The following is a 57,545-nucleotide window of genomic DNA, read 5'->3' as shown; positions in this document are numbered from 1 at the left end:
TCGTCACCGCGACCGACAGCAACAGCGGCACCGGCCCGTCGGTCGTCCAGCAAAGCTATTCGATCAACATCGTCAACACCCCGCCGGTGGTGGGCCCGGTCACCGCCAGCGTTGCCTATGGCGCGGGGCTGACCCCGATCCCGCTCAGCATCACCGGGACGGCGAACTCGGTCGCGGTGGTTACGCCGCCGACGCACGGCCGGGCGATCGTCGACCGGATGACGATCAGCTATATCCCCGACACCGGCTACGCCGGGGCCGACAGCTTCACCTATCTCGCCAGCAACAATGGCGCCAATTCGGCCCCGGCGACGGTGACGATCAGCGTCGCCAATCCGGCGATCACGATCACCGCGGGCGGCCCGCTGACCGCGACGGTCGGTGCCGCTTTTGGCGAGACCTTCACCTTCAACGGCGGGACGCAGCCGTTCACCAATTATCAGGTGACCGGCCTTCCCGCGGGGATGCAGGCGGGCAGCAGCGGCGCGAACACGATCGAGATCATCGGAACACCGACCAGCGCGGGCAGCTTTGCGCTGACGGTTTCGGCGACCGACGCCTCGACCGGCACCGGGCCGTTCGGCGCCAGCCAGACCTTCACGCTGACGGTCGCCGCCCCAACGCTGTCGATGACGCCCGGGGCAGGCACCTTGACCGCCGGCTATAATGCGCCCTTCGCGCAGGCCTTTACCGCCAGCGGCGGCGTCGGGCCGTTCAGCTATGGCCTCAGCGGGGCATTGCCCACGGGGCTGAGCTTTGCAGGCAACCAGATCAGCGGCACGGCGACGGCGCCGGGCAGCTATCCGGTCACAGTCACCGCGACCGACACCGGCGCGACCGGGGCGGGGGCGCCGTTCACGATCGCCCAAAATTACACGCTCAACGTCCCGGCACCGATCATTTCGATTTCGCCGGAAAGCCTGCCGAACGGCACCGTCGGCGCGTCCTACAGCCAGACGGCTACCGCTGCCGGCGGCGTCGCGCCCTATAGCTATGGCGTCTCCGCGGGCGCGCTCCCGCCCGGCCTTGCCTTGTCGGGCAGCGGAACGATCGCGGGCACGCCGACCGCGGGCGGCGCCTATAATTTCACCCTGACCGCGACCGACGCCAACGGCCAGACGGGCAGCCGCGCCTATGCGCTGACGATCGGGGCGGCGGTGGTGACCTTGCCGCCGACCGCGCTGGCGAGCGGGCAAGTCGGCTTTGTCTATAATGCGCCGCTGAACCCCGCAAGCGGCGGCACCGCGCCGTACAGCTATGCGGTGACGGGCGGCGCATTGCCCGGCGGGCTGACGCTGTCGACGGGCGGGACGCTGGCGGGCACGCCGACCGTCTTTGGCAGCTTCAGTTTCGCGGTGACCGCGACCGACAGCAGCACGGGCAGCGGGCCTTATGCGGCGACGCAAAATTATGCGGTGCAGATCGAACAGCCCGCGCCGGTCGCCAACCCGGTATCGGCGACGGTCGCCTATGGCAGCACGGCGAACCCGGTCGCGCTCAACATCACCGGCGGCGCGGCGGCGAGCGTGGCGATCGCCACACCGCCCGCCAACGGCACGGCGGTCGCCAGCGGCACCGGCGTCACCTACACGCCCAACACCGGTTTCGCGGGCAGCGACAGCTTCACCTATACCGCGACCAACGCGGGCGGAACGTCGGCGCCGGCGACGGTGACCATCACGGTCGCCAACCCCGCGATCACGATTGCCGCGGGCGGCCCGCTGACCGCGACGGCGGGGGCGGCGTACAGCCAGACCTTCACCTTCAGCGGCGGCGCGCAGCCCTTTGCGGGCTATCAGGTGACGAACCTGCCCGCCGGGCTGGCGATCAGCGGCAGCAACGCGACCAGCGTGACCGTGTCGGGCACCCCGACCAGCGCGGGCAGCTTTGCTGTCGTCGTGTCGGGCACCGACGCGTCGACCGGGGCCGGGCCGTTCACCACCAGCCAGGGCTTTACCCTGGTCGTGAACGCGCCGGCGCTGGTGCTGACCCCGGCGACGGGCAGTTTCACCGCCAATTATGCGGCGGCGTACAGCCAGGCGATCACCGCAACCGGCGGGGTCGGCCCGTACAGCTACAGCCTGACCGGCAATCTGCCGGCGGGCGTCACCCTCAATCCGTCGACCGGACTGCTTTCCGGGTCGCCGACGGCGTCGGGGAATTTCAGCTTTGCGGTGACGGCCACCGACACCGGATCGACCGGCGCCGGGGCGCCGTTCACGGTGCAGGGCAATTACAGCCTCACCGTCGCGGCGCCGCTGGTTTCGGTAACCCCGACCAGCCTGCCCGCGGCGACCGCCGGGGCCGCCTATACCTCGACGCTGACCGCTGCAGGCGGGGTCGGGCCGTATCGCTTCGTACTGAACGGCGGCGCGCTGCCCGCGGGGCTCTCGCTGTCGGCGGGCGGCGCCGTGGCGGGGACACCGACCGCGGCGGGCGCCTTTGCCTTTACAGTCGCCGTCACCGACGCCAACGGCCAGGCGGGCGCCGCCAGCCTGACGCTGACCGTCGCCAATTCGGCGATCACCGTAACTCCGGCGACGCTGCCGGGGGGAACGCAGGGCGTTGCCTATAGCCAGCGGCTCACCGCGGCGGGGGGCATTGCGCCCTACAGCTTCGCGGTCGGTTCGGGCGCGCTGCCGCCCGGCCTTGCGATCAACGCGACCACCGGGGTGATTGCGGGGACGCCGACCGGATCGGGCGACGCGACCTTTGCGATCACCGTCACCGACAGCACCGGCGGTACCCCGTCGACCGCGACGATCAGCTATACGCTGCGGATCGTCGCGCGGCCCAACCCCGCAAACGATCCCGAGGTTCGCGGGCTGGTCCAGGCGCAGGTCAATTCGGCCCGCCGTTTCGTCGAAACGCAGGTCGGCAATTTCAATCGCCGGCTGGAGGGGCTGCGCCGTGGCGGAGGCAGCGGCGGGTTCAGCAATTCGCTGCGGATCAGCGCGTCGGATCATTGCATCGACACGGTCACCGCCTGGACCAACCCCGTCTGCGCCAACACGGGCGGGGCGAACCGCCAGCCGGGCGGCTTTGGCACCAACGCGCACGGCGGCCCGCTGTCCGGCGGTGCGATGGGCGGCGGCCTGCTCGGCGGCGGTGCGATCGGATCGACCGAAACCGGCGACGGCAAAAATGCGGCTGCTAACGCCGACGGATCGGGCGGCACCGCCGCCTCGCCGCTCACCATCTGGGCCGGCGGCACGATCCGCTGGGGCGACCGCGATGCCCAGACCGGGCGGCCGTCCGAACGCTTTGAATCGGAAGGCGTGACCTTTGGCGCCGACTATCGTTTCAGCCCGTCGTTCGCGGCGGGGGTTGGGGTCGGCCTCGGCCGCGAAACCACCGATGTCGGCCGCAACGGGTCGCAGAGCGAAGGCGAGGCCAAGACGCTGGCGATCTATGGCAGCCATCTGCTCGGCGGCGGTCTCTACATCGACTGGCTGGCGGGGTATCAGTGGCTCGATTTCGATCTGCGCCGCTACGTCACCCTGTCGGGCGCGCTGGTCAATTCGTCGCGCAGCGGCCGCCAATGGTTCGGCTCGGTATCGGCGGGCGCCGACATCGAAAGCGGCGACTGGCGCTTCACCCCCTATGCGCGGATCGACGCGCAGCGCGGCAAGCTGAACGGCTATACCGAAAACAGCGGTTCGGTGTTCGACCTGACCTACCTCGACCAGGATGTGGCGTTTACGTCGATCGGGGCGGGGGCCAAGCTCGATTATCGGATTGCGGTCGAAAACGGCTTTTTCCTGCCGCGGCTGCGGCTGGAATATCAGCGCGACATCGAACGCGACAGCGAGGCACTGGTCGCCTATTTCGACCAGATCTCGGGGCCGTTCAACGGCGTGCCGCTGACCGGTTATGCGCGTAGCCGGTTGCTGATGGGGATCGGGGTCGAGATGGTGATCGGCGACCGAACCGCGGTCGACATCGAATATTCGCGCCGCGACAACAGCGGGGCCGGGACCGATCAGGGCGTGTTGATCAACGTCAAACAGGCGTTCTGATCTGATCGGCGCGCGCGTCGGTCGCGCCAGGAGGAAAAAGGAGAAGCGGCGTCGCAGGGGCTATCGCGACGCCGCTTCCCCGGTTCGCGACGGGGCCGGATTGGGGGCAGGCGTGCCCCGTCGACAAGGCGCATTAGCCGCCGCGGCGCGCCGAAGGCAGCGCAGCGGCGACCTAGTCCACCGCTGCGGTAAAATGTCATGGTGCATCGGAAAGCTTGCACCCCCACCATGCCGGCGACCAGATTTGCGCGCTGGGACCGGGCGCCGCCCAGCGGATCGGTCCAGAGACGGGTGGTGTTATGCGATACGGGCAATTCGCCGCCGATATGGGTGACGGGGCAGCGCGCCTGTTCCAACGGGTGGCCAGCACCCCGGCCGAAGACGGTCTGGAACATAAGCAAGCGTGGATTCGCCTCGCCCTGCTGGTGTTGATTTCGACCTATGCCACCGTCGCCAGCATCATCGTGGCACCCGGGCATCGCATCGAGCCATGGGCGATCGCCGTCCTCAGCTATTTCGCCTGTTACACGCCGCTCGCGCTCGGCCTGCTCTATAGCATCCGGCGCTACCCGGGCCATTATCCGCTTCGGCGGCTGTTTTCGATGGTCAATGACTATGCCGGTCTGGGGTTCGCGATCATCGTCGGCTGCAAGGTGATGCTGCCCGTCTATGCGCTGATCATGTGGGTGACGGTCGGCAACGGCCTTCGTTTCGGGTCGCGCTATATGATTGTGGCGGCGATCATGGCGCAGATCACGCTGGCCACGATCACGCTGCTGACACCCTATTGGCAGGCGAATCCTCCCCTTGTCGTCACGCTTTCGCTCACCGCGCTGATCGTGCCGCTCTACATCCGGACCCTGCAGCGCAGCACCGAGCAGGCGCGCCGCGATGCCGAGGAGGCGAACACCGCCAAGTCGCGCTTTCTGGCGCAGGCCAGCCACGACCTGCGGCAACCGGTGCATGCGATCGGGCTTTTTCTCAACAGCCTGACCCAGACCGGGCTGGCGCCCGAACAGCGCGGCATCGTCGATCGCATCGATCGGTCGCTGCAGGGCGTCGCCGAACTGTTCCGCTCACTGCTCGACATTTCGACGCTCGACAGCGGCGCGGTGACCCCGACGCTCGAACCCGTTTCCATCCGCCAGCTGTTCCGCCTGCTCGAACAGCAGAATCAGGTAAGCGCCGAGTGGGCCGGGATCGATCTGCGCTTCGTCGCGTCCGACCGGATCGTCCTTGCCGACAAGGCGCTGTTGCTGACGATGCTGCAAAATCTGGTGTCGAACGCGATCAAATATGCGCCGCGCGGCCCCGTCCTGATCGGGTGCCGCCCGCGCGGCGACCGCATTTCGATCTGGGTCATCGATCGCGGCCCGGGCATCGCGGCGGAGCATCTGCCGCGGCTGTTCGACGAATTTTATCAGATCCGCCGACTGGGCGCCGCCGATACGCAGGGGGTCGGGCTAGGGCTGTCGATCGTCCAGCGGCTTGGCGCGCTGATGGGGCTCGCCGCGGATATTCGCTCGCGGCCGGGGCATGGCACCGCGGCGGCGATCCACGGGCTGGTCGCGGCGGCGACGGTCCCGCCGGTGATTGACCGCGACACCAGCTATGCCGTGCCGCTGCACGATTTGCGCGTCCTGCTGGTCGAGGATGATCTCGACGTCCTCGACGCCACCGCGCACTTGCTCCGTTCATGGGGCGCCGCGGTCGCGGCCTGGTCGACGGTGCCGCCGCGCGCGCAGCCGTGCGACCTGATCGTCACCGATTTCGACATTGGCGGCGGGCTGACCGGCGCCGATTGCATCGCGCTGCATCGGCATCAAGATCCGCCGCCGATGGCGATCGTGATGACCGGGCACGACGAAATGGCGATCGAGGAGATCATCGCCGACACCGGCGTCCTGATCCTGAAAAAACCGGTGCGCCCTGCTGAGCTGCGATCGGCGATCGCCGCGCTGCGCAGCCGGCAGGGGCGATTGGAGGTCGTTTAGAGCCTATCGAAGCCCCATTGCATTGGCCTTTGCCGCGGCTTCGGTTCGCGTATTGGCGTTCAGGATCCGCAGCAACGCCGACACATGGATGCGCACGGTGAACGGCGATATGTCGAGCTGGCGCCCGATTTCCTTGTTCGTCTTGCCCATCGCGAGTTGCGACAGCACGTCGCGCTGGCGCGGCGTGAATTCCTGGCCGCGCGGCCGCGCGGGCGGCGGCGGCGCGATCGCTGCCGTTTCGGGCACCAGCACCATGGTGTCGCCGCTGCGCACCGCCTTGATCGCCGCCAGCATCGCGTCGGACGGCATCGCCTTGCCGATGAAGCCGTCGGCGCCCTGCCGCATGACACAGGCGATCGTTTCGGCATCGTCGGTCATCGAAATAATGATCAGCGACGACGTCGGAAACCGGCCGCGCAGGGCCGCGATCGTGGCCCGCGGGTCCATGCCGGGGAACATCAGGTCAAGGATGAACAGCGCGGGCGCGGCGCCATCCTCGACGAGCGCCATGACCTCGTCGATGCTGCCCGCCTCGACAATGTCCGCGCGCGGAAAGGCGCCGCCGACCAGACGGCACATCCCATCGCGGAAAATGGGGTGGTCGTCGGCAACCAAGATTCGCTCGGCGGGTGGCATCTGCATGGCGCGCTGAAACTCCGCTGCCGCCGACAATGGTCGGCGGAAGTGGAGGCTTGGTCGCGCAACGCGGCGCGCGATTCCAGTTTCTTTACGTACCGGTTCGCCTTTTTTGGGGGCGAAATAGGAAGGGGCTCGCATCGCTGCGAGCCCCTTCGCCACCAAGCGACCCTTTGGCGGACCAGAAGCTCAGGACGTTGCCGCTTCGGCGCATTTGCCCCGTGCAAATCGCCGGACGTGCGGCACCCGGAATCGACACCGAAAGCTGGCCCAGTCGGCAGCCACGCGCAACTGCCGGAAATGTGCTAGCCCTTCGCCGCCGCGCCGATAGGGTCGCGGTGGCGCCCGACATTATGGGGTCTAGAGAATAAAGCCAGCGCGGCGCTGGTGCCGGTCGCGATCGTCGGCCATGATCAGCAGCAGCAGGACGATCAGCGCGGCGCTATATTCGATGCCGCCGGTGCCATGTTCGCCGACGAACCAGCCGAAGTGGCGGTGGATCAGCACGATGCCGCCGACCGCGATCGCCATCAACGCGGCGGCAGCGGGACGGACGAAACGGCCGATGATCAGCAGCGCGCCGGCGATCAATTCGGTGATCGTGATCAACCACACCAGCGCTTCGCCGGCGGGAAAGCCCTGCGCTTCCATGAACTGGCCGAACTGCGGGATGGTGCCGTTGGCGATCCGCACCACGGCATGCGCCATGAACAGCCCCGCGGTGGCGACGCGGGCGAACAGCAGCGCCGGGCGGATCAGGCCGCGCGACGCATGGGATCGGGCAATCGTCGTTCGCATGCGCCTGCTCACCACGCCGCGGGCGCCGTCGCAACGCGGGCGAGGCACCGGTGCATCGTCAGCGGCCGCGTCTCGTCACCACGCGGCCCAGCAGACGGCAAGGATCGACACCCAGCCGTAAGCGATCGCTAGGCTCGACCCCAGCCCGAGCGCCGCCGCCAATCTTTGCGTCGCGCCGCCCTCGAACGCAAAGGCGTTCACGCCAAAGGCGCGAAAGACATAGGCCAGGGGATTGAGCCAGCCGCCGAACACCATCGCCCACACCGCCAGCGGTTCGGGGGCGATCGCGAAGACCGTCACCAGCCCCCCGGCCAGCCCCTGCATCAGCCCGAGCATCAGCCAGTCAAGATGCGCGGCGCCGAACTGTTTGAAATTCATGCCCCTGAGCAGTTGGCGGCCCCATGGCTGCATCGGCACCAGCATCAGGAAGCCGAGGAAGGTCGAAAAGAGCATCGAGGCGGCGCCCGAAAAGAACAGCAGCTTGGCCGCGTCGGTCATTTCCATGAATCCGGTCGATCCTTCATTGCACCGCGGTCGGCGGCTGGCTTTCCAGCCACCGGGTGCGTTCGGACAGCAGGCGCAGGTGGCAGCTGTCTTCGATCAACAGGCCGCCGGTGCCGCCTGCCATCCCGGATCGTTCGACCTCGGCGCGGCAAATCGCCTCGCGATCCTTCAGCCAGGCGCGCTGCGCATCGCGCAGCCGCGCCCGCGCGGTATCGCCGGGCGACCGGCGCAGCGCGCCGCGATAGGCGGCATTCAGCGCCTTATCGAGCCGGCGATACTCGCCCGCCATGCACGCCCGCATCGCTGCGGTCACCCCGCCGCTGTCGCGGACGCACTGACGAAACGCTGGCGAGCGATCTTCGGGGGCGGGCGCCGCGGCCGCCGCGCTGCCTGCACCCGCCGCGACCAGGCCCAGGACAGCGAGCAGCCGGTGCCCAATATGACGCTTTGCCATCCGATCGCTCTCCCGTTTCGACATCGTTGCCGCCCGGCCATCGGCCGCGGCGAACCGCGCGATCGGCGATGCGTGGGATAGGGCGCGCCGCGGTGGCGCGGCAGGGCAGGCGGCGTACCGGTGCATTTCGTGCCTTTGTTTTTGCGGGCGCGCGGCGGATGTCGGCCCGATGGCGGTATCGAACAAGCGACGCGCAACGGTGGCGGTCCAGCTGCTCTGGGTCTGGCTGTGTATCGTCGCCGTCGGCGCCAGCGCGCTGGTTCGCGCCGCCGAAGCCGCCCCGAGCATTTCGCAACAGATCGCCGCGGGCGCCCGCCCGGGCGAGGTTCGCAGGCTGCTCGATGCCGGGGCCGACCCGCTGCTGCCCGACCGCGATGGCAACACCGCGATCCACGCCGCCGCAACGACGCGCGATCCGGCGGTTCTCAAGCTGTTGCTGGCGCGCGGGCTGGACCCCGATACGCCCAACCATGTCAACGGACGCACCCCGCTGGTCGCCGCGATGCTCGCCGAACGCGACCGCCAGTTCGCGATGCTGCTCGCCGCGGGGGCCAGCGTGGCGCTGGCCGACCGGATGGGCAACACGCCGCTGCATGTCGCGGCGCAGATCAACGAACCGCGGCGCGTGCTGGCGCTGCTCGACGCCGGGGCGCCCGCCCTGGCGCGCAACGCGCAGCGGCAGACATTTCAGCGTTATTTGTTCATGATCCCCGACGAACTGCTCGAGGCCGACACCCTGCAGGCACGGCGGGACGTCGCATCGTGGCTGCGCCGCCACGGCATAGCATTGGAGACGAAAACACCATGACCGGACAGAAATTCCTGCCCCTGCTTGCCGCTCTCGCGCTGCTGCCCGGCGGCGCGGCGCGGGCGACCCTGCCGCCGCCGCCGCCACCCGAATATGGCGCTTATGGTCCGCTGTCGATCTGCGAGGGCGAGCTGTCGATCGCGGTGCGACCGGACGAGGCGGTGCATGTCGTCGGCAGCATCTTTCGGGTGATCGGCGACCATGGGGTGATCGCGGCGACGCCGGTGGTCCTGCCGCATCTGGCGCTGTCGACGGGCGGCGGGGTCGCCCGGCACGGCGTCTTTGCGTTGAAGGACATGACGCTGGCCTTTCGCTATTCGGGCGAGCTGCCCGACGGCGCGGCGCGCGATGCGGTCCATGCGCGCGAAGGCTTTGGCGAGGGCGGCGTGCGTTATGCAGTCCAGACGCGCGGGAACGCCGCGTCGCCGGACGGCATGATGGCGATGCTGATCGTCGGGTCGCCCGCGTTCGACGGCAGCGCCGCCGACAAGGCGATCCTCGAACGCTTCCGCACGAACGCCGCGGGCGCATCCGGCTGTGTCCGTCCCGCCGACCTAGCGCGCGGGACGCTGGATCCCGGTGCCGCCGGGTTCGTGCAGTCGTTCGACAACCCCTATTACGCCGGCCTCTATCCCGCGGCGCCCGATGAAGGGCCGGGTTTTCATTGCGCGGGCGGCGTCGGCTTTGCGTTCCACGCGGGCGAAAGGCTGCGCCGGCCGTGGAAATCGCTGACCGCCGGGGCGTCCTATCTGATGCGGGGCGAGGCGATGGTGACGCTGTCGGGGCCGCAGGCGCCAATGCAGCGCAGCGATCCCGGCGACGCGCGCGAGCATCCCGCGGGGCTGCTGCACGAAACCGGCCTGACCTTCTATCCCAGCCGCGGCGTCGGGCCGCCCTATGCGCCGCCGGGGGTGCGCGAAGACGGGAGCTGGCTGGTCGAACTGGGCCGCGAGAAACGCAGTCGGCTGGAGATCCGTTTTGCGGCCGGCGACAAGGCGCCGCTCGGCTTTGCGGTGATCGAGCGGCTGGAATTTGTCGCGCCCGGTGATCCGCGCTGCGGCGCGCCTCGGCATTAGGTCGCGGCGGCGCGGGCCGCGCGTGTACTGGTTCACGCGCCCGATTGGGTTGGCCGCCAAGCTCGGCTAGGGTCGGGGCGTCGATAGTTTCCACAGGATTGCATCGATGCAGGGGCTGTTATTCTTTTGTCTTGCGCCGGGACGGGCGCCGACTGCGGTCGGGCATGGCCGACGCGGCGAGGTGCGTCGCGCTCGGGGTGCGATCCGCCGCGACGCGGTGCCCGGAGCCGTGCACCGCGCGCTATGCGACCAGCGAAATGGGGTAGGTCGGCGCGGAGCGATCGACGCCCAGCGAGCGCCGCATTTCGCGGCGGCAAGGAAAATTCAGGATCCGCAGGATATTCGACACATGGTTGCGGACGGTGAAATGGGACAGGCCAAGCTTGCGCCCGATTTCCTTGTTCGACAAGCCGCCGAGCAGATAGTCGAGGATTTCCTGTTGCCGCAGCGTCAGCAGCGCGACCGGCGATTTGGTGCCATGGTCATGGTCACCCAGGTTCCGGTCGATATACAGCTGCGACAGGTTGATGATGTCAGAGCCGGGGAGGGCCGATTTGATACGCGCGATGGCATCTTCGCCGCGATAGCGCGATACGGTCACGAGCACGATGGTGCGATCATCGGGGTCGAAGGCGCCCAGGGCCGCGTGCGGCGCGGGGTAAAATGACGGGTCGATATGTTTCATGGCGCGGCGATGCTATCGCAATGGCACCGAAGGATGAGGGGGAAACCGGCGATTGGCTTGTCGGGCACAATGAACGGGTGGGGTTTTCTACCAATGGCTTGTCGGCGATGACCAGCGTTCGGGATCGCGCGGCGAAAAGCGACGCGCCGCCGCCGGATGGCGCGCGTTCGCCCGCCGTATCGCCGCCCGCGCCGGTGCACGAACGCCGCGCGATCACCGCGACGACGGTCAAGCTTGCGGCGCTGTTCTGGCTGTGCGTGCTGGTTTCGGACAGCCTGCTCTGGGGCATCGTTGGCACCGATCCGATCGCATCGGCGTTCGGCAAGGTGGTGCTGAACAGCTTCGGCGCGGCGCTGACGCTGGTGGTCACCGCGCTGCTCTTTCGGCTGCGCGCGGCGTCGATTTTCATCAAGGTGGTGATCGCCTTCACCTTCTCGATCCTGGCGGCGGCGATCTACAGCGTCGTCGACATTTTCATCTATCTCGCGATGGCGCGCCCGGCGATGTGGGCGTTCGACAATGTCCAGTTCGGACATACGATGATTTCCAGCACCGCGATGTTTTTCGGCTGGTCGTGCCTCTATGTCGCGATGATCTACAGCTTCGACGTCCGCGACCGCGAACGCAGCCTGGCGCTCGCCCGCGAAGAGGCGCTGTCGGCGCAGATGCGCGCGCTGCGCTATCAGATCAATCCGCACTTCCTGTTCAACACGCTCAATTCGGCGATGGGGCTGGTCGAGGAGGGGGCGACCGCGCGCGCGCAGCGGATGATGGTGTCGCTGTCGGCCTTTCTGCGCCAGACGCTCGAACTCGACCCGATGAAGGACGTGACGCTGGCCGCCGAGCTGGAACTGCAAGAGGATTATCTCGAGATCGAGCGCGAGCGTTTTCCCGACCGGATGCGGTTCACGATCGACGTCGACGAAGCCGCGCTGCACGCGCTGGTCCCGAACCTGTTGCTCCAGCCACTGGTCGAAAATGCGGTTAAACATGGCGTCGAGCCCTGCACCGGCGAAGTCGGGATCCGCATCACCGCGTGGCGCGATGGCGACCAGCTGGGCATCCGGGTCGAAAATGATCTTTGCTCGATCGACGAAGGCGCCGCGCGACCGGGCAGCCGGATCGGGCTGCGCAATGTCGCCGAACGGCTGTCGGCGCGTTTCGGCGCCGCCAGCTCGTTCGAAACCAGGCTGACGCCCGCGCTGTTCCGCGCTGAAATCCGGCTGCCATGGGCGGTCTGATGGCGGGGCTGGCGATATTGGTCGTCGACGACGAGCCGCTGGCGCGGCGCCGTGCGGTGCGGCTGGCGCAGCAGCTGCCGTGGGTCGGCGAGGTGGGGCAGGCGGGCAATGTCGCGCAAGCGGTCGAATGGCTGGCCACCGCGGCGTGCCACATCATCCTGCTCGACATCCGGATGCCCGGCGGCAGCGGTTTCGACCTGCTGCGGCATTTGCCCGATCCCGCCCCGGCGGTTGTTGTTGTAACCGCGTTCAGCGACCAGGCGCTGCGCGCGTTCGACGCGCGGGCGGTCGATTATGTCACCAAGCCGATCGAGGCTGGACGGTTCCAGACCGCAATGGAGCGCGCCCGCATGGCGGTCGAGCAAGAGCAAAGCGCAGACCGCATCCGTGAACTGGAAGAGGTCGTCGCCACCTTGCGCGCGACGGAGCCTGAAACCCGCAATCAGTTGGGCGAATTGTGGGTTCGCGCGGGCGGCGAATATGTCCGCATCAAGCCCGAACGCATCTCGCACATCAGTGCCGAACGCGACTATGTCCGCGTCCATGCCGACGGGAATAGCTATTTGTATAATGAAAATCTGGCAACGCTCGAGCGGCTGTTGCCGACGTTTCAATTTCAGCGAATTCACCGCAGCACAATGGTGCGTCTCGACGCGGTCGAACGCGTCAAGGGGGGCCAGTTCCACTCGCTGATTGCGGTACTCGGCGACGGCACCGAGCTGCGCGTTGGCCGCACCTATACCGCGGCGATCCGCGCCCGGCTGGCCCGCCGCGACTGACCGGCCGCGCCGCGCACGCCGCCAAGTTTTTCTTTCCCCGCCATCAGGCCGCCGCTGCTTGTCTCACGCCGCACGCCATGCAAGGGACGCACGCACGGGCAGCGGGAGAGGACGCGATGCACTTCGACGTGGTGATAGTGGGCGCCGGACATGGCGGGGCGCAGGTGGCGATCATGCTGCGCACGCAGAAGTTCGCGGGCAGCATCGCGATCATCGGCGACGAGCCCGAGCTGCCCTATGAACGGCCGCCGCTGTCGAAGGAATATTTCGCGGGCGAGAAGGAATTTGAACGCATCCAGCTGCGCCCCGCCAAATATTGGGACGAGCGCGAGGTGACGATGCTGCTCGGCCAGCGCGTCGTGTCGGTCGATCCCGCGGGCCATAAGGTGACGACCGAGGGCGGCGAGACGATTGGCTATGGCAAGCTGGTCTGGGCGACCGGCGGCAGCCCCCGCATGCTCCCGATCCCCGGCGGCGACCTGCCCGGCGTGCAGGGGGTGCGCACCCGCGCCGACGCCGATGCGATGAAGGCGGCGTCCAAAACCGCGGGCCAGATCGTCGTGATCGGCGGCGGCTATATCGGGCTTGAGGCGGCGGCGGTGCTCCGCAAGGCGGGCAAGAAAGTGATCCTGCTCGAGGCGCTCGACCGGGTGCTGGCGCGCGTCGCGGGGACCGAGCTGTCGCGCTTCTACGAACGCGAGCACCGCGAGCATGGCGTCGACCTCCGGCTTGGCGTCGCGGTCGAAGCGATCAAGGGTGACACCCATGTCACCGGCGTCCGGCTCGCCGACGGCGAGGTTATCGCCGCCGATCTGGTCATCGTCGGGATCGGTATCGTTCCCGCGACCCAGCCGCTGATCGCGGCGGGCGCCGCGGGCGGCAACGGCGTGCTGGTCGATCGGTTGTGCAAGACCAGCCTGCCCGACATCTACGCGATCGGCGACTGCGCTGCGCACGAGAATGACTTTGCCGAGGGCGCGTGCATCCGGCTGGAATCGGTGCAGAACGCCAACGACCAGGCGAACGTCGTCGCCAAGGGCATCGTCGGCGACGAGGCGCCTTACCATGCCATCCCATGGTTCTGGTCGAACCAATATGACCTCAAGCTCCAGACCGCGGGCCTGTCGACCGGCCATGATCGCGCGGTGCTGCGCGGCGATCCTGCGACGCGAAGCTTCTCGGTCGTGTATCTGAAGGCGGGCAAGGTGATCGCCATCGACTGCGTCAATGCCACCAAAGATTATGTCCAGGGCCGGATGATCGTCACCGCCGGGCTGATGGCCAGCGCCGAGCAGCTCGCCGACACCGAAACGCCGCTCAAGGAACTGTTGGCCGGTTGATTGAAATCCTCGTCATTGCGAGGAGCGAAGCGACGCGGCAATCCAGCGTGTGCGTAAACCGCTCTGGATTGCTTCGCTTCGCTCGCAATGACAATTTCTAAAGCTAAGCCAATGGCAATTCGCCCGGCGGCTCGTCGCCCAGCGCGCGCTTCAGCGTCGCCTTGATATTGCGGAGCAGGCGGCGCAGCGCGATGATCACCACGACCGCGGCGATCGCCATGACGATGGCGATGACGATCGCGAGCGGCGGATAGGCGATCGCCAGCGCCAGCAGGCCGCCGGTCGCGACATCCTCGCCGGTCGACACCACCGCATTGCTGAACGGTTCGGGGCTGGCATTGACGACCGCGCGCGTCGTCGCCTTGGCGCCGTGGCTCAGCAACGCGCCGCCGCCGCCGAGCAGGAAGGCGATCACCTGCCAGGTCGGATCGGACGCGTCGACGAGCGCGAGCGCGAGCAGCGCGCCGCCCAGCGGGCGGATAACGCTGTGCACCATGTCCCAGATCGAATCGACCCAGGCGATCTTGTCGGCCAGGAATTCGGCGAGCGTGCCGACCGCCGCGACCCCCAATACCCAGGGGTTCGCCAGCACCTGCAACGCGGCGAGATGTTCGGGCATCGGCAGCCAGCCAAAGTGCATCGCGGTGCCGGTCGCCAATATGGTGAGGTAGAGCCGCCAGCCGGCGAGGAGGCTCAGGCTGCCGGCGACGCCCAAAATCTCGACGATTCCCAATATCCTGCTCCCCGTCCAGTTCATGCCCTTCTTGCACCCGCGCTCGCGGCCCCGCAATGGCGAGATGACAAGGATGACAAGCGCGCGGCGCAGGGTTATCGCCTGGGGATGACCAATGTCGCGCCGCCGTCCGCCCCCCCTGAAATCTTGCCTGAAGGCGCCATTCCCGCCGCGACGCTGGTCATCATGCGCCCGTCGGAAAGCGGCGGCGCCGACGAGATCCTGATGGTCAAGCGATCGACGACAATGGCCTTTGCGGCGGGCGCGGTCGTCTTTCCCGGCGGCCGGGTCGATCCCGACGATTATCTCGTCGCCCGCCAGCACGCGCCTGCGCTGGACGAAGCCGACGGCGCGGCGCGGGTCGCGGCGCTGCGCGAGACGCTGGAGGAAACCGGGCTGGCGGTCGGCTGGCCGGCGTTGGCGGAGCGCGATGTTGCGGCGGTACGCGAGGCGTTGCTCGCCGGGACATTATTGTCCGACATCCTTGCGGCGCGCGGCGACGGAATTGCGCTGGAATCGCTGGTGCCCTTCGCGCGCTGGTGCCCCAATTTCAAAGAGGCGCGGACGTTTGACACGCGATTCTATGCGGTTACGGCGCCGCCGCACAGCCACGAACTGACCGTCGAAGAGGCCGAGCACAGCCATATTTTCTGGGCGAGCGCGCACCAGACGCTGGCGATGGCCGACCGCGGCGAGGTGTCGGTCATTTTTCCGACCCGCCGCAACCTTGAGCGCCTGGCGCAGGTCACGGATTTTACGGGCTTTTCCCAGCATTCGGATCAGTTTCCGGTCGAACTGATCACGCCGTGGATCGAAGATCGCGACGGGCAGGCCTTTTTATGTATTCCGGGGCATCTGGGCTACCCCGTGACCAGCGAATCCTTTGAGCGTGTTCGCCGCGGCTAGTGGCCTTTTTGCAACAACTTTCCCTCTATTTAGCAATTTGGTAAGAATTGGCGGGCTAGGGCAAATCGTCGTTGCATTTGCTGAACGCTGTGCCTAAGACGGCGCTGCAGAAGCAGACCGGGGTTCCTCCGGTGTGATTCGACAAGACTAATCCAGTGGACGGAGAATATGATGAACCTGCTTAAGAAGGCTGCGATCTCCCTCGCAGCGACCTCGATGATTGCAGCCCCGGTTGCCGCGTCGGCCGCTCCCGCAGCCCGTGCCGCTTCGGCCGTTGACGGCCAGAGCGAGCTGGAAGGCAGCACCAGCTGGATCATCGCAGTTCTCGCCCTCGTTGCGATCGTTGGTGGCATCATCATCGCGTCGGACAACAACGACGACTCGCCGACCAGCCCGTAATTACGGCTGATCGATACTGATACCAAAAGGCTCCGAGCTCTGCTCGGGGCCTTTTGCGCGTCTATGCACTTCGTTCGCGCGGTGATCTGCGCGGGGGTGGCTTCAATTGGAATCGTCATTGCGACTCCGGCTGTCGCCGGGGTCGCAATGACGCGTCTAGTAGCCTAAACGCATCAAACTAAAGCGCGATGTTCCGCATCGTCCGCGAACGCGCCAACGGGATCGCCGCGCGCGCGCGCTGGGCCGCCGCGGGGTCGATCGGCGCCAGCATCACCCGATAACCCGCCTCGTCGCGGGCCGCGCCGGCATCGACCAGCACCGCGCCCCACGGATCGACCGCCAGGCTGTGGCCATAGGTCGACCGGCCGTCCGGATGCGCGCCGCTTTGCGCCGCGGCCAGGACATGGCAGCCGGTTTCGATCGCGCGCGCGCGCATCAGCACATGCCAATGCGCCTCGCCGGTCGACACGGTGAAGGCGGCGGGGATCGCGATCAGCGCCGCGCCGCGATCGGCGAGCGCGCGATACAGTTCGGGAAAGCGCAGGTCGTAACAGATGCTGAGCCCGAGCGCGCCGAGCGGGGTGTCGACGACGACGAGCGCATCGCCCCCCGCATAGGCCGCCGATTCGGTCCAATTCTCGCCCGACGGCAGCGTGACGTCGAACATGTGGATCTTGTCATAGCGCGCGCGGATGTTGCCGTCGGCGGCGATCACATGGCTGCGGTTGACGCGCCGCTCGCCGTCGTCGGCGAGCAGCGGCATCGATCCCGAATGGAGCCACAGGCCATGTTTTTGCGCCATGTCCTGTAACGCGGTCGGCCACGGGCTGTCGGCTTCGCGGACGATATGCGCCGCCGACCGCGCCCGATCGCGATCGAGCAGCAGCGACATTTCGGGCAGAAAGGCCATTGCGGCCCCGCCCGCGGCGGCATCGGCCATCGCGCGGTCGATCGTCGCCAGATTGGCCGCGGGGTCGATGCCGCTGGTCATCTGGATGAGCGCGGCGATCGGCGGCGAGGGCAGGGTGGTTGTCATCGCATCTGGCTAAACCGACGCTGCGGGCAGGACAAGCGCCGCGACAGTTCAGTGGCCAGCAAGGTTCGAAGCGGTTAAGATGGCGCAATGTCCTATTTTCCCGCGCGCCTGCCGCTTCGTTTTTCCCGTTCCTGTCTGTTCGCCGGTGCCGCCGCGCTGCTGCTGGCCCCGCTCGCGGCGAGTGCGCAGGTCGAGACAGCACCCGCCGCAACGACCAGCCAGGCGGCAAGCGGCGACTGGCTCTATGCCGGCAGCGACATTCCGCGCGACACCGCATGGCAGTTCGGCGTCCTGCCCAACGGTGTCCGCTATGCCGTGCGCAACAATGGCGTCCCACCGGGGCAGGTGTCGATCCGCGTCCGCATGGACGTCGGGTCGATGTTCGAAACCGAGCAGGAGCGCGGCTACGCCCATCTGCTCGAACATCTGACCTTTCGCGGCTCCGAACATATCCCCGACGGCGAGGCCAAGCGTATCTGGCAGCGGTTCGGGGTCACCTTTGGCAGCGATTCGAACGCGCAGACCACTCCGACCCAGACCGTGTATCAGCTCGACCTGCCGAGCGTGACCCCGGCCAACCTCGACGAAAGCATGAAATTGCTGGCGGGCATGGTCCGTGAGCCGCGTATTTCGGAACTGGCGGTCGCCGCCGAGCGCGGCGTCGTGATGGCCGAACTGCGCGAATCGGACGGCCCGCAGAAACGGATCGGCGACGCGACCAACGCGCATCTGTTCGCCGGCCAGCTGCTTGGCGACCGCTCGCCGATCGGCACCACCGCCTCGCTGGGCCAGGCGAGCGCGACTTCGGTCACCGCGTTCCACGACCGCTGGTACCGCCCCGAACGCGCGGTGGTGGTGATCGTCGGCGACGCCGAACCCGCCGAACTGGCGCGGCTGGTCGCCAAATATTATGGCGACTGGCGCGGCAACGGGCCGAATCCGGCCGACCCCGATTTCGGCAAACCCGATGCCAAGGCGTCGGCGGCGCTCGAGATCGTCGAGGCCAACCAGCCGCTCGCGCTGACGCTGGCGATGGTGCGCCCATGGCAGAAACGGATCGACACGGTCGAAAACACGCGGCGGCTCTATCTGGAATTCATTGCCCAGGCGCTGGTCAACCGGCGGCTGGAAAACCGCGCGCGCAGCGGCGGCAGCTATCTGGTGGCCACCGTCGAACAGCAATATGTCAGCCGCAGCGCCGATGTGACCATGGCGTCGATCGTTCCCTTGAGCGACTGGAAGGCGGCACTCGCCGACGTCCGCGGGGTGATCGCCGATGCGGTCAGCACGCCGCCGTCGCAGGCCGACATCGACCGCGAAGCGAACGAGATCGAAGCGTTCCTGCGCAAGGAATGGGAAAATGCGCGCAACGAACCCGGCGCGCGGCTGGCCGACGACATGGTGCGCGCGGTCGACATCGGCGAAACGGTGACCAGCCCGCAGGGCCAGGTCGATATGTTCAAGGCGATCCGTGCGTCGGCGACGCCCAAGGTGATGCTGGAGATCAGCAAGGCGATTTTCGCCGCGCCGGTCACCCGCGCCGTGCTGACCACCCCGACCGCGGCGGGCGGCAATGGCGCGGTGCTCGCGGCGCTGAAGGCGCCGGTCACCGCGCGCGACGACCGGCTGGCGACGGTGCAGGCCGATTTCAAGCAGCTTCCCGCGTTCGGAACGCCCGGCACGATCACCGCGACCAACAGCCTGCTCGGCCTGCGCGCCGAACGGATCGAGTTCGCCAATGGCGTCACCGCGCTGGTGTCGAACAACAAGGTCGAACCGGGCAAGGTGCGCGTCAACGTCCGTTTCGGCACCGGCAACCGCAGCGTCGCCGCCGACGCGCCCAACCTGCTCTGGACCGGCGATTATGCGCTGGTCGCCAGCGGCATCGGGCCGTGGGGGCAGAATGAGATCGACCAGCTGACCAACGGCCGCCAGATCCAGCTTAATTTTGCGATCGACGACGATGCGTTCGAATTGTCGGCGGAAAGCAAGCCCGCCGACCTCGCCGACCAGATGCGGCTGATCGCGGGCAAGCTGGCGCAGCCGCGCTGGGACGCGGCGCCGATCGAGCGCCTGCGCATCGGGTATCTCACCGGTTACGACCTCAACGACGCCACCCCCAATGCGGTGCTCGACCGCAATCTGCGCGGCTGGCTGACCAACAATGACGCGCGCTGGGCGGCACCCGACAAGGCGCAGATCGAAGCGCTGACCCCCGCCGCCTTCCGCGCCTTTTGGGAACCGCGGCTCGCCAGCGGGCCGATCGAGGTGCAGATTTTCGGCGACCTCGAAGCGGTCGACTATCGCCAGATCCTCGCAAACACGCTCGGCGCGCTGCCGCCCCGCCAGATATTGGCGCCGGAAAGCGGCCAGCGCGTCGGCTTTGCCAGGCATGTCACGGTTCCCGACATCGCCTATCATCGCGGCGAACAGGGACAGGCGGCGGCGATGACCGCGTGGCCGACCGGCGGCGGCCTCGCCAATCCGCGCGATGCCCGCGGGCTGGAGGTGCTGGCCGCGGTGTTCAACGACCGGCTGTTCGACCGGCTCCGCGCCGAACAGGGCGCCAGCTATGGCCCGGTCGTCGACAGCCATTGGCCGACCGGCTTCGACAGCGGCGGCTACCTGCTCGTCGGCAGCCTGCTCGCGCCCAAGGATCTCGACCGTTTCTATGGCATCGCGCGCGACATCGCCGCCGATCTGGTCGCCAGGCCGGTCAGCGCCGACGAACTGACGCGCAACGCGGTGCCGATCCGCGAACAGGTCGCGCGCGCGTCGACCGGCAACGTCTATTGGATGTTCCTGCTGGAGGGCGCGACGCGCGATCCGCGCGTCACCGCCGCGGCGCTGTCGATGCAGGACGATATTGCCGCGGTCACCGCCGCCGATGTCCAGCGGCTGGCACGGCAATATCTGACGCCGCAGCGCCAATGGTCGCTGGCGATCCTGCCCAAGGGGATGACGCTGACCGACGCCTCGGCGCTCGGCGCGGCGACGACGCCCGCGGCTGGCGGGCGTTAGGCGGTTTCGCTGCCCGTCGCCGGCGCGCGCACCTTGCGGATGCGCGGTTCGCGGTCCAGATCGCCCTTGGTCATGATGTCGCGCCGCATCTTGGCGCGCACGTCGTGGATCGACGCGATCACCGGCCCCATCGCGACCCCCAGGTCGATCAGCACCGCTTCGGCGAGTTGCAGCGAACTTTCGAGCGTTTCGGGCACCGCATCGCTCGCCCCCGCCTGATATAACGCGGCAGCGTGGTCGGCATCGCGGGCGCGGCTGATGATCGGCAGGTCGGGATATTTCAGCCGCATCTGCTTGGTCATCCGCAGCTGCTGGACCGGATCGTCCATCGTCAGCACGATCGCGTCGGCGCTTTCGATCTCCAGCTTGTCGAGGCTGCCCGGGCGCGCGACGTCGGCGAACCGCACCGAAAAACCGTCGCGCCGCGCCGCCGCGACGGTATCGATGTCGGCATCGACCGCGATATAGGCGCGGCCATGTTCGCGCAGCAGTTCGGCGACGGTGCGCCCGACGCGGCCGAAACCGACGATCACGGTGCGTGCGGTCGCGGGTTCTTCGGCGGGGGTGTCGCCGCTGCGCATTTCGATCCGCCGCGAAATGTCGTGCCCGATGCGCGCGAGCAGCGGGGTGATGGTCAGCCCGACCGCGGTGACCAGCTGCCAGAAACTGGCGGTTTCGGGGTCGATCAGCCCTGCGGTCAGCGCCGCGGTGAGGACAATCAACGTCGTTTCCGACGGGCTCGCCATCAACAGGCCGACCTCCGCCGCGGTGCCGCGGCGCGCGCCCGAAAAGCGCAGCAGCAGCGCGGTGACCACCGCCTTGACCGTGACCACCCCGACCACCGCCGCGACCAGCATCGGCCATTGTTGCGCGATCGTCTTGAGGTTCAGCCCCATGCCGACGCTGATCAGGAACACCCCGAGCGCGAGCCCCTTGAACGGCGCGGTGATCGCCTCGACCTCTCCATGATATTCGGTCTCGGCGATCATCAGCCCGGCGAGCAGCGCGCCGACGATCGGCGACAGGCCGACGGTGGCGGTCGCGAGCGCGGCGACGATGACCACCAGCAGGCTGGCGGCGAGGAACAGCTCGGGATCCTTGGCGCGCGCCGCCTGCGCAAAGATGCGCGGCAACAGGAACCAGCCCGCGACGGCCAGCACCGCGACCACCAGCACCCCCTGCCACAGGGTGGTGAGCAGCAATTCGGTGCTGTCGCCCGCGGCATTGGGGGCAAAGGCGCCGAGGATGAAGATGATCGGGACGATCATCAGATCCTCGAACAGCAGCATCGAGAAAGAGGCGCGGCCGACCGCGGACTTGGTGCCGACCATCGGCAGCACCAGCGCGGTCGACGACAGCGCCAGCGCGATGCCCAGGCCAAAGGCGGCGGGGGTCGACAGGCTGCCGAGCAGCCACAGCCCGCCGCCGAGGATCGCGCCGCTGAGCAGCAGTTCGGCGGCGCCGACCCCGAACACCAGTTTGCGCAAGGACCACAGGCGGCGGAACGACAGTTCGAGCCCGATCGAGAACAAGAGCAGGATGATGCCGAATTCGGCGAACAGCGCGATGTCCTCGGTCGATCCGATCGTGACATGCTTCAGCCACGGGTAATCGCCGGCGAGCGCGCCGAGCCCCGAGGGTCCGACGAGCAGGCCGACAAGGATGAAACCGATGACCGGGGGCAGGCGAAAGCGCGCAAACGCCGGGATGACGATGCCCGCGGCGCCCAGCACCACCAGCGCGTTGCCGATGGCCGATGTTTCTGTTTCCGATACCATAGGGGCCGACCTTATGCAGGCCGGCCCCGATTGGCTAGACGTCTATCTCAAGTAAAACGCTTGCTTACGCGCCCATCTTGGCTTCGAGATTCTCCACGATCGCCTCGAAAAAGCCTTCGGTGGTCAGCCAATTCTGGTCGGGGCCGATCAGCAGCGCCAGATCCTTGGTCATCTTGCCGCTTTCGACCGTCGCGACGCAGACTTTTTCCAGGTCGTCGGCGAATTTGATCAGCGCGTCATTGCCATCGAGCTTGCCACGATGCTTCAGGCCGCCGGTCCAGGCAAAGATCGACGCGATCGGGTTGGTCGACGTCGCCTTGCCCTGCTGGTGCATGCGGTAATGGCGGGTGACGGTGCCGTGCGCGGCCTCCGATTCCACGGTCTGGCCGTCGGGGGTCATCAGCACGCTGGTCATCAGGCCGAGCGAGCCGAAACCCTGTGCCACGGTGTCCGACTGGACGTCGCCGTCGTAATTCTTGCAGGCCCAGACGAACTTGCCGCTCCACTTCAGCGCCGATGCGACCATGTCGTCGATCAGGCGATGTTCGTACACGATGCCCGCGGCGTCGAACTGTTCCTTGAATTCGGCGTTGAACACTTCCTCGAACAGATCCTTGAAGCGGCCGTCATAGGCCTTCAGGATCGTGTTCTTGGTCGACAGATACACCGGCCAGCCGCGCGCAAGGCCATAGTTCAGGCTGGCGCGGGCAAAGTCGCGGATCGAATCGTCGAGGTTGTACATCGCCATCGCGACGCCCGACGAGGGGAATTGGAACACCTCTTCGTCGATGATCTGGCCGTCCTCGCCCTCGAACACCAAGCGCAGCTTGCCGGGGCCGGGGACGCGGAAATCGGTGGCGCGATACTGGTCGCCGAACGCGTGGCGCCCGACGACGATCGGGTCGGTCCAGCCGGGGACGAGCCGCGGGACGTTGCGCATCACGATCGGCTCGCGGAACACCACGCCGCCCAGGATGTTGCGGATCGTGCCGTTCGGCGACTTCCACATTTTCTTCAGGCCGAATTCCTCGACGCGCTGTTCGTCGGGGGTGATCGTCGCGCACTTCACGCCGACGCCATATTTGGCGATCGCGTTGGCGGCATCGACCGTGATCTTGTCATCGGTCTGGTCGCGCATTTCGATGCTGAGGTCGTAATAATGCAGGTCGATGTCGAGATAGGGAAGGATCAGCCGTTCGCGGATCCACTGCCAGATGATCCGGGTCATTTCGTCGCCGTCGAGTTCGACGACCGGGTTGGCTACCTTGATCTTGCCCATGCTGTACGCCTTTATCCTTGGGGAGTCGGAGTTGCAGCGGGCCTTAGGCAAAGCCGCGCCATTGATCAATGGGCGTGGTGGAACCCCGGCAGTTGATCAATTGGCGGGATGGAACCCGCCGCTGCCTTATCCATTGTCAGTGTCAGGCGCGCACCCTAGAAGAACGGCCATGTCCAACATCATCTCTTCCAACCGCCCCGGTGGCGGCATCAAATGGCAATGGCCGTCGATCCATCCCGAAGGCCGCAAATTCCTGCTCATCGCTGGCATCGTCACTCTGTGCTTCTGGCTGCTCGGCTGGGAAATCGTCGGCTGGCTGATGTTCGGGGTGACCCTATGGGTCGGTGCCTTTTTCCGCGATCCGGTGCGCGTGACCCCGACGGCCGGCGATATGGTCATCGCGCCCGCCGACGGGCTGGTGACCCAGATCGCCGAAGTGCCGCCGCCGCCCGAGATTGCCGGCCCCGACGGGCTGGGCAATGCGCCGATGCTGCGCGTGTCGATTTTCATGAGCGTGTTCGACGTCCATATCAACCGCACTCCCGTCGCAGGAACGTTGCGCAAGCTCGTCTATATCCCCGGCAAATTCCTCAACGCCGACCTCGACAAGGCGAGCGAGGAGAATGAACGCCAGCATTTCGTCGTCGAGCGCGCCGACGGGGTGCGCATCGGCTTCACCCAGATCGCGGGGCTGGTGGCGCGGCGGATCATGCCGTTCGTCACCATGGGTAACGAGCTGGCCACTGGCCAGCGCGTCGGGCTGATCCGTTTCGGCAGCCGCGTCGATGTCTATCTGCCCGCGGGAACGACGCCGCAAGTGCTGCTCGGACAGCGGACGCTGGCGGGTGAAACCGTCGTCGCGCGGATCGGCCGCGCCGACATGATCGACGGCATCGGGCAATAGGGTGAGCGACGACCAGCAGATCATCCCCGACGCCGCGGGGCGCCGGATCGGCGGGATCAGCCTGCGCGCCTTTGCCCCCAATGCGATCACCGTGCTGGCGCTATGCTTTGGCCTGACCGGGGTACGCTTTGCGATTGGCGGCCAGTTTGAACTCGCCATCGCCGCGGTGATCTTTGCCGGGGTGCTCGACGGCATGGACGGGCGCATCGCCCGCCTGCTGCGCGCGCAGAGCAAATTCGGCGCCGAACTCGATTCGTTGTCCGACGTCATCGCCTTTGGCGTCGCGCCCGCGATGATCCTGTTCCTGTGGTCGCTTCAGGACGCGCCGAAATTCGGCTGGACCGCGGCGCTCGCGCTCGCGGTCTGCTGCGCGCTGCGCCTCGCGCGCTTCAACTCGCGCATGGATGCGGATTTTCAGCCGCACAAGTCGGCGGGCTTCAACACCGGCATTCCCGCCCCGGCGGGCGCCGGTCTGTCGTTCGTCCCTGTCTATCTGTGGCTGACGACGGGCAATGACCTGTTCCGCGAATGGTATGTCGTGATGCCCTGGGCGCTGAGCGTTGCGATGCTGATGATCTCGGCGATCCCGACCTACAGCTGGGCCTCGATCCGCCTGCGCCGGTCGTGGCGCCTGTTCGCCCTGGCGGGGGTGGGGTTGCTCGGCGCCGCGCTGGTGACCGCGCCGTGGCTGACGCTGCTGGCGGTCTGCGCCATCTATGCCGCGACGCTGCCGTTCGGGCTCGCCAGCTATGCGAAGGTCAGGCGGCGCGGCTGAACTGCGGCTGGCCGCGCTGGGGTCGGGTGACGGTGGTGCGCGCGATGTGGCGGCGGGGTGCCGACGGGCGGAGCTTGATGATCGTCGCGGGGCCAGGCTGCGGTGCGGTATCGGCCGCGAAGGCGCCTTCGCCGAGCAGCGCCGAGAGAATCGCCGTCTCATTCGCTTTCAGCATGGCCAGGATCACCGTGATGCCGAGTCCGGCGGCGAGGGCGAAGAGGAGTGCGGCTGCGACCTGAACCATGATCTGTCCTTCCGGGTTTTCGTTGACGAAACCTTGTCCATAGCAAAGGACGGTTTCGCTTGGCTTTTAGTTGCATGTTCTTGTTTTGTTCTCAAATGTTTTGCGACGAACGGAGTCAGATTGGCGCCGGATCGAATGGCGGGGTGCGCGCACGCTTCGTCCCAAAGCGGCGCTCGGCGCTTGCTTTTGGCGGCCAACGCCGCTAACGGCCCGCGCATTCCACATGGAAGGCGCACATAAACCGGTGCCGGGATCGTCGCTTGCGACACCTGGTTCTTGCTTTCCAGAGGACCAACCGGAAGGAGAAAGACCATGGCGGCACCTGTCGTCACGATGCAGAATCTTATCGAGGCTGGCGCCCACTTCGGCCACCAGACCCACCGCTGGAACCCGCGCATGAAGCCGTATATTTTCGGTGCGCGCAACGGCATCCACATTCTCGACCTGTCGCAGACCGTGCCGCTTTTTGCGCGCGCGCTCGAATTCGTCGCCTCGTCGGCCGCCGGTGGCAAGGTCCTGTTCGTCGGCACCAAGCGCCAGGCGCAGGGTCCGATCGCCGACGCCGCGCGCGCTTCGGGTCAGCACTTCGTCAACCATCGCTGGCTGGGCGGCATGCTCACCAACTGGAAGACGATCTCGAACTCGATCAAGCGGCTGAAGACCCTTGAGGAACAGCTTTCGGGCGACACCTCGGGCCTGACCAAGAAGGAAGTGCTCAACCGCACCCGCGAACGCGACAAGCTCGAAATGTCGCTCGGCGGCATCCGCGACATGGGCGGCATTCCCGACGTGATGTTCGTGATCGACGCGAACAAGGAAGAGCTGGCGATCAAGGAAGCCAATGTCCTTGGCATCCCCGTCGTCGCGATCCTCGATTCGAACGTGTCGCCCGACGGCATCGCTTTCCCGGTTCCGGCGAACGATGACGCCGCGCGTGCCATCCGCCTGTATTGCGATGCGATCGCGCAGGCCGCGACGCGTGGCGGTCAGCAGGCCCGCGCGAACCGCGGCGAAGATCTGGGCGCTGCAGTCGAACCGACCGCCGAACCCGTCCTCGTCGAAGAAGCAGCCGCTCCGGTTGCCGAAGTAGCCCCGGCTGTCGAAGCTGCTCCGGTGACCGAGGACGAGCAAGTCCCCGCCGAAGCCGCGGCCGAAACCGAACGTCAGAGCGACGCCTAAGCGCGCCTGAATGGCCGGGCGGCGTGCTGCGCGATTGCGGCCGCCGCCCTCGGTCATTGTTTTGACTTATCGCGCCGCCACGCGTGCGGCGCAGCGGTCCCGTTCTTCGGATCGCTCCACATTGGAAAGGATCACCCATGGCTGAAATTACGGCCGCTCTCGTCAAGGAACTGCGCGACCGCACGGGCGCAGGCATGATGGACTGCAAAAAGGCGCTCGCCGAAAATGGCGGCGACATCGAAGCGTCGATCGACTGGCTGCGCACCAAGGGCCTCGCCGCCGCCGCCAAAAAGGCCGGCCGCGTTGCTGCTGAAGGCCTGGTCGGCGTCGCCACCGACGGCGCCCGCGGCGCGATGGTTGAAGTCAACAGCGAAACCGACTTCGTTGCCAAGAACGAGCAGTTCCAGGGCTTTGTCCGCGATGTCACCAATGTGGCGCTCGCCGGCAACCTGACCGACATCGACGCGCTGGGCGCCGCGGCCTATCCCACCGGCGGCACCGTCGCCGAAGCGCTGACCCAGAACATCGCAACGATCGGTGAAAACCAGTCGCTGCGCCGCAGCGCGATCATGTCGGTGAACTCGGGCGTCGTGACCGCTTATGTCCACAACGCCGCCGCTCCTGGCATGGGCAAGATCGGCGTGCTCGTCGCGCTCGAATCGACCGCCGGTGCCGACGTTCTCGAACCGCTGGGCAAGCAGCTGGCGATGCACGTCGCCGCCGCCAACCCGCTGGCGCTGAACGGCGACGATCTCGACGCCGACATGGTCGCGCGCGAACGCGCGATCGCCGAGGAAAAGGCGGCCCAGTCGGGCAAGCCCGCCGAAATCGTCGGCAAGATGGTCGACGGCGCGATCGCCAAGTTCCGCAAGGAAAATGCGCTCCTGTCGCAGCTGTTCGTGATGGACGGCAAGACCCCGGTCGCCGAAGTCGTCGCCGCCGCCGGCAAGGATGTCGGCGCGACGATCACGCTCAAGGGTTTCACCCGCTTCCAGCTCGGCGAAGGCATCGAGAAGGAAGAAAGCGATTTCGCGGCGGAAGTCGCGGCGGTCGCCGGCGTCTGATTAATTAGGGACTGTCCCTCATTTCATCGTCACCCTGAACTTGTTTCAGGGTCCATGGCCGGACCTTCCGGTCTCCGCAGGCTCAGAAGGCGAAAGCCGGGCCATGGATGCTGAAACAAGTTCAGCATGACGAAGTGAAAAGGGGCGCGGCAGTCCGCTTGGCAATGGCGCGTGCCCGCTCTAGGGTGCGCGCCATTCGCATATGTTGAGTTTGCAAGAGGTTCCCCCACCATGGCTCTGCCCGGCATGAAACGCATCTTGCTGAAACTGTCGGGCGAGGCGCTGATGGGGTCGACCCCCTTCGGCATCGACCCCGAAACCGTCGCCAGCATGGCCGCCGAGGTCAAGGCGGCCAAGGAACGCGGGCTCGAAATCTGCCTCGTCATCGGCGGCGGCAACATCTTCCGCGGCATGGCGGGCGCCGCCAAGGGCATGGACCGCGCGCAGGCCGATTATATGGGCATGCTCGCCACCGTGATGAACGCGCTGGCGATGCAGAATGCGCTCGAACAGCTCGGCGTCGAAACGCGCGTCCAGTCGGCGATCGAGATGGACAAGGTGTGCGAACCGGTGATCCGCCGCCGCGCCGAACGCCATCTGGAAAAGGGCCGCGTGGTGATTTTCGCCGCGGGCGTCGGCGCGCCCTATTTCACCACCGACAGCGGCGCCGCGCTGCGCGCCGCCGAAATGAAGTGCGACGCGCTGCTCAAGGGTACCAGTGTCGATGGCGTGTATAACGCCGATCCCAAAAAGGATACGTCGGCGGTTCGTTATGATACGCTCAGCTACGACCGCGTCCTCGCCGACAATCTGAAGGTGATGGACGCCAGCGCCGTGGCGCTGTGCCGCGACAATCATATCCCGATCGTCGTGTTCAACATTCGCGAAGCCGGCAATCTGGCGCGCGTGCTGGGCGGCGAGGGTGTTTCGACGATCGTCGGCGACGCCTGACAAGCATTGAGAGAGGACAGAGACGATGGCGAAATATGACAAGGCCGACCTGGAACGCCGCATGCACGGCGCGGTCGAATCGCTCAAAAGCGACCTCGCGGGCCTGCGTACCGGCCGCGCACACACCGCGCTGCTCGATCCGGTGACGGTCGAGGTCTATGGCAGCCACATGCCGCTCAACCAGGTCGCGTCGGTCAGCGCGCCCGAACCGCGCATGCTGTCGGTGCAGGTGTGGGACAAATCGAACGTCGGCCCGGTCGACAAGGCAATCCGTTCGGCAGGGCTGGGCCTCAACCCGATCGTCGACGGCCAGATGCTGCGCCTGCCGATCCCCGAAATGACGCAGGAGCGCCGCAAGGAGCTGTCGAAACTGGCCGGTCAATATGCCGAAAAGGCGCGCGTCGCGGTGCGCAACGTCCGCCGCGACGGCATGGACAATCTGAAGGCCGACGAGAACAAGAAGGAAATCAGCGAGGACGAGCGCAAGCGCCACGAAACCGAGGTGCAAAAGCTGACCGACGCCACGATCGCCGAACTCGACGCCGCCGCGAGCGCGAAGGAAAAGGAAATCCTGGGCTAGTGCTTTTGGGCACCATCCTCTCTTCCGTTCGTGTCGAGCGAAGTCGAGACACGCCGCGTTCGCGCTCGACCTCACGTGTCTCGACTTCGCTCGACACGAACGGGTTCTGAGGCTGTTGTGACGATGCCAAACCACGGCGCACGCCATGTCGCCATCATCATGGACGGCAATGGCCGCTGGGCCAAAAAGCGCCTGCTGCCCCGCGTCGCCGGTCACAAGGCGGGGGTCGAGGCGGTGCGCACGATTGTCCGCGCCGCGGGCGACCTTGGGATCGAGGCGATGACGCTCTACGCCTTCAGCTCCGAAAACTGGAAGCGGCCCGAGGAAGAGGTCAGCGACCTGATGGGGCTGATGAAGCGCTTCATCCTTTCCGACCTCGACGAATTTGCTGCCAACGACGTGAAACTGAAGGTGATCGGCAACTGGCGCGCGCTGGCGCCCGACGTCGTGGCGCTGATCGACAATGCGCTCGAACGCACCTCTGGCAACAAGCGCACGACGCTGGCGGTCGCGCTCAACTATGGCGCGCAGGACGAGCTGGTCCGCGCCGCCGCCGCCGCCGCCGCCCAAGGCGCGATTACCGAGGATACGATCGCGGCGCATCTCGACACCGCCGACATGCCGCCGCTCGACCTGCTCATCCGCACCTCGGGCGAGGTGCGGCTGTCGAATTTCCTGCTGTGGCAGTCGGCCTATGCCGAGCTGTATTTCACCGATATTTTGTGGCCGGATTTCAAGCCGGCCGATTTGAAGGCGGCGCTCGACCATTTCGCGCGCCGCGATCGTCGTTACGGAGGGCTTTGAGGTGATGGACCGTGCTTCGAACCAAGCACTGTTCCCCCGCGAAGGCGGGGGTCCATCACCGGTCCTTTCGATATTCGGCCAGCGGTGGCGAAAGGACGAGAGGGTAGGTGATGGGCCCCCGCCTTCGCGGGGGAACGGGTCGCATTGTGTGGGTTTGGCTGGTCGAGGCGGGGAAGTGTAAAGTCATGGCAACCGCAACAAAATCGGACCTGTGGGTGCGGATCGGGTCGGCGATCATCCTGTTCGCGATCGCGGGTACCGCGCTGTGGTTCGGCGGGCTGGCGTTCGGCCTGCTGCTGCTGGTCGGCGGCGCGCTTGTCATCGTCGAATGGCTGGCGCTGGTGCGCGCGATGACGATCGGCGGCGGCGCGAAGATGGCGCTGACCGTCCTTGGCCCGGTCCTGACCCTCGGCGCGATGGCGGGGCTGTGGTTCATCCGCGATCAACTCGGCATGACCGCCGCACTGTGGGTGTTCGGTATGGTGTGGGCGACCGACATCGGCGCTTATTTCGCCGGCCGCGCTTTTGGCGGTGCGCGGCTGGCGCCGACGATCAGCCCGTCGAAAACCTGGTCGGGGCTGATCGGTGGCATGATCGCGGCGCTGATCGCCAGCGCGACGATTGGCGACCGCGCGGGCATCATCGGGGTGCCGTTGTGGATCGGCCTGTTCATGGGGCTGCTCGCGCAAATGGGCGATCTCGCGCAAAGCTGGATGAAGCGCCGCGCCGGGGTCAAGGATTCGGGCAAGCTCATTCCCGGCCATGGCGGGCTGTTCGACCGCGTCGATGGCGTGTTGCCGGTCGCGCTGCTACTCGGCGCGCTGGCCTTTACCGGCCAGATCGCGGTGCGGGCGGCGGGCTGATATGACAGTGCGCCGCCTTTCGCTGTTCGGCGCCACGGGGTCGGTGGGGCAATCGACCCTCGACCTCGTCCGCCGCGATGGCGAAGCGTGGCACGTCGGCGTGCTGACCGCGAACAGCGACGTGGCCGAACTGGCAAAGCTCGCCCGCGAATTTCGGCCTGATGTCGCGGTGATCGCCGATGCGGCGCGCTACGGCGATTTGCAGGAGGCGCTTGCCGGTACCGGGATCGAAGTCGCCGCCGGCGCCGACGCACTGGTCGCCGCCGCGCAGCACCCGGCCGACCTGGTGATGGCGGCGATCGTCGGCACGGCGGGGCTGGCGCCGACGATGGCGGCGCTCGAAGCGGGCACCGACGTTGCGCTCGCCAACAAGGAAGCGCTGGTTTCGGCGGGCGCGCTGATGATGGCCGCGGCGCGAACGTCGCGCGCCACCATCCTGCCCGTCGACAGCGAGCATAATGCAATCTTTCAGTGTCTGGCGGGTGGCCGGATCGATCAGGTGCGCCGCATCATCCTGACCGCCAGCGGCGGCCCCTTCCGCACGATGAGCGCCGCCGATATGGCGCGCGTCACCCCGGCGCAGGCGGTCGCGCATCCCAACTGGTCGATGGGCGCCAAGATCAGCGTCGATTCGGCAACGATGATGAACAAAGGCCTCGAACTGATTGAGGCGCATCATCTTTTCCCCGTCGGGCTCGACCGTATCGAAATCCTCGTCCACCCGCAGTCGGTGATCCACAGCCTGGTCGAATATATCGACTGCTCGACCTTGGCGCAGCTCGGCTCGCCCGACATGCGTATCCCGATCGCCAGCGCGCTCGCCTGGCCGCAGCGGATGGCGACACCGTGCGCGCCGCTCGACCTCGCCACCATCGCACGGCTCGATTTCGAAGCGCCCGACGAGGTGCGTTTCCCCGCCACCGCGCTTTGCCGCGCCGCGATCGCCGCGGGCGGCGCCCGCCCGGCGCAGCTCAACGCCGCGAACGAGGTGGCCGTCGCCGCCTTCCTCGCGGGGCGCATATCCTTTCCCGCGATCGTCGATACCGTGCGCCGGGTGATCGACGCCGATGCGCCCGCCGCGCCGACCTCGCTTCACGACATATTCAGCGTCGATGCCGCATCCCGCGCGGCTGCAGAGCGTTTGGTGGAACAATATGAACATGCCTGACATCCCGCTGTGGCTTTACCCGATCGCGTTCCTGGCGGTGCTCGGCCCGCTCGTGTTCGTGCACGAATATGGCCATTATATCGTCGGGCGCTGGTGCGGGGTGAAGGCCGACACCTTCTCGATCGGTTTCGGGCGCAAGATCCTGGGCTGGACCGACAAGCGCGGCACCGAATGGAAAATCGGCTGGCTGCCGCTGGGCGGCTATGTCCAGTTCGCGGGCGACCGCGACGCGGTCAGCCAGCCCGACGCCGAATGGCAGCAACTACCCGCCGAACAGAAATCGCACACGTTTCCCGCCCAGCCGGTGTGGAAACGTGCGTTGATCGTGCTGGCGGGGCCGGTGACCAATTTCCTGTTCGCGATCCTGATCTTTGCCGCTTTCAATATGACCTATGGCGTCCCCCAGACGCCGGCGGTCGTGGGTGGCGTCCAGCCGCAAAGCGCCGCGCAGCAAGCCGGACTCCGGATCGGCGACCGCATTGTCAGCATCGACGGTCGCAGCATCGCAAAATTCGATGACATACGTTCGGCGGTCGCCTTCAATCTGGGCAAACCGGCCAATCTTCAAATCGCGCGCGGCGGCGAGCGGGTCGATATTGTCTTGCGTCCGCGCCTCGTTTCGCAAACCGACCAGTTCGGCAATAAAGGTCAAATCGCCGTTATCGGCATCCAGTCAGGCCGCCCGGTCTATTCGCCGGTCGGCCCCCTGGCGGCTGTGCAGGCTGGCGCCGAGCAGACTTGGGGCCTCGTGCGATTGACGGGCAATATTCTGAGCCAGTTTCTGACCGGTCAGCGGTCGATCAAGGAAATGGGCGGGCCGATCAAGATCGCGAAACAGTCGGGGGAAATGGCGAGCCTCGGTCTCAACGACCTGATCATCTTCACCGCCTTCATTTCCATCAATCTGGGGTTCATCAATCTCTTGCCATTGCCGATGCTCGATGGCGGCCATCTGCTCTTCTACGCCTATGAAGCGATCCGGCGTCGCCCCGCGCCCCCGCAGGCACAGGAATGGGCGTTCCGATTCGGCTTTGCGGCGATCGTTACCTTGATGCTGGTCGTGACTTTCAACGATTTGGGCTCATTGGGCCTGTGGGACGGGATCGCGCGCTTGATTGGCTAGCGAGTCTGGGGCAGGGAGTGGCGCGCGAACCCGCGGTCAGGCGGGTTTGTCGCTTTTGAGTTATTTTTTCGGGATGAACAGCGTGGCTTCACACAAATTCTCGGCGCGGACACAGCTGTCGGCCCTCCTTCTGGCAGGTACGATGCTCAGCGCGCCGGCGATCGCGCAGGATGCTGCGCCGCCCGTCGCCACACCGACCGTTGCCGCACCGACCGTCCCGGCGCCCGCCCCCGAAGCGGCGCCCGCCGCGACGACGATCCAGACGATCACCGTCGTCGGGAACCAGCGGCTCGAGGCGCAGACGATCCTGTCGTATCTGCGGCTGCGCGTCGGCCAGCGCTACGACCGGTCGATCCTCGACCAGGCGCTCAAGGATCTGGCGGCGACCGAGCTGTTCAAGGATTTCCAGATCACCGACAACAATGGTGCGCTGACGATCGAGGTGACCGAAAACCCCGTCATCAACCGCGTCATCCTGGAGGGCAACAAGCGCCTGAAGGAAGACAAGATCCGGCCCGAGATCAAGCTCGCGCCGCGCCAGATCTTCACCCGCTCGAAAGTCCGCGCCGACGTCGCGCGTATCATCGAGCTGTACAAGCGGCAGGGTCGTTTCGCCGCCACCGTCGAACCGAAGATGGTCTCGCTCGACCAGAACCGCGTCGACGTCGTGTTCGAAATCAACGAAGGGCCGAAGTCGAAGGTCCGCCAGATCAGCATCATCGGCAACGAAAAGTTCAGCGACGGCGACCTGAAGGACGAGATGGCGACCAAGGAGTCGAGCCTGCTCACGATCCTGTCGTCGAACACCAGCTACGATCCCGACCGCCTCGCCTATGACCAGCAAAAGCTGCGCCTGTTCTACCTGCAGAACGGCTACGCCGACTTTCGCGTCATCTCGGCGGTCGCCGAACTGACGAGCAACAAGCAGGACTTCATCATCACCTATGTCGTCGAGGAAGGCGAGCGGTACAAGTTCGGCGATGTCGACGTGAAGAGCGAGCTGCGCGACTTCCAGCCCGAAATGCTGAAGACGCTGCTGCCGATGAAGAAAGACGATTGGTACGACGCCAAGCTGGTCGAGGACACGGTCGAAAGCCTGAGCGAGACCGCGGGTCTGTTCGGCTATGCCTTTGCCGACATCAATCCCGAATTCCGCCGCGACCCCGAAACGCGGACGATGCAGATCACCTTCAACGTCGCCGAAAGCCCGCGCACCTATGTCGAGCGCATCGACGTCAACGGCAACACGCTGACCCACGACAAGGTCGTGCGCCGCGAGTTTCGCCTTAACGAAGGCGACGCGTTCAACAGCTTCGGTATCAAGCGCACCGAAAACCGCATCAACAGCCTCGGCTATTTCCAGGAAAATCTTGAGATCGAGCGCAAGGAGGGCAGCGCCCCCGACCGCATCATCCTGGAAACCAATGTCGAGGAAAAGCCGACCGGCGAACTGTCGCTGTCGGCCGGTTTTTCGTCGATCGAAAATTTCCTGCTCCAGGCGTCGATCCGCCAGCGCAACTTCCGCGGCCTTGGCCAGCAGCTCCAGGCGTCGGTCAATTATTCGAGCTATTCGAAGTCGATCGAGCTCGGCTTTACCGAACCCTATCTGTTCGACCGCAATATCTCGGTCGGCGGCAGCGTCTATCGCCGCGACTTGAACTCGTTCAACTTCATCAACAATGATCGCCAGACGACGTTCCAGCAGGTGACGACCGGTTTCCAGCTGAACGCCGGCGTGCCGCTGACCGAATTCATGTCCTTCTTCGGCCGTTACAGCCTGAACTACGACGATGTGACGCTCGATCGCGGCATCTATTTCTTTGGCGACCAGTGCGACCCGCTCGTCGCCGGCCGCTATCTGTGCGACGCGATCGGCAAGCGGACGACCTCGCTGCTCGGCTACACGCTCGCCTATGACGACCGCGACAACCGCATCCGGCCGACGCGCGGCCAGTCGGCTTCGCTCAGCCAGGATTTCGCGGGGCTTGGCGGCAGCGTCAAATATGTCCGCACCCGGCTGAACGCGTCGAAGCATTTCAACCTTGGCAGCCGCTTCGTGCTCAATCTTTCGGCCGAGGGCGGGTATATCTATCCGTTCGGCAGCGCGCCGACCCCGACCAGCGACAAGGTCCGCCTGACCGATCGCTTCTTCCTGGGCGAACCGCAGATGCGCGGTTTCGACATTCGCGGCGTCGGCCCGCGCGTCGTGCGCTATGCGACGGTCGACCTGACCAACCCGGCGGCCCCGGTGCTCGACACCAGCAGCGAAGGGCAGATCGACGACGCGCTTGGCGGCCGCGCTTATTATCAGGGCCGCGTCGAGCTCGACATTCCGCTCGGCACCGGGGCGAAGGAACTGGGGCTGCGCCCGTCGGTCTTCCTCGACGTCGGTTCGGTGTTCAGCGTGAAGCGTCCGACGCTGACCACGCTCGCCGATTTCCGCGATCCCGCCGACGGCCTGACCAAATATCTGTGCCGCAACTCGACCACCGGGGTCACCAATTTTGCGACCAACACGCCCGACTCATCGGGCGCGCCGACCGGGCAATTCACGACCTGCGCCACCGGCTTTTCGCCGTTGCCGCCGTTCGAGGAACGATTCTTTGGCGACACCTGGATGCCGCGCGTGTCGATCGGCGCCGGGGTCAACTGGAATTCTCCCTTCGGTCCCTTCCGGATCGACTTCGCTTACGCCCTTCGCAAAGAAGAGGGCGATGATACCAAACGCTTCTCATTCAACGTAGGAACCCAATTCTAATGAAGAACATCTTTGTCGCTTCGGCGCTGGCCGTCGCCACGCTGTCGGTTTCGCCGATCATGGCCGCGCCCGCGATCGCGCAGGCCAAAGCCGTTGCCGTCGCCGACGTCCGCGTCGCCGCCGCCCGCTCGAACGCCTTCTCGGTCGCCTCGCAGCAGATCGAAACCACGTACAAGGCACAGATCGACCAGCAGCAGTCGCGCGGCCAGACGCTGCAGGCCGAAATCAACGTCCTGATCGCCAAATATAACGAAGAGGCGAAAAAGACCCCGCAGAATCAGGCTACGCTGCAGGCTGCGGCCAAGGCAGTTCAGGACAAGCGCCAGGCCGCGCAGGCCGAACTCGGCCAGATCGGCCGTCCGATCGAACTCGCCATCGCATATGTCGAAGACCAGATCAGCGTTCGCATGAACGAAGCGATCCGCGCCGCGATGACCGCGAAAAAGATCGACCTGCTGCTCAATCCCGATGCGGTGCTGGCGCGCGAAAACAACGTCGACATCACCGATGCCGTCGTGACCGAACTCAACCGTATCCTGCCCAACGTGTCGATCGCGGTGCCGGCGGGTTACCAGCCGGGCCAGCTGGTCCAGCAGCGCAACCAGCAGCTGATGGACGCCGCCCGTGCCGCGCAGCCGGGTGCGACGCCCGCCGCGCCGGCGCCGACCGGCACCGCGCCGACGACCCGCTAAGCGTCATGGCCGACGGGGACAATGCGACAGGGGCGATGGGACCGGTGGACATCCGCCGGATCCTGACGCTGCTGCCGCACCGTTATCCGATGCTGCTGGTCGACCGGGTGGTTTCGATCGTGCCCGATACCTCGATCCACGCGGTCAAGGCGGTGACGATGAACGAGCCCTTTTTCCAGGGGCATTTTCCCGGTCGGCCGATCATGCCGGGGGTTTTGATCGTCGAGGCGCTGGCGCAGGCCGCCGGCGTCCTCGCGATCGAATCGATGGGCCTCGCCGGGACCGGCAAGCTCGTCTATTTCATGGCGATCGACGGGGCGAAGTTCCGCAAGCCGGTCGAACCCGGCTGCCTGCTCGACCTGCACGCCACGATCATCCAGGCCAAGCGCAGCGTATGCCGTTTCGAAGGCAAGGCGATGCTGGACGGCGCGCTCGCCGCCGAGTGCCAGTTCACCGCGATGATCGCCGATCCGCCGGGCGACTAACCACCACTTGCCAAATCCGGCTTTCGTCGTTAGGGGCCACCGCTTCGCGAGCCCCATAGCGGGGAACGCACAGACTCACAGCTCGCTGGTCGGTAACCAGCGGCACAGGAGCCAGACATGAAAAAAGACATTCACCCCGCGTACCACATGATCACGGTCAAGATGACCGATGGCACGGAATATCAGACGCGTTCGACCTGGGGCAAAGAGGGCGACACGATGACGCTCGAAATCGACCCCACCGCGCACCCGGCCTGGACCGGCGGCACCGGACGCATGCTCGACGCGGGCGGCCAGGTCGCGAAGTTCAACAAGCGTTTCGGCGGCCTCTCGCTCAAGCGCTGATTTCATCGTCGCCCCCGCGAAGGCGGGGGCCGCTAGAGGATGTCCGCCTTCGGCGCGGGATAAGGCCGACGGCGGCCCCCGCCTTCGCGGGGGCGACGACTATCCCAAAACCTTTGCAAGCGCGCTTTGCCACCCGGCGAGGCGCGTTTTGCGTTTGTCGGCCTCCAGCGCGGGGGTGAAGCGCGTCGCGGTGCCGCGCATGGCCTTTGCCGCGGCGGCCAGATCGGGATAGAGCCCGGCCCCGGTGGCGGCGAGCATCGCAGCGCCCAGCGCGGTGCTTTCGACGAAGTCAGGGCGCTCGACGGTCAGGCCCAGCACGTCGGCCAGATCCTGCGCCATCCAGTCGTTCGCGGCCATGCCGCCGTCGATGCGCAAATCGGCCCAGTCGACGCGATCGGCAGCGAATGCCGATTTCAGGTCGTGCGCCTGATAGGCTTGCGCTTCCAGCGCGGCGCGCGCGACATGCGCCTTGGTGCTGGCAAAGCTGAGTCCCGACACCGCCGCCAGCGCGTCGGGGCGCCAGTGCGGGGCGCCAAGCCCGGTGAGCGCAGGGACCAGATAGACCCCGCCATTATCCTCCACCGAACGCGCCAGCCCCTCGCTCTCGCCCGCGCTGGCGAGCAGCCCCAGCCCGTCGCGCAGCCATTTGATCAGGCTGCCGGCGACGAACACCGATCCCTCGAGCGCGTAGGAGCGGATATCGCCCTCCTGCACCAGCACCGTGGCGAGCAGGCGATTGGCTGAGTGTGGGCGCGTTTGCCCGCTTGCCGACAGGATGAAGGCGCCGGTGCCAAAGGTCGCCTTGGTCTGCCCCGGCGTCAGGCACGCCTGGCCGATCGTCGCCGCCTGCTGGTCGCCCGCCATGCCGCAGATCGGGATCGCGGCGCCGAACAGCGCCGGATCGGTGGTGCCGACGCGCGTCGTGCAGCCGGTGATTTCGGGGAGCAGGCCGATCGGCACCCCCAGCAGGTCGCAAAGCCCCGCGTCCCAGCCGCCGTTGCCGTTGATGTCCATCAACAGCGTGCGCGACGCATTGCTCGCATCGCTGACATGCACCCCGCCGGTCAGCCGAAAGATCAGATAGGATTCGATCGTCCCCACCGCCAGCCGGTCGCCCGCGTCGCGAAGCTGCGGCCAGTTCCGGAGCGCCCAGCCGATCTTGCTGCCCGAAAAATAGGGATCGAGCAGCAGGCCGGTTGCCGCCTGCACCGCCGCTTCATGCCCCGCATCCTTCAGCGCCGCGCAGTCGGCGGCGGTGCGGCGGTCCTGCCACACGATCGCGGGGGCCAGCGGTTCGCCGGTCGTGCGGTCCCAGAACACGATCGTTTCGCGCTGGTTGGTGATGCCGATCGCGGCGATGCGGTCGGCGCCGCCCGCCTTGTCGACCATCGCCCGCGTGCAGGCGAGGGTCGCTTCCCAGATTTCGGCGGCGTCATGTTCGACCAGGCCGGGGGCGGGATAATGCTGCTGAAACTCGCGCTGCGCACTGCCTAGCGGAGCGCCATCGGCGGCAAAGAGCATCGTGCGGGTCGAGGTTGTCCCCTCGTCGATGACGATGATTTTTTCCGACATGTATCCCCCACCTTTTGTCCCATCGGTCATCCCCGTCTTCGCGGCGGCGACGCGTATTCAGCTATCGCCTTGATGAAGAAGGAACGGCCCTTCGACAAGGTTTCTCCTGAGCGCCTGCAAGGCAGTCGAAGGGCTCAGGGCAAACGGAATAGGGAAGCGCGTAATAATCTTGCAATTTCGCGCAACCCATGCCATATGATGGTGCAGCGCAGCATGGCGGATCCTTCCGCCGTAACCACCGGCAGCGTGATTTTCCCGCCCAGATCAGGCGCGGGACGAGCCGGACCAGCGCTTTGTCCCCAGAGGCACCCTTTCACGCGGGTCGTTTCGAACCCGCGGCCGTGCGCCGTCCGTTCGATGCGAACGGATGCGCCTGCGCGTCGCCCTATGTGAGTATTTTATGACGACTTTTAACGACTTTGGCCTGCACGCCGACATCAATCGCGCGCTTGCCGCCAAGGATTATACCCAGCCGACCCCGATTCAGATCCAGGCGATCCCGCCGCTGATGAAGGGCCGCGACCTGTGCGGCATCGCGCAGACGGGCACCGGCAAGACCGCCGGCTTTTCGCTGCCGTCGATCCACCATCTTCTGACCTATCCGCATCGCGCCAATCCGCGTAGCTGCCGCATGCTGGTGCTCGCGCCTACGCGCGAGCTCGCCGCGCAGATCGCGCAGAGCTGCCGCGACTATGGCCGTTTTACCAAGCTCAGCGTCACGACCGTCTTCGGCGGGGTGCCGATCAACAAGCAGATCCGCGACCTGTCGAGCGGCGTCGACATCCTCGTCGCCACCCCGGGCCGCCTGCTCGACCTGATCGACCAGCGCGCGCTGCGCCTCGACGACGTCGAAATCTTCGTCCTCGACGAAGCCGACCAGATGATGGACATGGGCTTCATCCATTCGCTGCGCCGCATCGCCAAGCTGTTGCCGTCGCGCCGCCAGAACCTGTTCTTCTCGGCGACGATGCCGAAGGAAATCGCGCATCTGGCCGAACAATTCCTCGAGAATCCCGTCACCGTGTCGGTGACTCCGGCGGCGACCACCGTGGAAAAGATCAGCCAATATTCGACCTTCGTCGAACAGAAGGAAAAGCAGGCGCTGCTCCATTCGGTCATCGCGAGCGAGGACATCGACCGTGCGCTGATCTTCACCCGCACCAAGCACGGCGCCGACCGCGTCGTGCGCCACCTTGCGGGCGCGAACATCAAGGCGATGGCGATCCACGGCAACAAGAGCCAGTCGCAGCGCACCCACGCGCTGCAGGCCTTCCGCTCGGGTGACATCAAGCTGCTCGTCGCGACCGATATCGCCGCGCGCGGTATCGACGTGTCGGGGGTTAGCCATGTCATCAACTTCGAGATCCCGAACGTGCCCGAACAATATGTCCACCGCATCGGCCGCACCGCGCGCGCCGGCGCTGAGGGCAAGGCGATCAGCTTCATCGCCCCTGACGAGCGTCCGTACATGCGCGACATCGAGCGCGTCACGCGGAGCAAGTCCGAACCGATGCCGTTGCCCGAAAATTTCAACGAGCTGGTGCGCAACCTGCCGAAGCCGGCGCAGCCGCCGCGCGACACCGGCAGCCAGGGCCGCAACCCGCAGCGCCAGCGCGAAGACGCGCTGCGCGGCCGCGGGCCAGGCAAGCCGGGCAGCGACCGCGGCCCGCGCCGTGACGGTGCGCCCGCCGGCGAAGGCGCCGAAGGCCAGCGCAAGCGCCGCTTCCGCCCGCGCAACAAGAGCGTCGGCGCGCACAAGGGTGCGGTGAAGCGCGTCGGTTGACGCGCCGCTGACACCCGTTAGACCCTTTTAGCCCCTCTCCTTTAGGGGAGGGGCAGTGAGACTTGGTCCGGCGTAGCCGGGCCTTTAGTCGAGCGGGGTGGGGGCCATCGGCCTTGCGCAAGGGTTCGAGCCCCCACCCCAACCCCTCTCCTGAAGGGGACGGGCTAATAAGGGGGCAGCGAATGACGAGCGAGGCAACATCACCCATCGACACCCGCCAGAGCGAGCGCAAGGTCATCCTCGCCTCGTCGCTCGGCACGGTGTTCGAATGGTATGATTTCTACCTCTACGGCCTGCTCGCGACCGTCATCTCGGCGCAGTTTTTTTCGGGCGTCAACGAAACCACCGGCTTCATCTTCGCGCTCGCCGCCTTTGCCGCGGGCTTTGCGGTAAGGCCGTTCGGCGCACTCGTGTTCGGGCGCATCGGCGATCTGGTCGGGCGCAAGAACACCTTCCTCGTCACCATGGGGCTGATGGGCGCATCGACGTTCCTGGTCGGCATTTTGCCCAGCTACGCGTCGATTGGCGTGGCGGCACCGATCCTGCTCGTCGTTTTGCGTCTGCTCCAGGGCCTTGCGCTCGGCGGCGAATATGGCGGCGCCGCAACCTATGTCGCCGAACATGCGCCCGAGGGAAAGCGCGGGCTGTTCACCAGCTTTATCCAGACCACCGCGACGCTCGGCTTGTTCGCGGCGCTTGGCGTCGTCATCACCATCCGGACGCTGATCGGCGAGGCGGCGTTCGCCGATTGGGGCTGGCGCATCCCATTCCTGATCTCGATCATCCTGCTCGGCGTCTCGCTGTGGATCCGCCTCCAGCTCGAGGAAAGCCCGGTCTTCAAGCAGATGAAGGAGGAGGGCACGACGTCAAAGGCGCCGCTGACCGAAGCCTTCGGCCGCTGGGGCAATTTGAAATGGGTGATCATCGCGCTGTTCGGCGCGGTCGCGGGGCAGGCGGTCGTCTGGTATTCGGGGCAGTTTTATGCGCTGTTCTTCCTCGAAAAGACGCTGAAGGTCGACGGTGCGACGGCGAACATCCTGATCGCCCTCGCGCTCGCGCTCGCCACGCCTTTCTTCATCCTGTTCGGCTGGCTCAGCGACAAGATCGGGCGCAAGCCGATCATCCTCGCGGGCTGCGCGCTCGCCGCGCTCACCTATTTCCCGGCGTTCCAGATGCTGACCTCCGCCGCCAATCCGGCGATGGCGAAAGCGCAGGCGAGCGCGGCTGTGCGGGTCAACGCCGACCCGGGGGCCTGCGCCTTCCAGTTCGACCCCGTTGGCAAAGAGAAGTTCGAAAGCACCGGCTGCGATATCGCCAAATCAGCGCTCGCGAAGGCCGGCGTCAGCTACACCAGCGTGACACGCCCGCGGCGCACGGGAGAGGCCGCCGATGTGTGGATCGGCGACCGCGTACTGATCGCGCCCGAACCGTGGCGCCTGGCCGAGGAAGACCGCGCCGCCGCTGCCGAAGCGTTCCGCAAGGAGCTGGCCGCCGCGACCGCCGCCGCGGGCTATCCGGCGAAGGCCGACCTGGACGCGATGAACAAGCCGCTGGTCGTCGCCATCCTCTTCTACCTCGTTCTGCTGGTGACGATGGTTTACGGCCCGATCGCGGCGCTGCTCGTTGAACTCTTCCCCAGCCGCATCCGCTACACCGCGATGTCGCTGCCCTATCATGTCGGCAACGGTTGGTTCGGCGGTTTCCTGCCGACGACAGCCTTCGCGATGGTCGCCGCGACGGGCAATATTTATTACGGCCTGTGGTATCCGGTCGTCGTCGCGGCGCTGACCGTCGTCGTCGGGCTGATCTTCCTGCCCGAAACCTTTCGCCGTCCGATCCACGAATAGCGCGCATTGACGCGAGGCGTCGGGACGCTAGGTTCGCCGCTGCCTTGAGGGGGGCGCGTGATGACGATCGACGACGAAGATTTTGACCCGCCGCCGCCGCACCGGCCGCCGTTCCGGCGCAAGCGGGTGCTGATCCCGCTCGCCCTGCTCGTGGCGATCCTTGCGATCTTTCTCGCGCTGCGCACGTCCGATACCGATCGCAACGCGATGATCGCCAAATACGGCGGGCCGAACGCGGCGTTTGCGGCGGGGCCGGCGGGGCAGCGCATCCATTACCGCGATCAGGGCAAGCGCGACGGCGCTGCGATCATCCTGCTGCACGGGTCGAACAGCAGCCTGCACACTTGGGAACCGCTGGTGCAGCGACTGGGCGCCGACTACCGCGTCGTCACGCTCGACCTGCCCGGTCATGGGCTGACCGGCGGCACCCCCGACAAGGATTATGGCGCTGCCGGCATGGCGGCGGCGGTCGATGTCGTTGCGGCAAAGCTCGGGCTCGACCATTTCGTGCTGGGCGGCAATTCGATGGGCGGCTGGGTCGCGTGGCGTTACGCGCTGGCGCAGCCGGGTCGCATCGATGCGCTGCTGCTGCTCGACGCAAGCGGCATGCCGCTGCGCAAGGGCGAGAAGGCCCCCGAATCCAACGTTGGCTTTCGGATCCTGCAATATCCGTTCGGCCGCTGGCTCGCGACGCAGATCACCCCGCGCGCGCTGGTCGAACAGTCGCTGCGCGGCTCGGTCGAAAAGCAGGCGATCGTCGATGACGCGATGATCGATCGTTATTGGGAATTGCTGCGCTTTCCCGGCAACCGCGAGGCGACGGTGCTGCGCGCACGGCTGGACCGCGAACCGGCGATGGCGGCGCGTGTCGGCGAGATCAAGGCGCCGACGCTGATCCTGTTCGGCGACAAGGACCGGATCATCAATCCCAGCGCGGCGCAGACCTTCCACGAACGGATGGCGGGGTCCGAAGTCGTATTGCTCAAGAATATCGGCCATTTGCCGATGGAGGAAGACCCCGACGCGACCGCGGCGGCGATCGCCGACTTCCTTACGCGGCGGCTTGTTGCCCCGCCGCCGCCTGATCCAGAAACGCGCTGATCCGCGTCGCCATCGCGGCGGCGTGGGTGAAGGGGAAGAGGTGCGATCCCGGCACCACCTCCAGCACCGCGCCGTCGATCAGGCTGGCGAGCATCTGGCCATAGCAGGCGGGCATCACGCCATCCCGCTCGCCGATCAGCACCAGCGTCGGCAGCGCCTTCAGCCCCGGCAGATACGCCGCGCTGGTCCACCCCGCCATCGCCGCGGTCTGATACGCGATGCCGAGCGGGGTTGCGGTCTGGATTTTCAGCCCGCTCGCCTGCATGTCGTCGTCGAACAGCGCCGTCCAGCCGATGCCGGGCGCGCCCATCACCGGCGTCGTCGCCATCAGCACCAGGCGGCGGACGCGCCCCGGAAACTGGATCGCGATCTGCTGCGCCAGCGCGCCGCCCCAGCTGAACCCGGCAAGGTCGACGATCTTGTGGCCAAGCCGGTCGGCGATCTCCATCACCACCGCGGCGATCGTCGGCGCGCCATAGGGCAGCAGCGCATCGGGCGAGCCCCCGACCCCCGGCATGTCGAGCGTCCACACCTCGCGCCCGTGCATCTGCGCGAGCAGCGGCGCGGCGGCGGTCAGGTCGGCGCCGATGCCGTTCAGGAACAACAGCGGGGCGGCGGACGTGGAGGCGGTCTGGCCGGCGCGCCAGCGCGCCACGCGCAGCGTCAGACCATAGACATGCTCGGTGCTGATGGCCGGTCGGCCGCTGATCCTGCTCATACGCCGGGCCTTGGCATATCCGGGTGACGTCCGAAAGGCCGGAGGCGCCTAGTCCGCCTGTTTTGCTGCCGCCACCGCCTGTTCGTAGCGCAGGCAATCGAAAATCTTCGCGCCCGCCAGAAACACCGCGCCGCTGCACGCAGCGAACAAAAGCTGGCCGCCAATGCCCGGATATTCCTGAAGATAAGCGGCGCCGCGCGCCATGGCGCCCACCGCGAGGGCATAGATGATCAGGCACGCTTCAAAGCGGGTCTTGATGACGAACAGGCGTCCGATTTTTTTCAACATCGCAGTTTATCCAGCAAGAGCCGTGCCACTGGCGCAAATCAGGGATTCGGCGCGCCGGGATTATGGTAAACTGTAAGTTAATCCGACAGATGAGGGAAGGGTGAGGTGGGAGCTGCCGACCCCATTTTTTATCGTCCCGGACTTCATCCGGGATCACGAATGAGGGAAACACCCTCCCTGCGGCGCTATCAGAGCGGATAAACCACTCAGATCGCGAGCCGTTCGACCTCTGACAAGGCGGTCAGCTTGACCATCAAAATGAATTTTTCGACGGCCTCGTCGCTCGCCCCCTTTAGTGCCGCTTCGATCGCGGGGTCGCTGTGCAGCATATGGGTCAGCACGATTTCGAATTCCGCATTACCCGATCCTGTCTTGGCCAGATTCTGAACCTGGTCGCGCGGCCGGTTGCGCAGGACGGCGAGCGCGTTTGCGCTCCATGTCGGATGGCCGAGCTGGTTGGCCAGCGTGTCTGCGGCAAAGCGCATGGCGGCCGAGCCATTGGCGTGCAGCGCGCTGTCAATCGACCAGCGGTTTGGTCGCGCGCACTGATCAACGGCATCTTTCAAGGCTTCGATATCGGCGTCGGTGCGCGGGCGTTTCGCCACAATCGCCGCGCCGATCGAGGATCGGGCGGCGGGTGCCACGGCGTTGTAAACGCAGTCGCCGGGTGTCGCGGGTTGCATCGTCAGCAGCAGGGCAGGTATCAGGATCGACATGGCGGCAGGCGTATCGTGATCGTCCAGCTCGCACAAGAGCGCCTGCATTCGCTGCTGTCCGGCGACTTCAATGATCGACGCGACGCTTGGCGCGTCCGATGATCTGGCGATCCGGTACATCCCTCGCGGTGATGCGCGTGGCGCCTATGTCAAAATCAGCCGCAAGAGGATTCAGGCTACACGAGCTCGCTGAGCCCCATCGCCTCCAGCAACATCGCCCGCGCCTTGCGAACATCTGCGGCCAGCGCCGCCGACGCCAGATCGCCCGGTGCGATCGCTTCGGGCCAATGCTGTGCCACCACCGCGGCGATCCGGTCGAGCTTTGCGTCGTCGGCGATGAAGCGCGGATCGACCGTCGCCGGGTCGGCGACGACACGCAGCCGCAGGCACGCTGGGCCGCCGCCGTTCGCCATCGACTGGCGGACATTGACCGGCAGCAGGCGGCGGATCGGGCCGTTACCCGCGACATGCGCCTCCAGCCAGCTCCACACCGCGGGCGTCGACTGCGCCTCGGTCGGCAGCACCAGCCCCATGCCACCCTCGGGCAGGCTGACGAGCTGGGCGTTGAATAGATAGGATTTGATCGCGTCGGGCAGGGTCACCGCACTCGCCGGCACCTCGACGATCTCGACCGCGGGAAAGGCGGCGCGGATTTCGGCGTGCGCCGCTTCGCGATCCTCGAACGCGGTTTCGTGGGTGAACAGCACATGCTCGTTCGCCACCGCGACGACATCGTTGTGAAAGGCACCGCCCTGGATCGCGGTATCCGACTGGCGGATGAAGAGGGTGCGCTTCGGGTCAAGGTTGTGATGACGAGCGATCGCCCTTGAAGCGTCGAGATGCTGGCGCGCCGGAAAGCGGCCGCCGCCGACCCCATAGACGAAGATTTCGACGCCTTGCCCGTCATGCCCGCTGCACAGCCGCATATGGTTCGCCGCGCCCTCGTCGCCGAAGGGCGCGGGGATCGGGGCATGCACCGCAAACGCCGGGTCGGCGAAGGCGAGGCGCAGCTGCGCCAGGGTGCTGGGCCATTCGTGGCTTCGGTGCGGCATGGTGACAAGGTTGGCGACGGTCAGATGACATTTTCCGTCGGCGCTGTCGGGGGCTGGCGAGACCGTGGCGGCGTTCGCCGCCCACATCGACGAGGCCGACCACGCCTGCGCGCGCAGATGCCCCTCGGCATCGGCCAGCGTCGTGCCGAGCGCCGCGAGCCACGGCGCGTCGGGTCGGTCGAGCGGCATGAAAAAGCCCTGCGCCAGCCCGAGCGCCAGATTGTGGCGCATCTTGTCGATGCCCTGCAGCGCCGCCGCACGCGGCTGCGATACGTCGCCCGCGTTCGACGCGGACGCGATATTGCCGCGGCTGAGTCCTGCATAATTATGGCTGGGGCCGATGATCCCGTCGAAGTTGATTTCGGTGAGCATGATGTCCGTTGTTCCCTGTTTCAACCCCTCCCCTTCAGGGGAGGGGCAGCGAGACTTGCCAGCTTGCTGGCTAGTCGCAGCGGGGTGGGCCTGAACGGTGGCGCTATGCCGATGGCCCCACCCCAACCCCTCCCCTGAAGGGGAGGGGCTTGTCTCAGCGCCCGATCCAGCTGATCTCGTCGCCCGCCGTCACTCCAAGCAGCTTCGCGGCAGTGCCGTCGAGCGTCGATCCGTTACCGATCTTGCCGAAACAGCAACGGAAATCGGCGAGGTGGCCGGTCGCGACCAGCGCTTCGTCGCCTCCCACGTCGTCGGAGCCTGCGATCGCTGAAATCTCGACATGCTTGGCCCCCGCGATGCTCGCCACCTGATCGGTGCGCGCAGTCATCGTCGGGCCGCCGTCAAAGATGTCGACATAATTTTCGAACGCGAAATTCTCATTCTCCAGCATCCGCATCGCGGCGCGGCCGCTGGGGTGCGGGACGCCGATGACGCTGCGGGCATGCTCGCTCAGCATCGCGATATAGACCGGATGTTTGGGCATCAGATCGGCGATGAACTGGTTGCCGTTGACCGCGTTAAACTGGTCGGCTTCCTGAAAGCTCATGCCGAAAAATTTGCCCGCGACCCCGTCCCAGAACGGCGATCCGCCCGCCTCGTCGATCACCCCGCGCAGTTCGGCGAGGATGCGGTCGCCAAAGCGCGCGCGGTGGCGGGCGATGAACAGATAGCGCGAGCGCGCGAGCAGCAGCCCGAGCCCGCCGGCGCGCGCCGCGGGGTGCAGGAACAGCCCGCCGACCTCGCTCGACCCGTTGAGGTCATTGCTGAGCATCAGGATCTGCGCCTGAAAGGTCCGGCCGAGCTGCTCGCTATGCTTGCTGTCGGTGCCGATGCGATAGGAATAGAACGGCCAGCGCTGGCCGACCTGCCCAAACACCTGGCACGTCCCGCGCACTTCGCCGCTGTCGAGGTCTTCGAGCACGAGCAAGTATAGCTCGTCCGACGGATATTCCTTGTCGCTCGCGAACGAGGCTTCGGTGCGCTCCAGCTTCGCGCGCAGCGCCTTTTTGTCGGGGGGCAGGTTGGTGAAGCCGCCCCCAGTCAGTTTCGCCATCTCGTAAATGCTCTGCAAATCGCCCGGCTTGGCTGCCCGGATCACATAATTCACACTGTCCCCCGTTCCGCTATGCGTATCATGGTAAGCGCCGACAGCTGCGCGCGTTCGGCGAGGCTGTCGACGATCAGAAATTCATCCGCCGAATGGATCGCGCCGCCGCGCGGCCCCATCGTGTCGACGACCGGGATGCCGCAGGCGGCGATATTGTTGCCGTCGCAGACGCCGCCGGTGGCGTTCCAACGGATCGGCGGAAGGCCGAGCGCGGCGCCGCAATCGCGTACCAGTTCGAACAGGCGCGTCGCGGCGGGGTCGAGCGGTTTGGGCGGGCGGTTGAAATTGCCGTGGAGGTGGCAGTGGACGTCGTGGTCGCGCTGGATGTTGGCTAAGGTGTCACGTAGCGCGACTTCGGCGGCCACCATCGCTTCGGGGGTCGCGGGGCGCAGGTTGACGCGCAGGATCGCCTGGTCGGGGACGACATTGTTCGGGCCGCCGCCGTCGATTCTAGCCGGATTAACTTTTAATTCCAGTGATTTAAGTGCGTTCAGCCGCACCGCGAGATCGGCGGCGGCGACGAGGGCGTTGCGGCCTTCTTCGGGGTTGCGGCCGGCATGCGCCGCTCGGCCGTGTATGATGACGCTGAAGTTGCCGCTGCCCGGCCTTGCCCCCGCCAGCGTGCCGTCGGGCAGCGCGGGTTCGTAGGTCAAGGCGGCGGTTTTCCCGGCGGCCAGTTCGGCAATCAGCCGTGCCGAGGCGTGGCTGCCGGTTTCCTCGTCGCTGTTGATCATCACGTCATAACCGACACGCGCCGCGAGGGGCGAGGCTTCGAGCGCGGTCAGCGCGGCGAGGATCACCGAAATACCCGCCTTCATGTCGGCGGTGCCGGGGCCGTTGAGGACGCCGGGCTCCAGCCATGTGAGGTTCTGGAACGGATGATCGACGGCGAACACCGTGTCCATATGGCCGGTGAGCAGCAGTTGCACCGGCGCGTCGGGCCGCACCCGCAGGTGAAGATGGTCGCCGCGCTGGATGCTGCTCACCCGGCCCGCGGCATCGACGCTCTCGACCGGATCGGCGGCGACGAGGCGAAGCTCGCCCGGCAGCGTGGCAAACGCATCGGCGAGTAGTCCCGCGACATTTTTGAGGCCCGCGAGGTTGCCGGTGCCGCTGTTGATCGCGGCCCAGCGTTCGACCTGCGCCAGCATCGGCGCATCGGCGGCGCGTTCGAGCGTGGCGGTTTCGGAGGCCGTGAGCGAGGTCATCGCACGGCTATAGCGAGCGGCGCGGCGCTTGCCACCCCCGGGCGGGGCCGAATCATCGGCCGACCATGGCCCGCGGTTATGGCCCGGTGATCAGACCGCGAGGAGCAGCGTGTCGTCGCTTTGCGGCGGGGCGGCTTCGAACGAGGGCAGGGGTTCGAAGCTGGCGTCGATCAGCGCCGGGGCGACCAGCCCGTCGAGCTTGAAATGGCCGAGCCGCCGCTCGTCGTCGGATCGCCAGCTTTTGTCGAGGTTGAGCGCGCTGACGAACAGGTCGCCGCGGCGTTCGAACATCTGATGCGGCGCAAGCTTCATCTGCTGGCCGTTGTACTGCGCGGTCACCACGCGTTTGCGAGCGATCGCTTCCATCAGGGTCAGGCGGGTTTCGTTCATGATTCGGCCGGGTTGGGGAGGAGAGAGATTTCGTTGTGCATTGCACCATAATGCACATGCGAACGTTCCCGGCAAGTGGCGAAAGACAACTTAACAGGTGAAATCCTATGCGTGAAATCGCCGCCATTGCCATAACGGGCCAATCGCGGCATAGGGCGGCGGCCCTTTCCTCCCCGGGTCCACGGGCGCAGCCGCGCCGACCAGAGGGTGCTTAAATGACCGAATTTCTCGACCGTGCAGGGCTGTCCGTCGATTCGCGACTGGCGGAGTTTATCGAGGCGCGCGCGCTGCCGGGGACCGGGCTTGATGTCACGAAATTCTGGGCCGATTTCGCCGCGTTGCTCGGCAAATTTGCGCCCGAGAATGCGGCACTGCTGACCAAGCGCGAGGATTTGCAGGCGCAGATCGACGCCTGGCACGAAGCGCGGGCGGGGCAGGCGCATGATCCGCAGGCCTATCAGGCGTTCCTGCGCGAGATTGGTTACCTGGTCGCCGAACCCGCGCCGTTTGCGGTCGGCACCCAGAATGTCGATCCCGAAATCGCGACGATGGCAGGGCCGCAGCTGGTCGTGCCCGCGCTCAACGCGCGCTTCGCGCTCAACGCTGCCAACGCGCGCTGGGGCAGCCTGTACGATGCGCTCTACGGCACCGACGCGCTCGACGCGCCGCCCGCGAAGCCCGGTGGCTACGACGCCGACCGCGGGGCCGCGGTGATCGCGCGCGCCAAGGCGTTCCTCGACGAAGCGGTGCCGCTGGCGTCGGGAAGCTGGGCCGACTGGCAGGGCGGACAGCTGGCGCTGGCCGATCCGGCGCAATGGGCCGGCAGCAAGCCCGGTGGCATCCTGCTGCGCCATAACGGCCTGCACATCGAACTGGTAATCGATTCGGCGAGCGCGATCGGCAAGACCGATCCGGCAGGGCTCGCCGATGTCGTGCTCGAATCCGCGCTGACCACGATCATCGACCTGGAGGACAGCGTTGCCGCGGTCGATGGCGAGGACAAGACGCTCGGCTACACCAACTGGCTGGGCCTGATGCGCGGTGACCTGGTCGAAAGCTTTGCCAAGGGCGGACGGACGGTGACGCGTGCGATGGAGGCCGACCGCGAATGGACCTCGCCGGCGGGCGAGCCGTTCGTTCTGCACGGCCGCAGCGTGATGTTCGTCCGCAATGTCGGGCATCTGATGACGACGCCGATGATCCGGCTCCCCGGCGGCGCCGAAGCACCCGAGGGGCTGTGCGATGCGGTGATCACCAGCCTGTGTTCGCTCCACGACCTCAAAGGCCTCGGCGCCCTCACCAACAGCCGGGCGGGCAGCATCTATATCGTCAAGCCCAAGCAGCATGGGCCCGAGGAATGCGGGTTCACCGATCGGCTGTTCGATGCGGTCGAGGATATGCTCGGCCTGCCGCGCCACACGATGAAGGTCGGGGTGATGGACGAGGAGCGCCGCACCAGCGCCAATCTCGCCGCGTGCATCCATGCGGTGAAGGATCGCATCGTGTTCATCAACACCGGCTTCCTCGACCGCACCGGCGACGAAATCCACACCTCGATGCGCGCAGGCCCGATGATCCCCAAGGGCGAGATGAAGGCGAGCGACTGGATCGCCTCATACGAAGACCGCAACGTCCGCATCGGCCTGGCCTGCGGGCTGTCGGGCAAGGCGCAGATCGGCAAGGGCATGTGGGCGATGCCCGACCTGATGAAGGGGATGCTGGAAGCCAAGATCGGCCATCCCAAATCGGGGGCAAACACCGCCTGGGTGCCGTCGCCGACCGCCGCGACGCTGCACGCGCTGCATTATCATGCGGTCGATGTGTTCGCGCGGCAGCAGGAGATCGCGGGCGAGACGGTGCCGTCGCTCGACCGGTTGCTGAACATCCCCGTTGCCACCGGGCGCAACTGGAGCGAGGCCGAAATCACGCGCGAGCTCGATAATAATTGCCAGGGCATATTGGGCTATGTCGTGCGCTGGATCGATCAGGGGGTCGGCTGTTCGAAGGTGCCCGACATCGACGACGTCGGCCTGATGGAGGACCGCGCGACGCTGCGGATTGCGTCGCAGGCGCTGGCGAACTGGTTGTTGCATGGCGTGTGCTCGGCGGATCAGGTCGATGCGGCGCTGGCGCGGATGGCGGCCAAGGTCGATGCGCAGAACGCGGGCGATGCGCTGTATGAAAAACTGACCCCCGACGGCATCGCCTATCAGGCGGCGCGCGCGCTGATCTTTGACGGCGTAACGCAGCCGTCGGGTTATACCGAGCCGTTGCTGCACAAGTTCCGGCAGGCCAAGAAGGCGGTTTGAGGCGGTCGGCGGGTTTCGACCGAAAGTCGCTGTCGCCCCCGCGAAGGCGGGGGCCGTTGTCGGTTTACGCAGCAGCGAAGGAATAGGTGGCTAGCGGCCCCCGCCTTCGCGGGGGCGACGGTTACTGTCAATGTCCGCGTCTCACCCCAAACCGACAACCCATTGTAAGCATTGCGAGACGGGCCTAGTCCATAACGATCAATTCGATCCTTTGGGTGAGCAACTATCGTGGCGATCCGAACACCTCGAACCGGCCAATTGGCGGGGGCTGGCCCGCTAATCGGGCTGCGCGTTTGCGTTGCTGGTGTGGCGGTGCTCCTGATGGGTGCCGGCCTTGCCAACGCCGCATATGCGCAGGACAAGGTCAGCACCGTCATGGAAATTGGCGGCAGCAAGCTGGCGGTATCGCCGCAGGAGATGCGGGCGCTGTCGGCCCTGGGCAATCTGGCGCGCGGGGCGCAGTCGGGGCGGCAGGACCGGGCGCTGGCCGATGCGCGGCGCGTTGTGAACAGTCGCGATGCGCGCTTCGCCTTGGCGCTGTACGAGCTTGAGATCGGCAATCGGCGCGGCGATGACGCCATGCGCGCCGGGGCGCTCGACGTGCTGATCGCCAGCCCGTTGACGCGGCCCGAGCGGCTGGCCGGGCATTTGGCGGTGCGCGGGCAGATCGCCTATCGCGCGGGGGATTTCGATGTGGCGGGGCGTTTGTGGGGGCGGCTGGCCGAGCTGACGCCGACCGATCCCGACGCGCTTGCCAATCTGGCGCAGGTCCGGCTGGCGCAAAAGGATGCGCCGGGCGCGATGGACCTGCTGACGCGCGCGATTGCAGCACGGACGGCGTTGGGCCAGCCGGTTGCGGAAGGCTGGTATCGGCAACGGCTCAGCATTGCCCAACAGGGCCAGCTGGTAGCGCCGGGGGCCGATGCCGCGCGGGCGTTGATCGGTGCGTATCCGACGCGCGAAAACTGGCGCATCGCGCTGGTCGTGTATCGGCAGCTGGTTGCGGCGGAGGGAGCGCTGGAAATCGACCTGTTTCGGCTGACCCGGCATGCGGGGGTGCTGACGCAGGCGGCCGAATATCAACGGATGGCGCAGCTGCTCAACGAAGCGGGCGAGCCGCGCGAGGCGAAGGCGGTGCTGGGCGAAGGGGTGCAGCGCGGGCTGCTCGACGCCGCTGTCTCGCCGACGCGCGAGATTATTGCCGAGGTCGAGCGTGCGATTGCGCGGGTGCGGCCCGGCGCGGCGCGGGCCGAGCAGCCGAGCGCGGCGGGGATGCAGGTTCGGCTGGGCGTGGCGCGGCTGAACGCCGGGCAGCGCGGCGAAGCGGAGGCGGCGTTTCGGGCGGCGGCGGATGATCCGGCGGGCGGGCGTTACGCCGATCTGGGCTTTTTCTGGCTGGCGTGGCTGGGGCGGGGTTGAGGCAGACGTATCTTCTGCGCTCCGTAAGAAGGAGGGGAATGCCTCCCAATTACCGCCGCTTCCATACAATACGCCTTGCCCTGACCCGCTATAACGCGCCATCTTCGACGTGGGGCAAGCAGGGGGCAGGGCGATGACGGCACCATTTGGTTCGGGGCAACGCAAATTTTTGAAGGCGCTGACCGAGGCGCTGTTTTTCGAGGCCGAGATGGTGATCAGCGCCGATCAGGTCGTCGCCAATATCAGCGAATTGTTCGCCAAGGTCGGCGGCACCAAGCTCGACGAAATCCGCTTTTCGCTGACCGCGACCGAAGTCGTTCTGGGCGGGCCGTTCTTTACCGAGGATGACGTCGCGGGGCGCGCCGCAAAGCTGAAGGACCGGCTGCAGGACAGCCAGATCGACCTGTTTCAGGATATGGCGCGGCTGCGCGGCATTGTTTACGCCTGCTATTACGGGCATTGGCAGGCGGGGCTGGAGCCGGGCGATCAGGAGGCCAATGTCGCCAATCCGGTGCACCGCCAGATCGGGTTCAAGCTGCCCAAACACCGCGACCGCGGCGATTACGACGTGCCGATCGAACCGGTCGTCGGCCGCGAGATCGACGAGGCGCATATTCTGAACGCCGCGACGCTGGGCGACGAATATGATGTGGTGGTGATCGGGTCGGGCGCAGGCGGGGCGGTGGCGGCGCATAATATCGCGGCGCAGGGCTATAAGGTGCTGATCGTCGAGGCGGGGCCGTTTTTCCCGTCGCACAAGATCCACCACCACGAGCTGGAGATGATCGCGCAGCTGTACAAGCATGGCGCGCTCCAGACGTCGACCAACCGCGATTTCGTGGTGTTTCAGGGGCGCTGTGTCGGCGGTTCATCGACGATCAACAACGGCATCTGCCTGCGCGTCAACGAAGCGGGGCGCACGCACCCCGACGCGCAGGATGTGCTGGCGAAATGGGCGAGCATCGGCGCGCCGATCGACGCCGCCGCGTTTCACGCGAGTTACGACGCGGTGCAGGCGAAGCTGGGCATCGCGCGGATCGAGCCGCGCAGCGGGCGGCACAACGGGCCGCATTTGATCGAGGGGTGGCGCAGCTTTGCCGCCGCGTCGGGCAATCCGCGCGACGCGCGCGCGATCACCGACTGGTTCGCCAAGAATTTCGGGCCGCCGCATACGCCCAGCGCCTGTGCCTATTGCGGCTATTGCAATTCGGGCTGTCCCTATGGCCGCCGCATGGGGGTGGCACAGACATATTTGCCCGCCGCCTGCCGCGATCATGGTGCGCGCATCCTGCCGGGGACCAAGGCCGAACAGATCGTCTGGCAAACCGCCTATGACGGGCGGCGCGAGGCCGAGGCGGTGGTGCTGATCCTGCCCGGCGATGTGCGCGTGATGGTGCGCGCGCGCGTCGGGGTGGTCGTCGCGGGCGGCACGATCGCCTCGTCGAAGCTGCTCGACCGCAGCGACATCGACGGCACCGGCTATCAGGTGTCGCTCAACGTCGCCTCGCCGGTGGTGGCGCTGATGCCCGACGGGGTCGGCGGCAACGCGTGGGACGAGGACCAGATGTCGAGCTATGTCGACGTCGGCGATTATCTGCTCGAAAGCCATTTTCAGCCGCCGATGTCGATGGCGTCGCTGATGCCCGGCTGGTTCGCCGACCATGCCGACCGGATGAAGAATTTCGGGCGCGTCCATTCGGCAGGCATCCTGTTCCCTGCCGACCGGCGCGGGCGGGTGACGGGCGACAAACTGCAGTTCAGCCTTGATCCCGTCGACGATCTGCCGGTGCTGCGCGATGCGATGGCGACGCTGACCAAGGTGCATTTCGCCGCCGGGGCGATCGAATGCTATCCGGCGCTGGCCAAGGGGCAAAAGGTGACCCCCGACATGGACGTCGATGCCTTTTTCCGCGATGCGATCCGCGAACAGGATGACGTGACGCTGTCGAGCAGCCACCCGCATGGCGGCAACGCGATCAACGAAGACCCTTCGCACGGTATCGTCGACCTTGATTGCCGCGTGCACGGGACGACCAATGTGCTGGTCACCGACGCGAGCGTGTTTCCAAGTTGCATTCGCGTGAACGCGCAATGGACCACGATGGCGATGGCGCATTATGCGACCGGGCGGGGAGATCCGTTTGGGTAGAAGGGGAGAATCGGCTCGTTCCCGTTCGTGTCGAGCGAAGTCGAGACACGTTAACGCTGGCTCGGCGTGTCTCGACTTCGCTCGACACGAACGGCTAAGGGGCGTTGATCATGACCTTCACCGTTGCCGCCCTTTACCGCTTTGCGCCGTTCGACGATCCCGCCGCGCTGCGCCAGCCGCTGATCGACTTGTGCGCCGCGCTGGGGGTGAAGGGGACGTTGCTCCTGGCCCGCGAAGGGGTCAACGGCACGATGGCAGGGAGCGAGGCCGGGATTGCCGCGGTGCTGGACCATATCCGCGCGCTGCCCGGCTGCGCCGAACTCGACGTCAAATATTCGACCGCCGCCGACATGCCGTTCCAGCGGCTGAAGGTTCGGTTGAAGAAGGAAATCGTGACGCTGAAGGTCGCGGGGCTCGACCCGGCGCGCGATGCGGCGCCCTATGTCGATCCCGCCGACTGGAACACGCTGGTCGATGATCCGGACACCGTGCTGATCGACACGCGCAACGGGTTCGAGGTCGGTTACGGGAGTTTCGACGGCGCGGTCGATCCTGCGACGAAAAGCTTTGGCGAGTTCCCCGACTGGTGGCGCGCCAATGCCGCACGCTTTACAGGCAAGCGCGTCGCGATGTTCTGTACCGGCGGCATCCGCTGCGAAAAATCGACCGCGTTCCTGCGCCACGAAGGCGTCGAGAATGTCGTGCATCTGAAGGGCGGCATATTGGCGTATCTGGAGCAGGTTCCGGCGGCCGAGAGCCGCTGGCACGGCAGCTGCTTCGTCTTCGATGAGCGGGTGAGCGTCGGGCACGGGCTGGTCGAGGTGGGGGAGAAGGAATGACGTTCCCCGGCGAAAGCCGGGGCCCAGAGCGTCCGCACGCAATCCTTGCTTGCTAACGCCCTAGGCCCCGGCTTTCGCCGGGGAACGGCTGGCGTCACCCCACCGTCAGCGTGTAGGTCACCCGATAATCGCTGGCATCACCGTCGAGCGTCCGGGTGAACGTCCCCGGCGTCTCGCCCAGGTCGATCGTGCCGATATTGTCGCTGCCACCGATGTCGTCGAACTCGCGCAGCTGGAGGCTGACCGGCTGATCGAATTCAAAGCTTTGCGGCACCACCCAGCTTTCGCCCTTCTTGATCGAATAAATCTCGCTTTTGCCTTCGGGGAAGCGTTGGCCGGTGTTGAAGCGCAGGAACAATTGGTCGGGCAGGCCAAGGCCGAGGCGGCCGGTCAGCTTGATGCAGTCGATGCGGACGCTGGTCAGGGTGAATTTGCGCGCCGCGGGGCGGGCAGCGGGGGCCGGGTCTTTCATTGCGACCATCGTCACCGGCGCGGCAGGCGCGGGCGCGGCGCTCGCGCCCGGCTTCTTGAGCAGCCGGTTGATATTGTCGCCCGCTTGGCCGGCATATTTGCCCGCGGGAAATTCGGCGAGATAGGCGCTGAAGCCGCGGACGCTGTTTTCGGCCATTGCGCCTTTCCACAGCAGTTCCTCCAGCCCGCTGCGGTCGCCCGCAGCCTTGGGCGCTGTCGGAGCGGCGCGGGGGACGAGATAGACCGGGGTGCCGGTGATGCTGGCGCTGACGAACGGCCGCTGGCTGCCGCCGGTCGCCGCGAGCACATCGTCGCGGATCAGCCCGCCGAGCAGCTGCACCGGCACGTCGGGCTGCGGCAAGCGTTTGGCGAGCGAGGTCGCGAAGGGCGAATTGCCCGTCGTGCCGTCAGCGGCGGTTTGCCCCGGCGCGGCGGCGAAGATGACGAGCACATCGTCGGCCTCGACCCCCGCCAGCCCATTGACCACCGCGCGCGTTCCCGAGCGCCACGAGCGGCCGAAGGGGTTGTTGCGGCACGAATCGAGCACGACCATGCGAATCTGCGCCCCCGACACCGATTCCATCAGCCGGTCGAGGTTGATCGCCTCATAAGGCAGGTCGAGGTCCGATTTGAGCTGCGCGTCGGTCGGGATCAGCCAGTTCTTGCCCTGCGCCTCGATCCCGTGCCCCGCGAAATAGACCATCGCGACCTCGGCCCCGTCG

Annotated in this window: 50 protein-coding genes (1 of these 50 running past the window's edge); 31 read left to right on the top strand and 19 right to left on the bottom strand. The window is 66.5% G+C overall.

Features of this window, described 5'->3' with window-relative positions; translation table 11 throughout:
• Together ACTIFP_RS16930 and ACTIFP_RS16925 are read left to right on the top strand one after the other, a co-directional pair.
• Positions 1–4,019, top strand: partial view of a putative Ig domain-containing protein gene (locus ACTIFP_RS16930; RefSeq protein ID WP_439569863.1) — the 3' portion only. 2,782 nt of this gene lie to the left of the window's left edge; the window shows 4,019 of its 6,801 coding nt (coding positions 2,783–6,801); the start codon falls outside the window, past its left edge; its stop codon occupies positions 4,017–4,019.
• A 326-nt stretch (positions 4,020–4,345) separates the two neighbouring features.
• Entirely contained in the window at positions 4,346–6,013 is a 1,668-nt protein-coding gene (locus ACTIFP_RS16925) for an ATP-binding protein (RefSeq protein ID WP_439569862.1), read from the top strand.
• Positions 6,014–6,016: 3 nt separating this feature from the next.
• Here the strand turns inward: ACTIFP_RS16925 and ACTIFP_RS16920 are convergent, their stop codons facing one another.
• The 4 genes from ACTIFP_RS16920 to ACTIFP_RS16905 form a co-directional block, all read right to left on the bottom strand.
• A complete protein-coding gene (locus tag ACTIFP_RS16920; protein WP_439569861.1) occupies positions 6,017–6,655 on the bottom strand; it encodes a LuxR C-terminal-related transcriptional regulator in 639 nt (212 codons plus the stop codon).
• Between the two features lie 354 nt (positions 6,656–7,009).
• Positions 7,010–7,447, bottom strand: a complete 438-nt coding sequence (locus ACTIFP_RS16915) for a DoxX family protein (protein WP_439569860.1) — start codon at positions 7,445–7,447, stop codon at positions 7,010–7,012.
• 75 nt (positions 7,448–7,522) lie between these two features.
• Positions 7,523–7,951 (bottom strand): hypothetical protein, encoded by a 429-nt coding sequence (locus ACTIFP_RS16910; RefSeq protein ID WP_439569859.1) that lies wholly within the window; start codon positions 7,949–7,951, stop codon positions 7,523–7,525.
• A gap of 16 nt (positions 7,952–7,967) precedes the next feature.
• On the bottom strand, positions 7,968–8,405 hold the full coding sequence (locus tag ACTIFP_RS16905; protein ID WP_439569858.1) for a lysozyme inhibitor LprI family protein: 438 nt from the start codon (positions 8,403–8,405) through the stop codon (positions 7,968–7,970).
• A gap of 169 nt (positions 8,406–8,574) precedes the next feature.
• Here ACTIFP_RS16905 and ACTIFP_RS16900 point away from each other — a divergent pair, with 169 nt between their 5' ends.
• Both ACTIFP_RS16900 and ACTIFP_RS16895 read left to right on the top strand, forming a co-directional pair.
• The gene (locus tag ACTIFP_RS16900; protein ID WP_439569857.1) at positions 8,575–9,213 is read left to right on the top strand and encodes an ankyrin repeat domain-containing protein; all 639 of its coding nucleotides are present in this window, start codon (positions 8,575–8,577) and stop codon (positions 9,211–9,213) included.
• The gene (locus tag ACTIFP_RS16895; RefSeq protein WP_439569856.1) at positions 9,210–10,289 is read left to right on the top strand and encodes a hypothetical protein; all 1,080 of its coding nucleotides are present in this window, start codon (positions 9,210–9,212) and stop codon (positions 10,287–10,289) included. The genes ACTIFP_RS16900 and ACTIFP_RS16895 overlap by 4 nt, the downstream gene beginning before the upstream one ends.
• A 241-nt stretch (positions 10,290–10,530) precedes the next feature.
• Here the strand turns inward: ACTIFP_RS16895 and ACTIFP_RS16890 are convergent, their stop codons facing one another.
• Positions 10,531–10,974 (bottom strand): response regulator transcription factor, encoded by a 444-nt coding sequence (locus tag ACTIFP_RS16890; RefSeq protein WP_439569855.1) that lies wholly within the window; start codon positions 10,972–10,974, stop codon positions 10,531–10,533.
• 107 nt (positions 10,975–11,081) lie between these two features.
• On the opposite strand from ACTIFP_RS16890, the gene ACTIFP_RS16885 reads away from it, so the two are divergent.
• The 3 genes from ACTIFP_RS16885 (at position 11,082) to ACTIFP_RS16875 (ending at position 14,334) form a co-directional block, all read left to right on the top strand.
• Positions 11,082–12,215 (top strand): sensor histidine kinase, encoded by a 1,134-nt coding sequence (locus ACTIFP_RS16885; protein ID WP_439569854.1) that lies wholly within the window; start codon positions 11,082–11,084, stop codon positions 12,213–12,215.
• Positions 12,203–12,994: a LytR/AlgR family response regulator transcription factor gene (locus ACTIFP_RS16880; RefSeq protein ID WP_439569853.1), complete on the top strand. Its 792-nt coding sequence runs from the start codon at positions 12,203–12,205 to the stop codon at positions 12,992–12,994. The genes ACTIFP_RS16885 and ACTIFP_RS16880 overlap by 13 nt, the downstream gene beginning before the upstream one ends.
• 116 nt (positions 12,995–13,110) lie before the next feature.
• The gene (locus ACTIFP_RS16875) at positions 13,111–14,334 is read left to right on the top strand and encodes an NAD(P)/FAD-dependent oxidoreductase (RefSeq protein WP_439569852.1); all 1,224 of its coding nucleotides are present in this window, start codon (positions 13,111–13,113) and stop codon (positions 14,332–14,334) included.
• Positions 14,335–14,437: 103 nt separating this feature from the next.
• Here ACTIFP_RS16875 and ACTIFP_RS16870 read toward each other — a convergent pair whose 3' ends face one another.
• The gene (locus tag ACTIFP_RS16870) at positions 14,438–15,067 is read right to left on the bottom strand and encodes a DUF4126 domain-containing protein (protein ID WP_439569871.1); all 630 of its coding nucleotides are present in this window, start codon (positions 15,065–15,067) and stop codon (positions 14,438–14,440) included.
• A gap of 108 nt (positions 15,068–15,175) precedes the next feature.
• On the opposite strand from ACTIFP_RS16870, the gene ACTIFP_RS16865 reads away from it, so the two are divergent.
• Together ACTIFP_RS16865 and ACTIFP_RS16860 are read left to right on the top strand one after the other, a co-directional pair.
• On the top strand, positions 15,176–15,973 hold the full coding sequence (locus tag ACTIFP_RS16865) for an NUDIX hydrolase (protein WP_439569851.1): 798 nt from the start codon (positions 15,176–15,178) through the stop codon (positions 15,971–15,973).
• A 171-nt stretch (positions 15,974–16,144) separates the two neighbouring features.
• The gene (locus ACTIFP_RS16860; protein WP_439569850.1) at positions 16,145–16,372 is read left to right on the top strand and encodes a hypothetical protein; all 228 of its coding nucleotides are present in this window, start codon (positions 16,145–16,147) and stop codon (positions 16,370–16,372) included.
• Positions 16,373–16,550: 178 nt separating this feature from the next.
• Here the strand turns inward: ACTIFP_RS16860 and ACTIFP_RS16855 are convergent, their stop codons facing one another.
• Positions 16,551–17,408: a carbon-nitrogen hydrolase family protein gene (locus ACTIFP_RS16855; protein WP_439569849.1), complete on the bottom strand. Its 858-nt coding sequence runs from the start codon at positions 17,406–17,408 to the stop codon at positions 16,551–16,553.
• Between the two features lie 87 nt (positions 17,409–17,495).
• Here ACTIFP_RS16855 and ACTIFP_RS16850 point away from each other — a divergent pair, with 87 nt between their 5' ends.
• Positions 17,496–20,429 carry a M16 family metallopeptidase gene (locus ACTIFP_RS16850; protein ID WP_439569848.1) on the top strand — a complete coding sequence of 978 codons (2,934 nt, stop codon included), beginning with the start codon at positions 17,496–17,498 and terminating at the stop codon, positions 20,427–20,429.
• On the opposite strand, the gene ACTIFP_RS16845 is transcribed toward ACTIFP_RS16850, so the two are convergent.
• A complete protein-coding gene (locus tag ACTIFP_RS16845; protein WP_439569847.1) occupies positions 20,426–22,207 on the bottom strand; it encodes a cation:proton antiporter domain-containing protein in 1,782 nt (593 codons plus the stop codon). The two genes, ACTIFP_RS16850 and ACTIFP_RS16845, sit on opposite strands and share 4 nt — an antisense overlap.
• A 64-nt stretch (positions 22,208–22,271) precedes the next feature.
• Positions 22,272–23,486 carry an NADP-dependent isocitrate dehydrogenase gene (locus tag ACTIFP_RS16840; protein ID WP_439569846.1) on the bottom strand — a complete coding sequence of 405 codons (1,215 nt, stop codon included), beginning with the start codon at positions 23,484–23,486 and terminating at the stop codon, positions 22,272–22,274.
• 169 nt (positions 23,487–23,655) lie between these two features.
• Here ACTIFP_RS16840 and ACTIFP_RS16835 point away from each other — a divergent pair, with 169 nt between their 5' ends.
• Positions 23,656–24,390, top strand: a complete 735-nt coding sequence (locus tag ACTIFP_RS16835) for a phosphatidylserine decarboxylase (RefSeq protein WP_439569845.1) — start codon at positions 23,656–23,658, stop codon at positions 24,388–24,390.
• 1 nt (position 24,391) lies between these two features.
• Positions 24,392–25,165, top strand: a complete 774-nt coding sequence (locus ACTIFP_RS16830; protein WP_439569844.1) for a CDP-alcohol phosphatidyltransferase family protein — start codon at positions 24,392–24,394, stop codon at positions 25,163–25,165.
• Here the strand turns inward: ACTIFP_RS16830 and ACTIFP_RS16825 are convergent.
• Positions 25,149–25,409 carry a hypothetical protein gene (locus tag ACTIFP_RS16825; protein ID WP_439569843.1) on the bottom strand — a complete coding sequence of 87 codons (261 nt, stop codon included), beginning with the start codon at positions 25,407–25,409 and terminating at the stop codon, positions 25,149–25,151. The genes ACTIFP_RS16830 and ACTIFP_RS16825 overlap by 17 nt on opposite strands.
• A 312-nt stretch (positions 25,410–25,721) precedes the next feature.
• Here ACTIFP_RS16825 and rpsB point away from each other — a divergent pair, with 312 nt between their 5' ends.
• From rpsB to rpmE, 12 genes are all read left to right on the top strand, one after another.
• Complete coding sequence (gene rpsB, locus ACTIFP_RS16820) at positions 25,722–26,588, top strand: 30S ribosomal protein S2 (protein ID WP_439569842.1); 867 nt, start codon at positions 25,722–25,724, stop codon at positions 26,586–26,588.
• 137 nt (positions 26,589–26,725) lie between these two features.
• Positions 26,726–27,652: a translation elongation factor Ts gene (gene tsf, locus ACTIFP_RS16815; protein WP_439569841.1), complete on the top strand. Its 927-nt coding sequence runs from the start codon at positions 26,726–26,728 to the stop codon at positions 27,650–27,652.
• A gap of 231 nt (positions 27,653–27,883) precedes the next feature.
• The gene (gene pyrH / locus ACTIFP_RS16810; RefSeq protein ID WP_439569840.1) at positions 27,884–28,603 is read left to right on the top strand and encodes a UMP kinase; all 720 of its coding nucleotides are present in this window, start codon (positions 27,884–27,886) and stop codon (positions 28,601–28,603) included.
• 25 nt (positions 28,604–28,628) lie between these two features.
• Positions 28,629–29,183: a ribosome recycling factor gene (gene frr, locus ACTIFP_RS16805; protein ID WP_439569839.1), complete on the top strand. Its 555-nt coding sequence runs from the start codon at positions 28,629–28,631 to the stop codon at positions 29,181–29,183.
• A gap of 123 nt (positions 29,184–29,306) precedes the next feature.
• Entirely contained in the window at positions 29,307–29,987 is a 681-nt protein-coding gene (uppS, locus tag ACTIFP_RS16800) for a polyprenyl diphosphate synthase (RefSeq protein WP_439569838.1), read from the top strand.
• Between the two features lie 185 nt (positions 29,988–30,172).
• On the top strand, positions 30,173–30,850 hold the full coding sequence (locus ACTIFP_RS16795; RefSeq protein WP_439569837.1) for a phosphatidate cytidylyltransferase: 678 nt from the start codon (positions 30,173–30,175) through the stop codon (positions 30,848–30,850).
• 7 nt (positions 30,851–30,857) lie between these two features.
• On the top strand, positions 30,858–32,018 hold the full coding sequence (locus ACTIFP_RS16790) for a 1-deoxy-D-xylulose-5-phosphate reductoisomerase (RefSeq protein ID WP_439569870.1): 1,161 nt from the start codon (positions 30,858–30,860) through the stop codon (positions 32,016–32,018).
• The gene (rseP, locus tag ACTIFP_RS16785; protein WP_439569836.1) at positions 32,011–33,141 is read left to right on the top strand and encodes an RIP metalloprotease RseP; all 1,131 of its coding nucleotides are present in this window, start codon (positions 32,011–32,013) and stop codon (positions 33,139–33,141) included. The genes ACTIFP_RS16790 and rseP overlap by 8 nt, the downstream gene beginning before the upstream one ends.
• A gap of 73 nt (positions 33,142–33,214) precedes the next feature.
• Positions 33,215–35,899: an outer membrane protein assembly factor BamA gene (gene bamA / locus ACTIFP_RS16780; protein ID WP_439569835.1), complete on the top strand. Its 2,685-nt coding sequence runs from the start codon at positions 33,215–33,217 to the stop codon at positions 35,897–35,899.
• Positions 35,899–36,591: an OmpH family outer membrane protein gene (locus tag ACTIFP_RS16775; protein WP_439569834.1), complete on the top strand. Its 693-nt coding sequence runs from the start codon at positions 35,899–35,901 to the stop codon at positions 36,589–36,591. The genes bamA and ACTIFP_RS16775 overlap by 1 nt, the downstream gene beginning before the upstream one ends.
• A 5-nt stretch (positions 36,592–36,596) precedes the next feature.
• Positions 36,597–37,076: a 3-hydroxyacyl-ACP dehydratase FabZ gene (gene fabZ / locus ACTIFP_RS16770; RefSeq protein ID WP_439569833.1), complete on the top strand. Its 480-nt coding sequence runs from the start codon at positions 36,597–36,599 to the stop codon at positions 37,074–37,076.
• Positions 37,077–37,193: 117 nt separating this feature from the next.
• The gene (gene rpmE / locus ACTIFP_RS16765; protein WP_327457609.1) at positions 37,194–37,421 is read left to right on the top strand and encodes a 50S ribosomal protein L31; all 228 of its coding nucleotides are present in this window, start codon (positions 37,194–37,196) and stop codon (positions 37,419–37,421) included.
• 99 nt (positions 37,422–37,520) lie between these two features.
• Here the strand turns inward: rpmE and ACTIFP_RS16760 are convergent, their stop codons facing one another.
• A complete protein-coding gene (locus ACTIFP_RS16760; RefSeq protein ID WP_439569832.1) occupies positions 37,521–38,993 on the bottom strand; it encodes a glycerol kinase in 1,473 nt (490 codons plus the stop codon).
• A gap of 400 nt (positions 38,994–39,393) precedes the next feature.
• On the opposite strand from ACTIFP_RS16760, the gene ACTIFP_RS16755 reads away from it, so the two are divergent.
• The 3 genes from ACTIFP_RS16755 to ACTIFP_RS16745 all read left to right on the top strand — a co-directional run bounded on the left by ACTIFP_RS16755 (position 39,394) and on the right by ACTIFP_RS16745 (position 43,724).
• Positions 39,394–40,776 (top strand): DEAD/DEAH box helicase, encoded by a 1,383-nt coding sequence (locus ACTIFP_RS16755; protein WP_439569831.1) that lies wholly within the window; start codon positions 39,394–39,396, stop codon positions 40,774–40,776.
• A gap of 182 nt (positions 40,777–40,958) precedes the next feature.
• Complete coding sequence (locus ACTIFP_RS16750) at positions 40,959–42,623, top strand: MFS transporter (RefSeq protein WP_439569830.1); 1,665 nt, start codon at positions 40,959–40,961, stop codon at positions 42,621–42,623.
• A gap of 60 nt (positions 42,624–42,683) precedes the next feature.
• The gene (locus ACTIFP_RS16745) at positions 42,684–43,724 is read left to right on the top strand and encodes an alpha/beta fold hydrolase (RefSeq protein WP_439569829.1); all 1,041 of its coding nucleotides are present in this window, start codon (positions 42,684–42,686) and stop codon (positions 43,722–43,724) included.
• Here the strand turns inward: ACTIFP_RS16745 and ACTIFP_RS16740 are convergent.
• From ACTIFP_RS16740 to ACTIFP_RS16710, 7 genes are all read right to left on the bottom strand, one after another.
• Entirely contained in the window at positions 43,675–44,442 is a 768-nt protein-coding gene (locus ACTIFP_RS16740; RefSeq protein ID WP_439569828.1) for an alpha/beta fold hydrolase, read from the bottom strand. The two genes, ACTIFP_RS16745 and ACTIFP_RS16740, sit on opposite strands and share 50 nt — an antisense overlap.
• Before the next feature lie 48 nt (positions 44,443–44,490).
• Positions 44,491–44,730, bottom strand: a complete 240-nt coding sequence (locus ACTIFP_RS16735; protein WP_439569827.1) for a hypothetical protein — start codon at positions 44,728–44,730, stop codon at positions 44,491–44,493.
• A 206-nt stretch (positions 44,731–44,936) separates the two neighbouring features.
• Positions 44,937–45,494 carry a hypothetical protein gene (locus ACTIFP_RS16730; RefSeq protein WP_439569826.1) on the bottom strand — a complete coding sequence of 186 codons (558 nt, stop codon included), beginning with the start codon at positions 45,492–45,494 and terminating at the stop codon, positions 44,937–44,939.
• Between the two features lie 128 nt (positions 45,495–45,622).
• A complete protein-coding gene (locus tag ACTIFP_RS16725; protein WP_439569869.1) occupies positions 45,623–46,873 on the bottom strand; it encodes an N-succinylarginine dihydrolase in 1,251 nt (416 codons plus the stop codon).
• A 151-nt stretch (positions 46,874–47,024) separates the two neighbouring features.
• Entirely contained in the window at positions 47,025–48,038 is a 1,014-nt protein-coding gene (locus tag ACTIFP_RS16720) for an arginine N-succinyltransferase (protein WP_439569825.1), read from the bottom strand.
• Positions 48,035–49,246: a hydrolase gene (locus ACTIFP_RS16715; RefSeq protein ID WP_439569824.1), complete on the bottom strand. Its 1,212-nt coding sequence runs from the start codon at positions 49,244–49,246 to the stop codon at positions 48,035–48,037. The genes ACTIFP_RS16720 and ACTIFP_RS16715 overlap by 4 nt, the downstream gene beginning before the upstream one ends.
• Before the next feature lie 90 nt (positions 49,247–49,336).
• Positions 49,337–49,636: a hypothetical protein gene (locus tag ACTIFP_RS16710; protein ID WP_439569823.1), complete on the bottom strand. Its 300-nt coding sequence runs from the start codon at positions 49,634–49,636 to the stop codon at positions 49,337–49,339.
• Positions 49,637–49,851: 215 nt separating this feature from the next.
• Between ACTIFP_RS16710 and ACTIFP_RS16705 the strand changes: the two genes are divergently transcribed.
• From ACTIFP_RS16705 to trhO, 4 genes are all read left to right on the top strand, one after another.
• Entirely contained in the window at positions 49,852–51,945 is a 2,094-nt protein-coding gene (locus ACTIFP_RS16705; protein ID WP_439569822.1) for a malate synthase G, read from the top strand.
• 321 nt (positions 51,946–52,266) lie between these two features.
• Positions 52,267–53,364, top strand: coding sequence for a hypothetical protein (locus ACTIFP_RS16700; RefSeq protein ID WP_439569821.1), 1,098 nt, complete (start codon positions 52,267–52,269; stop codon positions 53,362–53,364).
• Between the two features lie 133 nt (positions 53,365–53,497).
• On the top strand, positions 53,498–55,513 hold the full coding sequence (locus ACTIFP_RS16695; protein WP_439569820.1) for a GMC family oxidoreductase N-terminal domain-containing protein: 2,016 nt from the start codon (positions 53,498–53,500) through the stop codon (positions 55,511–55,513).
• 110 nt (positions 55,514–55,623) lie between these two features.
• Positions 55,624–56,352 (top strand): oxygen-dependent tRNA uridine(34) hydroxylase TrhO, encoded by a 729-nt coding sequence (trhO, locus tag ACTIFP_RS16690; protein ID WP_439569819.1) that lies wholly within the window; start codon positions 55,624–55,626, stop codon positions 56,350–56,352.
• Between the two features lie 94 nt (positions 56,353–56,446).
• Here the strand turns inward: trhO and ACTIFP_RS16685 are convergent.
• On the bottom strand, positions 56,447–57,545 hold a 1,099-nt coding region (locus ACTIFP_RS16685; RefSeq protein WP_439569818.1), incomplete at its 5' end, for a caspase family protein.

Source organism: Sphingopyxis sp., from assembly GCF_051861155.1.
GTDB lineage: Bacteria > Pseudomonadota > Alphaproteobacteria > Sphingomonadales > Sphingomonadaceae > Sphingopyxis.
Note: the sequence above shows the minus strand (reverse complement) of the source record. Positions and strands in the feature narration are given on the sequence as shown.

Coding starts and splice junctions, on each gene's coding strand:
- ACTIFP_RS16775 (WP_439569834.1), top strand. CDS start 35,899: ATGAAGAACATCTTTGTCGCTTCGGCGCTGGCCGTCGCCACGCTGTCG.
- frr (WP_439569839.1), top strand. CDS start 28,629: ATGGCGAAATATGACAAGGCCGACCTGGAACGCCGCATGCACGGCGCG.
- ACTIFP_RS16835 (WP_439569845.1), top strand. CDS start 23,656: ATGTCCAACATCATCTCTTCCAACCGCCCCGGTGGCGGCATCAAATGG.
- ACTIFP_RS16920 (WP_439569861.1), bottom strand. CDS start 6,655: ATGCAGATGCCACCCGCCGAGCGAATCTTGGTTGCCGACGACCACCCC.
- ACTIFP_RS16840 (WP_439569846.1), bottom strand. CDS start 23,486: ATGGGCAAGATCAAGGTAGCCAACCCGGTCGTCGAACTCGACGGCGAC.
- ACTIFP_RS16905 (WP_439569858.1), bottom strand. CDS start 8,405: ATGGCAAAGCGTCATATTGGGCACCGGCTGCTCGCTGTCCTGGGCCTG.
- ACTIFP_RS16885 (WP_439569854.1), top strand. CDS start 11,082: ATGACCAGCGTTCGGGATCGCGCGGCGAAAAGCGACGCGCCGCCGCCG.
- rpsB (WP_439569842.1), top strand. CDS start 25,722: ATGGCGGCACCTGTCGTCACGATGCAGAATCTTATCGAGGCTGGCGCC.
- ACTIFP_RS16855 (WP_439569849.1), bottom strand. CDS start 17,408: ATGACAACCACCCTGCCCTCGCCGCCGATCGCCGCGCTCATCCAGATG.
- ACTIFP_RS16710 (WP_439569823.1), bottom strand. CDS start 49,636: ATGAACGAAACCCGCCTGACCCTGATGGAAGCGATCGCTCGCAAACGC.
- pyrH (WP_439569840.1), top strand. CDS start 27,884: ATGGCTCTGCCCGGCATGAAACGCATCTTGCTGAAACTGTCGGGCGAG.
- ACTIFP_RS16860 (WP_439569850.1), top strand. CDS start 16,145: ATGAACCTGCTTAAGAAGGCTGCGATCTCCCTCGCAGCGACCTCGATG.
- trhO (WP_439569819.1), top strand. CDS start 55,624: ATGACCTTCACCGTTGCCGCCCTTTACCGCTTTGCGCCGTTCGACGAT.
- uppS (WP_439569838.1), top strand. CDS start 29,307: ATGCCAAACCACGGCGCACGCCATGTCGCCATCATCATGGACGGCAAT.
- ACTIFP_RS16755 (WP_439569831.1), top strand. CDS start 39,394: ATGACGACTTTTAACGACTTTGGCCTGCACGCCGACATCAATCGCGCG.
- ACTIFP_RS16910 (WP_439569859.1), bottom strand. CDS start 7,951: ATGGAAATGACCGACGCGGCCAAGCTGCTGTTCTTTTCGGGCGCCGCC.
- ACTIFP_RS16890 (WP_439569855.1), bottom strand. CDS start 10,974: ATGAAACATATCGACCCGTCATTTTACCCCGCGCCGCACGCGGCCCTG.
- ACTIFP_RS16865 (WP_439569851.1), top strand. CDS start 15,176: ATGACCAATGTCGCGCCGCCGTCCGCCCCCCCTGAAATCTTGCCTGAA.
- rpmE (WP_327457609.1), top strand. CDS start 37,194: ATGAAAAAAGACATTCACCCCGCGTACCACATGATCACGGTCAAGATG.
- ACTIFP_RS16900 (WP_439569857.1), top strand. CDS start 8,575: ATGGCGGTATCGAACAAGCGACGCGCAACGGTGGCGGTCCAGCTGCTC.
- ACTIFP_RS16750 (WP_439569830.1), top strand. CDS start 40,959: ATGACGAGCGAGGCAACATCACCCATCGACACCCGCCAGAGCGAGCGC.
- ACTIFP_RS16695 (WP_439569820.1), top strand. CDS start 53,498: ATGACGGCACCATTTGGTTCGGGGCAACGCAAATTTTTGAAGGCGCTG.
- ACTIFP_RS16915 (WP_439569860.1), bottom strand. CDS start 7,447: ATGCGAACGACGATTGCCCGATCCCATGCGTCGCGCGGCCTGATCCGC.
- ACTIFP_RS16795 (WP_439569837.1), top strand. CDS start 30,173: ATGGCAACCGCAACAAAATCGGACCTGTGGGTGCGGATCGGGTCGGCG.
- ACTIFP_RS16700 (WP_439569821.1), top strand. CDS start 52,267: ATGGGTGCCGGCCTTGCCAACGCCGCATATGCGCAGGACAAGGTCAGC.
- fabZ (WP_439569833.1), top strand. CDS start 36,597: ATGGCCGACGGGGACAATGCGACAGGGGCGATGGGACCGGTGGACATC.
- bamA (WP_439569835.1), top strand. CDS start 33,215: ATGAACAGCGTGGCTTCACACAAATTCTCGGCGCGGACACAGCTGTCG.
- ACTIFP_RS16875 (WP_439569852.1), top strand. CDS start 13,111: ATGCACTTCGACGTGGTGATAGTGGGCGCCGGACATGGCGGGGCGCAG.
- ACTIFP_RS16735 (WP_439569827.1), bottom strand. CDS start 44,730: ATGTTGAAAAAAATCGGACGCCTGTTCGTCATCAAGACCCGCTTTGAA.
- rseP (WP_439569836.1), top strand. CDS start 32,011: ATGCCTGACATCCCGCTGTGGCTTTACCCGATCGCGTTCCTGGCGGTG.
- tsf (WP_439569841.1), top strand. CDS start 26,726: ATGGCTGAAATTACGGCCGCTCTCGTCAAGGAACTGCGCGACCGCACG.
- ACTIFP_RS16745 (WP_439569829.1), top strand. CDS start 42,684: ATGACGATCGACGACGAAGATTTTGACCCGCCGCCGCCGCACCGGCCG.
- ACTIFP_RS16895 (WP_439569856.1), top strand. CDS start 9,210: ATGACCGGACAGAAATTCCTGCCCCTGCTTGCCGCTCTCGCGCTGCTG.
- ACTIFP_RS16740 (WP_439569828.1), bottom strand. CDS start 44,442: ATGAGCAGGATCAGCGGCCGACCGGCCATCAGCACCGAGCATGTCTAT.
- ACTIFP_RS16730 (WP_439569826.1), bottom strand. CDS start 45,494: ATGCAGGCGCTCTTGTGCGAGCTGGACGATCACGATACGCCTGCCGCC.
- ACTIFP_RS16825 (WP_439569843.1), bottom strand. CDS start 25,409: ATGGTTCAGGTCGCAGCCGCACTCCTCTTCGCCCTCGCCGCCGGACTC.
- ACTIFP_RS16925 (WP_439569862.1), top strand. CDS start 4,346: ATGGGTGACGGGGCAGCGCGCCTGTTCCAACGGGTGGCCAGCACCCCG.
- ACTIFP_RS16880 (WP_439569853.1), top strand. CDS start 12,203: ATGGGCGGTCTGATGGCGGGGCTGGCGATATTGGTCGTCGACGACGAG.
- ACTIFP_RS16715 (WP_439569824.1), bottom strand. CDS start 49,246: ATGACCTCGCTCACGGCCTCCGAAACCGCCACGCTCGAACGCGCCGCC.
- ACTIFP_RS16845 (WP_439569847.1), bottom strand. CDS start 22,207: ATGGTATCGGAAACAGAAACATCGGCCATCGGCAACGCGCTGGTGGTG.
- ACTIFP_RS16705 (WP_439569822.1), top strand. CDS start 49,852: ATGACCGAATTTCTCGACCGTGCAGGGCTGTCCGTCGATTCGCGACTG.
- ACTIFP_RS16850 (WP_439569848.1), top strand. CDS start 17,496: ATGTCCTATTTTCCCGCGCGCCTGCCGCTTCGTTTTTCCCGTTCCTGT.
- ACTIFP_RS16760 (WP_439569832.1), bottom strand. CDS start 38,993: ATGTCGGAAAAAATCATCGTCATCGACGAGGGGACAACCTCGACCCGC.